The organism is uncultured Gilvimarinus sp. (assembly GCF_963975215.1).
Taxonomy (GTDB): domain Bacteria; phylum Pseudomonadota; class Gammaproteobacteria; order Pseudomonadales; family Cellvibrionaceae; genus Gilvimarinus.
Genome location: NZ_CAXBFW010000027.1, coordinates 1 through 48753, shown reverse-complemented (window position 1 = coordinate 48753; position 48753 = coordinate 1). Strand labels below are relative to the sequence as shown.

Below are 48753 nucleotides of genomic sequence, written 5' to 3'. Positions count from 1 at the left end.
CTACCCGGCGCACGGCATCGTTAACCGCGGCGGCCAATAAATCTTCCAGCATTTCTTTGTCTTCTTGCAGTAAGCTCGGATCAATACTGACGTTTTTTACGTCGTGACGACCGGTCATGGTGACCGACACCAAACCCGCGCCCGACTGACCGATAACTTCGGCGCTGGCCAGCTCTTCTTGCATTTTTTGCATGCGCTCTTGCATCTGTTGCGCCTGCTGCATGATATCTCCCATGCCTTTCATGGTATTACCTCGTAGCTTGTTAATTCTGATCGATTGGCTCGACGGTGACTTCGTCTAAGGTGGCGGCAAAATGTTCTACCAGCTGCTGCACAATGGGGTCTGACTTAACCGATTCAACCGCTTGCTCGTAGCGCTCGCTTTGCTTGCGCGTGGCGATTTGCGCGGGTGTTTCGGTTTGCACTTGCCCGGGCTGAATCACCACGCTGACCGGCTCGCCATAATATTCGTTAAGAATATCGGCCAGGCGCTGCTGATGGCTTTCATCGTACAGGCTGCTATTTTGCTCATCCAAAATAAAGTGCAGCTGATTGCCCTGGCGCCCCACCAACTCACAGTTGGCCGCCGTGTTACGCATAACACCGCCCACACTGAGCCCCAGATAAATCTCGGGCCAGCGCAGCGGCGCAGTATCGGCAAGGCTCACCATAGCGATGGGCTCGGGGGCCGATTTCAGCTCCGGTGGCGCTGGGCTGGATGCCACTTCTGGCTGTGCTGGTGACGGTGATTGTGCTGCCGGTTCACTGGGTGTGGCTGCGGGCTGACTTGGCGCAGCCGCAGGCTCATCCACCTGCCAGGGCACCTCGACCGCCGGCGCACTGGCGGGCTCTGCTGGTTGGGGCTCAGACTGGCTCGCGCTGGACTCATTGTGCGCTTGACCGGCTAACTGCTCGTACTCGGCCGCCGCTTGAGAGCCTGAGTCGTCGTAGGGTTCGTAATCCGGGGCGCTGTCTTCGTTATCGTTGCGCTGCGGGTGGGCACTGTTATCACGTCCCTCAGCACTTTGGCTTGCGGGCGTCACGGGCTCTTGCGAGGCGGCTGGGGGCTGGGGCGGACGCTCTGCTGGCGCCTCCTGAGCCTCTGGTACTGGTGCCGCAGCGGCGGTTGTCTCGGCTAATGGCGCAGCACTCTGAGCCGCTGGGGGAGCCTGATTGGTATCAGATGCAACCTGTGCCACTTGGGTCGCCGCGCCGTGTGCGGGGTTGGGCGAGCCCGATGCCAGTGCCCGGGTAGGCACGTCGGCCACGCCCTGGGGGCGAAACGCCAGCATGCGCAACAACACCATCTCGAGCCCGGCGCGCGGGTCTGGCGCCAGGGGTAAGTCGCGCCGGCCAATCAGGCCGGTTTGATAAAACAGTTGAACGTCTTCGGCGGGTAACTGCTGCGCTAACTGCAGGATTTGCTCGCGATCACCGTGGCTGTTATCCACCGCCTCGGGCAGCGCTTGGGCGATGGCCACCCGGTGTAAAATAGATAGGATGTCGGCCAGTGCGCTGGCAAAGTCCGGCGCGTGCTCAGCCATTTGCGCCACGGCATCCAGCACTTGTTTGCCGTCACCGGCGGTAAGCGCTAACACCATATCGTAAACCGCGCTGCGATCGATGGTGCCCAACATAGCGCGAACATCGGCCTCGACCACTTTACCCGAGCCAAAGGCAATGGCCTGATCGGTAAGGCTTAGGGCATCGCGCATACTGCCGTCGGCGGCGCGGCCCAGCTGCCACAGGGCGCTCTCTTCAAAGGGCACCATCTCGGTCTCGAGCACGTGCTGCAAATGACCGGTGACCAGCTCGGGTGTCATGTTTTTGAGGTTAAACTGCAGGCAGCGCGACAAAATCGTTACCGGCAGGCGCTGCGGATCGGTGGTCGCCAGCAAGAATTTAACGTGCGGTGGTGGCTCTTCCAGGGTTTTCAGCAACGCATTAAACGAATGCGTCGAGAGCATGTGCACCTCATCGATCAGGTACACCTTGTAGCGGCCGCGGGTCGGTGCGTACTGCACGTTCTCCAGCAGCTCGCGGGTATCTTCTACCTTGGTACGGCTGGCGGCATCCACCTCGATCAAATCGACAAAGCGGTTCTCGGCAATCTCGACACACGCGGCACACTGGCCACAGGGCTCAGAGCTAACGCCCGTCTCGCAGTTTAGGCACTTGGCAAGAATCCGCGCGATGGTGGTTTTACCCACACCGCGTGTACCGGTAAATAAATAGGCGTGGTGCAGCCGATCGTGGTCGAGCGCGTTAACCAGCGCTTTGAGCACATGCTCTTGCCCCACCAAATCGCGAAACGTACGGGGGCGCCACTTTCGGGCCAGGACCTGATAACTCATGCCTTCCTCGATTCCTTAGTCGTAATCTTCGGGATTATAGCTGTCCCGGATACAAATAAATACGGGGCCAGGATACCGCCAGACAGACAGCGTAAAAATTGAGCAAAGGGAGAAGCAAAAAGAAGATGGAGGCGACCCCGCCAGCCACACCCCGGCACATGGTATCACCGCTACCGTTGCTCCCTTCCGGGCCTGGCGGAGTTCACGATTGACCATTGCGAGGGGACCGACAGGGCCACCATTGCAGCGACAGAGCGAGTCTGTCGAGGCCGCGCATTATCCTGAGTTTTAACCCCGAATGCAAGGGTGCTTTTTAACGGCCAGCAGCCTTTATGCCTGAGGCCCAAGCGGCAGCCCAATAAGCAACCACAGCGCGAACATAAGTGACCACACCAGTAAAAAACTCAGCGAGTAAGGCAGCATCATCGCCGCCAAGGTGCCCATGCCACAGCCTTTGCGGTAGCGCGCGGCGAATGCCACGACCACGGCAAAATACGGCATCAGCGGGGTGATAATATTGGTGCTGCTATCGCCGATGCGGTAGGCCATTTGCGCTTGCTCGGGCGACACGCCCAGTAAATACAGCATGGGCACAAACACCGGTGCCAACAGCGCCCACTTGGCTGAGGCGCTACCGACAAACAAGTTAATCAGGGCACTGATAACAATAAAGCCGATCAGCAGTAACACACCCTGCCCTTCAAGAGCACCTAACAGCGCGGCGCCGCTGGCCGCAATCAGCGCGCCTAAGCTCGTCCAGTTAAACCACGCGACGCACTGCGCGGCAAAAAACATAATGACTAAATAACTGGCGAGCGTGGCCATAGCCTCTTCCATACCGGCCACCATATCGCCCACGGTGCTATAGCGGCCGCTAACACGGCCAAACAACAAGCCGGCCACAGCGGCATAAATCGCAATCAAAGGGACCAACATAGTCAGCTGTAACGAGCCGGATTCATCACGCAAAGGAGCGTCCACGGCCACACTCGCCCACAGCACCAGTGCCACAAACAGCAGTGACCAAACCCCCACCAGCCATAGCGCGCGGGTATCGCGCGGCCGCTCCTGCACAGGCTCGGGCGCAGGAGCATCATGCGCATCGTCACCTTCACCTAAAAACGGCGCCACCCAGCGCTCGGTTACCCAGGCGCCCACCAACGCCAACACAAGCGTTGAGGCCGCTGTAAAGTAATAGTTGGCGGCTACGCTTACACGGTAACCAGGCGCCACGCCCGCCATTGCCTCTTGGGTGATACCGGCCAAAATCACATCCGCCGGGCCCAGCAATAAATTGGCGCTGTAACCGGCCGACACACCGGCGAAGGCGGCAGCAATACCGGCGAGCGGCGGCCTTCCGGCCAACTGAAACAACACACCCGCCAGCGGAATCAAAAGCACATAACCCACGTCAAACGCCAGATTCGACAAAATACCCGTCAGCACCACCATCACACTTAACAGGCCGCCCTGGGCGCGGCGCACTAAGCGCAACAACACGCAGCGCAGTAAGCCCGAGTGCTCGGCCACACCCAGCCCCAACATCGTGACCAGCACCGCACCCACAGGTGCAAAACCAACAAAGTTGTCCACCATCGAGCCAAGTAACCAGCGTGCGCCCTCGGCGCTTATCAGGTTGCGCGCCACTACCAACTCGCCACCGGGCAGGCTTGCCTGCCAACCCGTTAAACTTGCCAGCCAAGAGGCCGCGGCAATCAGCCCCGCCAGCCAGACAAACAACAACGCAGGGCTGGGCAGACGATTGCCAATACGCTCAAGTCTGGCCAGCAGGCGGTGGGCTCGGGGGGCGTCGGTGGCTGGTGTCATATTGTCGTCAGCTATGTCGGTTTAATGGATTGGGGCGGATTAAACGCCCGCCCATTGAATTTTACAGCTTTGCCACCACAGTAACAGGAGCGACGCACAGAGCCTCTCGCCCCCTTTACCTACACGCGATTAACGCACGGAGTTTTATATGGCTACAGTTACCTTAAAAGGCAATTCTATTAACACCAACGGCGCACTGCCCGCCACTGGCAGTGCAGCACCGGATTTTACTCTGGTTAAATCAGACTTGTCTGAACTGAGCCTGGGCGATTTAAAAGGCAAAAAAGTGGTGCTGAACATTTTCCCCAGTGTCGACACCCCCACCTGTGCCCAGTCGGTGCGTACCTTTAACGAGCAGGCCAACAAGCTGGACAACACCGCCGTGGTTTGCGTGTCGCAAGATCTGCCCTTTGCCCAAGCGCGTTTTTGTGGCGCCGAAGGCTTAGATCAAGTAGAAAACGGTTCGGCCTTTCGCTCAAGCTTTGCCGAAGATTACGGCGTTAAGTTTGTCGACGGCCCGTTGGCTGGGCTCACCGCCCGTGCGGTTGTGGTAATCGATACCGATGGCAAAGTGGCTTACTCGGAGCTGGTTAGCGAAGTGGCCGACGAGCCAAACTACGACGCCGCGTTAAAAGCCCTGTAAACGGCTGACGCTATAGGCACCATGATCCCGGCGGCGAGCGTCGCCGGGATCTGCTATCATGCGGGGCATTAACGAGCCCGGACCCTTCACCTATGTTACTGTTTGTCGATAACCTCACCAATGTGGATTTTAGCTATCTCGACGCCTCTCGCGGGCTACTGGGCGAGACCTGGCTGGCCAATATTCGCCTGCACGGCGATCTGGACGATCAAAGCATGGTGTGCGACTTTGGCGTGGTTAAAAAAATCGTGCGCGACTGGCTCGATACCGAATTGGACCACCGCTTGGCAGTACCCACCCAGGCACCCAACATTGAGATAAATGCCAATGGCGATCAGCTGGACATCCGCTGGACACTCGATAACGGTGAACACATTCACACCACAAGTCCGCGTCAGGCCATCGCTTTGGTCGAGGCCGAAACCCTAACCGCCGAAACCATTGCCCGCTGGTGCGAGCAACAGCTAAAAAGCGCGTTTCGCGATGAAATTGAAAAACTCGAACTCAGCTTTAGCACCGAGCAAATAGAGGGTGCTTTTTATCATTACTCCCACGGCTTAAAAAAGCACGGCGGCAACTGCCAGCGCATTGCCCACGGGCACCGCTCGCGCATCGATATTTGGGCCGACGGCGAAAAGTCAGCCAACCTCGAAGCGCACTGGGCCGAATGCTGGCGCGATATTTATATCGGCAGTCGCGAGGACATCAGCGCCGAGCCTACCATTAACGGCGCCGATTATTTCGATTTTGCTTACACCTCGGAGCAAGGCGCCTTTACCTTACAGCTGCCTAAGCGCTGCTGTTACATCATTGATACCGACACCACCGTCGAGTGTTTAGCCGAGCACATTGCCGCCACCACCGCCGCCGACAACCCCAGCGTCGAGCTGCGCATCCGCGCGTTTGAAGGCATCAACAAAGGTGCCGAAGCTTACCGCTAACAGCGCCTGAGCAGCTACTCGTAAAAATCCGGCTCGCCGGGTGGGCGGGTTTTAAAGCGCGGCTGGGCCCAAAAGTACTGCTCGGGGCACTTGGCTATTTGCTCGGCCATAAAATCCGACACCCGCTGGGTATCGGCAATATCGTCGCCGCTGGGAAAATCTTCAAACGCCGGGTGGATGGTCAACTTATAACCCGAACCATCGTCCATGCGCACCTGGGTAAAAGGAATCACTTTTGCCCGGCCAAGCTTAACGATTTTGCTGGTGGCAGTGATGGTCGCGGCCGGCACGCCAAAAAAATCCACAAATACGCTATTTTTAGCGCCCAAATCGCGATCGGGTGCATACCATACCGCACGCCCCTGGCGCAGGCGCGCGATCATGGTGCGCACGTTATCGCGCGGAATCACCCAGCCGGCGCAGTATGACTCGCGGCCTTTGCGCTGCAGGTAGTCGTAAACTTCATTGCTGTGGGGGCGGTAAAACCCGTCGTACTCGATGTTTTGGCCCAAGAATGCACTGCCAATATCCAGCGTACTAAAGTGCGTAGTTAACAATAAAATGCCGTGCTCTTCACGCTGCGCCTGATGGATATGCTCCACGCCTTCAATGCTGTGCAGCTTGCGCAGGCGGCGGCCACTCCAAAACCAGCCCATGCCGGTTTCAAAGGCGGCGATCATCATTGACTCGGTGTTTTTCTTAAGCAACGCCTCGCGCTCGTGCTCGGATAATTGGGGAAAGCAACGCTCGAGATTAACCCGAGCAAAATTAATGCGCTTTTTATTCAGGTACAACAGCGGCGCCAAGCGCCGTGCCACCCACAACTGCCATTTGTAAGGCAGCTGGGCAAACAAAAACCAAATACCGGCCCCCAACCACGACAACCAGTAGCGCGGCTTAAGCAGGGACGGACTAAAACGGGTACGACTCATAAATGGATACTTTTCTTGTGGGGCATGACTTGCCCGGAGTGCGACAGAGACTCAAGGCGCTCGTCTTTTTCTTGCCAAATACGGTTAATCCATCCCTGAAAGTGCGCGCGAAACGCCGCATCCTCACTGTAATTGCCCAGCAGATCTTCACCCACCGCCAGCTCGCGGGCGTGCACGTTAATCAGCCCGACCTTGCCGCCAATATACTGCATAAAACTGGGTCGCCCTTCGGGGTAGTGAATAGTCACGTCCAGCAAGGTTTTAATGCGGCCGTTCATCGCGGTAAGGGTAAACGCCAAGCCACCCGCTTTGGGCAACAGCAAATGGCGATACGGCGAGCTTTGCGCGCGGTGCTTAGCCGGCGTAAAACGTGTGCCCTCGAGGTAGCTAATAATGGTGACCGGTTTGTTGCTGTAACGCTCGCACTGCTTTTGCGTGGTGGCTAAATCTTTACCGGCCAAGCTCGGGTCCCGGGCGATTTGCGCTTTGGTGTGGCGGCGCATAAACGGAAAGTCCAATGCCCAAAACGCCAGCCCCAGTACGGGTATCCAAATTAACGAGGCCTTTAAAAAAAACTTAAAGTAAGGCACCTCGCGATTAAACAACCGCAGCAATACTAAAATATCCACCCAGCTTTGATGGTTTACCACCAACATAAACCACTGCCGGCGGCTAAAGTGCTCGGGGCCCTCGTAGGCAATCCGGGTCGGCAGCAACCAGCGCTGGTGAACATTATTACCACTGATCCAGGCACTAGCGACTTTATCGGTCCAGCGTGTTAGCGCCGGCCGATAGGTACTGCGGTAAGCCACCAATTTGAGCAGCGACAAACTGATCAGCGGCACGCTGATCAGCAAAGTCACCGCAACAAATAACAGTAGCGAGAGCGCGCCCCGCACGAGCGATATTAACGAGGTCACCACGGCACTTAGAAGTTGTGCGACACCAGCGGTGAGGTTTCCGCGTCATAGTCCACGCCGTCAAAACCAAACCCAAACAACTTCAAAAAGTTTTCGTGGTAGGTTTTGTAGTCGGTCAGGCTCATCAGGTTGTCTTCGGTCACCTGGGGCCAGATGGCCTCCACCTCAGCCTGAGTAGCGGGGTCAAGCTCTTTGTTATCAACCCGAAAACGATTGCCATCGTCGATACGCGGACTGTTTGAATATAAGCACTCAGTGAACAACCGCTGTAGCTGCTCGATACAGCCCTCGTGGGTGCCCTTTTCTTTCATCACTTTAAACAAAATCGACATATACAGCGGCATCACCGGAATCGCCGAGCTTGCCTGAGTCACCAGTGCCTTGAGTACGGCCACATTGGCGCTGACATTTTTGTCGGTTAAACGCTCGGCAATGGCCGAGGCGGCACGGTCGAGATCTTCTTTGGCTTTACCGATTGTGGCGTGACCATAGATGGGCCAGGTCAGTTTATCGCCCAGGTAGGTGTAAGCGACAGTCTTAGCGCCTTCAGCCAGAACATCGGCTTCGGCCAGTGCATCCATCCACATCTCCCAGTCTTCGCCGCCCATTACTTTTACGGTGTTGGCGATTTCTTCATCGCTGGCGGGCTCGACGGTAATGTCAGAGATCTTCATGGTGTCGGTGTTTAAATTCTTGGCGGTGTAACCCTCGCCGATGGGCTTTAACACCGAGTTGTAAGTCTCGCCGGTGTTTGGGTCGGTGCGCCGGGGTGATGCCAGCGAGTAAACCACCAGATCAATTTTGCCTAAGTCTTCTTTAATGGCGGCAATTGCGTCGGCTTTGATCTCATTGCTAAAGGCATCACCGTTAATGGTGCGGGCGTACAGGCCGTCTTTTTCGGCCGCGGCATGGAAGGCCGCGGTGTTGTAGTAGCCGGCCGAGGCGGTTTTGCGCTCGGTGGGGGGCTTTTCAAAACACAAACCCAATGTTTTTGCGCCACTGCCGTAGGCGGCGGTAATGCGCGATGCCAAGCCATAGCCGGTCGAGCAGCCAATCACCAGAACGTTTTTGGGGCCACCTGCCACCTCGCCCTGGGCGCGGGTGTAATCAATTTGCTCCTGCACATGGGCGGCGCAGCCCTCGGGGTGGGCATTAATACAGATAAAACCACGAACTTTTGGCTTAATAATCATAGACTTGCATCCTGTTGTGTAAGCATTTGCGGCCGCCTGCCGCCACGCAACCTAGCGGTTGCACTAACTGAAAAGGGGGTATTATAGTGCTCTCGGCGCCGATTAACAGAGCCTGCCGGCCCTGACGGCGTTTTAGCCTAACTAGGAGGTTTTATGATTTACCCCATGGCGGCCCTGGTGCTACTAACGTTTTACGTTGCCCTGCGCATGTTTAAGGCGCGGGTTAGCGCCATCAAAGGCGGCCAAGTAGCGATGGAGCACTTCAGAACCTACGCCACCCCCAGCGATCAGCTGCCTCAGGCTATGGTGCTTAGCCAGCGCTGTTACAACAACCTGCTGGAGATGCCCATACTGTTTTACGCCGCCTGTATCACGGCTATGGTCACCCAACTAACCGGGATTTTTATGCTAACGGTTGCCTGGCTCTACGTAGCCTGCCGCATCGCTCAGGCCATGCTTCACCTGCGCGGCAAAATCCGCTGGCGTATGCGCTCGTTTATGGCAAGTAGTGTGTGTTTATTGCTTATGTGGGGCGTGTTAGTGGGAGCCTCGTTGGCGCGCTAGGCAAAGCCTGATCAAAAGTAGCCATGACCGTCAGTGGCCGTGAGCCTTATAGCCTCTAGAGCCAGATTCCGTCAGCGCCTCTGGCTCTCCCGCCCGCAACCCCGTAAAATACCCGCCTCTACACTCTTTATTGACTCCGAGCCCTATGATCCCCCGTATACGTGAAACGTCCCCTGTTCAGTCGGTTTATTTAGCTTTTATCGAGGCGCTGCAACAGGCGGGCTTCGCCGGTGATTTAAACCCGGACTACGCCAACCGCACCGTCCTCGCCACCGACAACTCGATTTATCAGGTATTGCCTCAGGGAGTGATCTACCCACGCAATACGGCTGATTTAGTGCTAATTGCCCAGCTGGCCCAGCGCGATGCGTTTACTCAGGTCGTACTCAGCCCCCGTGGTGGCGGCACCGGCACCAATGGTCAATCGCTCACTGACGGTTTGGTGGTGGATATCTCGCGCCATATGAACCAGATATTAGAGATCAACGAGACCGAGCGCTGGGTGCGGGTGCAAACCGGGGTGGTTAAAGATCAGCTAAACGCCGCGCTCAAGCCCTACGGTTTGTTTTTTGCGCCCGAGCTATCCACCAGCAACCGCGCCACCATCGGCGGCATGATCAATACCGACGCCTCGGGCCAGGGCTCGTGCCTGTACGGCAAAACCCGCGACCATGTACTGGAGCTTAAAACCGTACTGTTGGACGGCAGCGTATGCGACTCGGCGCCACTGGACGACACCGCGCTGGCGGCCCTGCGCAACCGCAGCGACCGGGTGGGCGATGTGGTGCGTATGGTGGACGATATTCAGCGCGAGCACGCCGCATTGATCGATGCCAAGTTCCCCAAGCTAAACCGCTGCCTCACCGGTTACGACTTAGCCCATATCCGCACCGACGAGGGCGAATTTAACCTCAATAGCGTGCTGTGCGGCAGCGAGGGCACTTTAGGTTTTATTACCGAGGCCAAGCTCAACGTACTGCCCATCCCCAAGTGCTCGGCACTGGTGAATGTTAACTATCGGGATTTTAACGCCGCATTGCGCGATGCGACCGAGCTGATGAAAGCCGGCCCCACCTCGATCGAGACGGTGGACTCCAAAGTCTTGAACCTGGCCATGAACGACATCGTTTGGCACAGCGTGAGCGAGTATTTTCCGCCCGTGCCCGGTGAAGAGATCAAAGGCATTAATTTAGTCGAGTACACCGCCGACAGCGACGCGGCTTTGGCCGAAGGCATTAAACGCCTGACGGATGCTCTGGATGCCATGAACGACTCGGCCCGTGAAAGCACCGGCCGCATTGGTTACTCGGTGGCCATGGGCAACGCCGCGGTGGGTAAAATTTGGGGCATGCGTAAAAAAGCCGTCGGGCTTTTGGGCAATGCCAAAGGCGAAGCGCGGCCCATACCCTTTGTGGAAGATACCGCCGTGCCACCCGAGCACCTGGCCGACTTTATTTTTGAGTTTCGCGCGCTACTCGACAGCCACAATTTAGCCTACGGCATGTTCGGCCATGTGGATGCCGGCGTACTGCATGTGCGCCCCGCCATCGACATGAAAGACCCGACGCAAGAAAAACTGGTGCGGGTGATATCCGATCAAGTGGCTGATCTGACGCAAAAATATAATGGCTTACTGTGGGGCGAACACGGCAAAGGCGTGCGCTCAGAGTACGCGCCCAAGTTTTTTGGCGAGCTGTACCCGCAACTGCAAAAGATCAAAGCCGCGTTTGACCCGCACAACCAGTTAAACCCGGGCAAAATTGCCACGCCAACGGCCGAGTTATCGCTGCTGAGCATTGATGGCGTTACCACCCGCGGCCAGCAGGATCGTAAAATCGCCGTTGAGGTATGGGATGGCTACGCCGAAGGCATGCACTGCAACGGCAACGGCGCCTGCTTTAACTGGAACCCCAACGACGCCATGTGCCCGTCTTACAAGGCCACCCGCGAGCGTATCCACTCGCCCAAAGGCCGTTCATCGCTGGTGCGCGAATGGTTAAAGCAGTTAAGCGAGCGTGACATTAATGCGGTACAAGAGGCCAAAGCCAACCGCGAGCGTCACTTTGTTTTCTCGCTGCCGGCGCGCATCAAAAACACCATCAACAAAAAACGCGGCCAGTACGACTTCTCGCACGAAGTAAACGAATCCATGCAAGGCTGCTTGGCCTGTAAATCCTGCGTTGGCCAGTGCCCTATTAAAGTAGACGTGCCCGAGTTTCGCTCAAAATTTTTAGAGTTGTACTACGGCCGTTACCTGCGCCCGCTAAAAGATTATTTTATCGGCGCGCTGGAATACATTATGCCCACCATGGTGCGGGTACCCTGGCTGTATAACGGTGTAATGAAGCCCAAAGTGAGCCAAAAAGTGCTGGCTAAAGTCGCTGGCATGGTAGACAGCCCGCTGCTAACCGGAGTGAACCTGGACCATGCACTGCGCGAGCTAAACGTGCGCTACGCCAGTGCGCAAAACATCGCCAGCTTAAACGACGAGCAAAAAGCCAAAACCGTTATTTTGGTGCAGGATGCCTTTACCAGTTACTTTGAGACCGAGCTGGTACTCGACAGCATTAAGCTGCTTAAAATACTCGGCTTTAACCCCATGCTGGCGCCCTTTAAGCCCAACGGTAAGCCACTGCACGTACACGGCTTTTTAAAGGCCTTTGCCAAGGCCGCCGACAACAACGCCACTATGCTCAACGCCTTAGCCGACACCGGCATTGCTCTGGTGGGGCTTGAGCCCTCCATGACTCTGGCCTATCGCAGCGAATACCAAAAAGTGCTGGGAGATAAAGCCCCAAAGGTAGCGCTGATTCAGGAGTGGTTAGCCGCGCAAGATTTAACCGAAGCCACCGCCCTATTTGGCAAAAGCGATTACAAACTGCTGGCCCACTGCACCGAGAAAACCAATGCCGCCGCGTCTATCAAAGACTGGCAAACCGTTTACACAGCGCTCGGGCAAGAGCTTAGCGTGCTTGAAACCGGCTGCTGCGGTATGGCCGGCACCTACGGTCACGAGGCGGCGAACGTTGCCACCTCGAAGAAAATCTTCTCGCAAAGCTGGGAGGCGGTGGTGACCGAGCCGGCCAACAGCGGCAAGCTGACCGCCACCGGTTACTCCTGTCGCAGTCAGGTAAAGCGCATTCAGGATCAGCGCCTACCCCACCCACTGCAGGTGCTGCTCAGCTCTTACCAGGGCTAACGTGACTCTGACCATTATTTTTTGCAGTTGCTGAGCCGAGCCCATCTCTACCCGAGTAACTGCATGCGCTAATAAATTTAACCAAACTATTTAAACGGAGTTACACAATGGGTTATGCATCAAAAATGGCCGAATATTTTACCTTGGCGGCACTTTTAGGGTTTGGCGCATACAGTCACGCTACTACAGTGCAGTTTCAAACTGTACTGGGGGATTTTGAAGTCGAGCTGTATGATGAAGAGACACCGATCACCACAGCAAACTTTTTAGAGTATATTGAGGCCGGTGCCTACACAGACTCTATTTTTCACCGTTTGGATAACGATTTTATCCTTCAGGGCGGCGGCTTTACCTTTGATATAGAAAACAGCCAAATCGAAAAAATTACCCAAAACGACTCCATTAAAAATGAGCCGTTTTTCTCCAACACTCGCGGCACCATCGCCATGGCCAAACTTCCCGGCCAACCGAACAGCGCTACCAGCCAGTGGTTTATTAACCTGGAAGATAGCAACGACTTCTTAGATTCTGTAGACGGTGGCTTTACGGTCTTTGGCAAGGTAACCGGCGAGGGCATGAGTATTATCGATGACATTGCGGCACTAAAAATCGGCGACTACCGATCAACCAACAGTGCCTTCAGAGAGCTGCCTCTGCGTAACGTTACCTCCAGTGACCTAAGCAATAAGACTCCTTTAACAGAGGACAACCTAATGCTGATTAAAAACATTATGGTGCTGGGCGCCACCACCACTTCTAGCGTAAGTTCTACTTCAAGCAGCTCAAGTAGCAGCAGCGACATGAACACCAGTAGTTCTGTTAACTTCAACAACTCTACAAGCTCAAGCAGCATTAGTAGCTCTGATACTTCTGTCAGTTCCAGTAGCGCTGTCGCTTCTGTTAGTTCTAATAGCGCAGTACCCGCGACTTCTAACAGTGGTGGAGGTGGAGGTAGCGCCAGCTGGCTAATGCTTCTGGCATTATTGAGCGCAGGCATCGCCCACAGAGCAGGCAGCAATAAACCGTTATAAGCGGCGCCCCCACCGCGTCTTAAAGCACCACCCGAGGGCGCGGGAACATTCACAGACGTCGGTCGCACATACTGCAGTAGCGATTAACACACACCTGTGCAAAAATCGTTCAATACTGAGAAGTCGCTCAACTCTCGGCTAGGGTGTGAATAATCACGCCCCCTAACAAGCCACTACATTTTCTAACACTTTTCCCGCCGAGGCTCTGGTAAGGTTTAGCACCTTATAAAAGCATGGTCGCTATATAGCGATTACTAATAGCATTTTTACCGTGGAGACTTCTCATGGCTTACCTACCTAGGGCCGCCGCCGGCCTCACTCTGGCCGCATTAATAGGCGCAAGCGCCGCCAGTCAAGCAACGATCGTCCAGTTTCAAACCGTGATGGGCGATTTTGAAGTCAATCTCTACGATGAGACCACCCCCGAGACAGTAGCCAACTTTTTAGAATATGTGGAAGCGGGAGCCTATAGCGACAGCTTTATGCACCGCTCTGTGCCGGGGTTTATCGTTCAGGGAGGTGGATTTCATTATGATATAGAAAACGCGAAATTTAACTCTATCGCAACTAACGAACCAGTCATAAACGAACCGCTGCTCTCGAATCAACGTGGCACCATTGCCATGGCAAAGCTACCCAACAAGCCGAATAGTGCAACTAACCAGTGGTATTTCAACCTAAAAAACAATAGCAGTAACTTAGATTTAACTAATAGTGGCTATACCGTATTCGGTGAGGTTACCGGTAACGGAATGGCAATCATCGACGCCATTGCCGCGCTAAGAGTTGAGGACTTCCGCGCGTCAGACGGCGCTTTTGCTGAACTCCCTCTTCGCAATCTTAGCGATGATGCAATAGACGACCAAATCGTCATAACCGAAGATCACTTGGTAATGGTACACAACATCGTCGTCCTCGACGCCGCCGTGGATACAGCGGCCGATTTAGACCCCATGCCCACCACCCGCGATGACAGCGAGCCGGGCAACGGTGGTGGCAATGGTGGCGACAGCGGCGGTGGCGGCGGTAGTGTCAGCTGGCTGATGCTGTTGGGCCTGCTGGGTGCGGGCCTCGCGCGCCGCGTTGGCCGCCAGCGTTAATTTTGCGAACACCCTGTGGTGCTCGGCGGGCTTAATTATATTGAGTCAGCCGAGCAATAAGGGCAGCAACGACAACATAGCGATGGCCGCAACGGCCAGCAACGCGCCTATAACCACCAGAGGCCTTTGGCGCAATTGGCTGGCAAAGGTAGGCGCTGTGCCCTCGGCCAAGCGGCGCTCAAAGTCGGCGCGAGACTCTTTGCTAAACTCGTACTGAAACTCGCCGGCCAGCTGCCGCGCTTTGGCTGCATCCTCATCGTGGGTCAACCACAAACCGTCTACCCCTAGGCGCCAGCGCCCGGCATCGGTGGTGTAGCACACGATTCCCTGCTTTTGTAACAGCTCCATAAGCCCGTCGACTTCTTCGGCGCTGGCGCCGGTGGTACGCATTAATAACTTTGGCAAAGTGCACCTTTTAGTTTGACGTTAGCGCCTAGCAAGGCAGTTGAAAAAACTATCTGCGTGGCCACTGCGGCGTTGAAATCGGGCTCAAAGTGCTCATTTATAACCCATAAACTCCGCTTTTTCGCCCAATTCCGCCTTGCATTGACTGCCTCGAAAACATTTTTCAACAGCCTACTAGCTTAACGACTCTAACGATTTAATTTCTGAGTGTAACTCGGGCGCCACGAGCGATTTTTGCTGGGAGCGTTTGTCCAGCAAGACAATGCGCCCCACGCCAGTCGCGGCTACCTCACCTAATTCCTCGCTATAAATTTCATACTCTTGCGAGAAGCCGTGTTCGTGCACCTCGGTAATGGTACAACCCACAATCAAGTGGTCCGGGTAGCGCAGCGGCCGGCGGTAGCGGCAGGCCGTCTCGGCCAGCACGGGTATAATCTGGCCGGTATCAAACACGCCTTTGTGGCTCATGCGGCGCATATAGGCGATGCGGGCCGACTCGAAATAGCGTAAATACACCGTGTTATTAACATGGCCAAAGGCGTCCATTTCGCCCCACTGCACATCGATTTCAACCGTTACCGGAAAACTGCGTAAAAAATCCTCGCGATCAATCACAAATAGCTCCTTTTTGGCTTTGCCTGGCGTGGTGCCTTTCGCCATTTTAGACGCTATCGGCTATGATGAGTAGCCAAGAGAGCCTCTATCACCGCACACTCCAAGGATGTTTTATGCACGACTCAGCCATGGCAATTGCCATTATCGGAATTGCCGCGCTCGCCTGCCAGTGGGGCGCCTGGAAAGCCCGCCTGCCCGCCATTTTGTTTTTGCTGATTGCCGGGTTAATTTTGGGGCCGGGCCTCGGCTGGATAAACCCCGACGAGATTTTTGGCGAGCTGCTGTTTCCGCTGGTATCGCTTGCGGTAGCGGTGATTCTGTTTGAGGGTAGCTTAACGCTTAACTTTCAGGAGTTAGGCAGTACCAGCAAGGTCGTTAGGCGCATGATTACGGTGGCCGCCCCGGTGACCTGGCTTATTGTGGCTATCACGGCACACTTGCTGTTTGATTTAAGCTGGCAGCTGTCGATATTATTTGGCGCCTTAATGGTTGTCACCGGCCCCACCGTTGTTACCCCCCTGCTGCGCACTGTGCGCCCCTCCGAAAAGGTGGCCAATATTCTGCGCTGGGAGGGCATTATCATCGACCCCATCGGCGCCTTGCTGGTGGTAGTGGTATACGAGTTTATTGTGACCCAAAGCGCAGGTGCCGCGTTTAGCCAGAGCCTGCTTTTGTTTTTAGAAATTATTGTGGTGGGCCTCGCCGTGGGCGCCGCCGCCGGTTTTGCGCTGGGCAAAATTTTAGTGCGCCGCCGCTTGCCGGAGTACCTACAAAACCTGGCTACACTCAGCATTCTGTTTATGGTGTTTACCTTTTGCAATCACCTGGCGCACGAGTCGGGCCTTTTAGGGGTAACCGTGATGGGGATGTGGCTGGGCAATATGCGCGGTGTGCATATTCACAACATCCTCAACTTTAAAGAAAACCTCACCATATTATTTATCTCTGGGTTGTTTATTATCCTGGCGGCGCGTTTACCCATGGCGCAGCTTATCGGGATTTTTACGCTATCGTACCTGTTGTTATTACTGGTGATTCAGTTTGTCGCCCGGCCTATTTCTGTGGCTCTGGCCACCCTCGGCTCCGAGATCAAAATCCGCGAGCGGGTACTGCTGGGCTGGATTGCCCCGCGCGGTATCGTGGCCGCGGCGGTATCGGCACTGTTTGCTCTGCGCCTGGACGAGAGCGGTGTGGCCGGTGCTGACTTGCTGGTGCCCCTCACCTTTGCGGTTATTTTGGGCACGGTAGTGTTTCAAAGCGCCACCTCGCGGCCTTTGGCCAAGCTGATGGGCATTGTCGAGCCCGACCCACGGGGGGTGCTGATTCAGGGTGCCAACCAAGTGGCGCGCCGCATTGGTGAGGCGCTGCAACAGCAGGATTTACCGGTACTGGTGTGCGACTCCAACTGGGATAATATTCGCCTGGCCCGCATGGCGGGGCTTAAAACGTTTTATGGCAATCCGGTGTCAGAGTTTGCTACTCAACGGTTAGAGTTAACCGGTATTGGCAACCTGATTGCACTATCGCCACTGCGCGAGTTGAATGTGATTGCCGGTATGCATTTTCGCAGTGAATTTGGCGATACCCACATCTTCTCTATTCGTACCAACGCCGACAGTAACAAAGCCGAAAAACACCAAGTGGCCTCTACGTTAAAAGGCGCCCCGCTGTTTAGCGAAGATCTTACCTACGCTAAGCTTGCCAGCTTAATTGGCAGTGGCGCCGAGATTCGGGCCACCCGCCTGACCGATGAATTCACGATGGAAGACTTTCGCCGTCAGGGTGGCTCGCAGCTGCTGTTTGCCATCACCGATAAAGGCAAGCTTAAACCTTTTATCGCCGGTGAAACCCTTGAGCCTGGCAAAGGCTGGGTACTGCTAAGCTTGATACGCGAACCGAAACCTAAAATTCGGGAAAACACTCAGGAGTCGCCCGATATTCCGTCATAAGAAAGTGCTATAGGCTTTTAGGGCGCGTTACATCGACTATACTGTTTGCACCATTATTAACCTGACATTACCACGAAGGGTTGCCGATGTTACCTATGCTTAAACCTATTTGACCAGGCGGGAGCCAAAGAATATATTGACGCGCTGGGCGGCAAAAATATCGTCGGGCTGGCAAGCTCGACCGGAGCATGCTTTTTTAACGCCCTGAGCGGCTTGCCCTTCGGCGCGCACTAACTCTATCACTTTCACTTCGCCATCAGTGCTTTAGGGCTTAATTTTCTGAGCAGTCCATCACTTACCCCAGTGCCGGGGTGTTAAAGATTATTTGCTTGCAGGTTTTTAATGTGCTCAATCATTTGCGTTATTTGCGTGTTGCCCGGTACTAACTCGGCAAGTTTTTCGGCGTAAAACAGTGCTTCGTCATACTGCTTAGCGCCAAGGTGCAACTGAGACATACTATAGCTAATATCCGGGTTGTTGGGTGTTAGCTCATAGGCGCGGCGAAACTGCAGCAAGGCTTGCTGATAGCGTTGCCGATCTTGCAAGAGCAGTGCATAGGTATAAATAAAATTGGCATTGCTGGCTTCATACCTGGCGGCATCGTGCAAGTAGCCTATTGCCTGATCTTTTTTGCCCTGTCGCACCAAGCTCATGGCAAAGGCATAGTGCACTGGTGATGCCTCAGCGTCTATCGCCAGTGCCTGTTTCAATATGCTCTGCACCCGCGCCTCGTCACCGCGCACGCGATAAATATCAGCCAAATTAATATAAGCGGGAATAAACACCGGCTCTATATCAATTGCCGTGCGGTAGTGGTTCTCGGCGTTTTTGATCATCCCCAGCTCTTGCGCTAAATTGCCCAAGTTGGTGTGAGAAAAGCCCCGATCCGCCTGATAGGTTTGCACCTCGCGGTATTCATCTAACACCGCTTTTAAACGTTTTTCATCCGCCTCGCTCAAGGCCGATTCGGGCGGTTGGGTAAGCATGCCGGTTAGGGTACGCGCGGCCTCTATGCGAATAGGTTGATGCGCATCATCCAGCAAACTGTTTAACATCCGCCAGCGGTTGGTGACAGGGTACGCCGCTGAGGCGGTGATGGCCGCCTGGCGTTTTATCGGGTCTTCATCGCGCACCGCGCGCACAATAGCGACCACTGCGTTTTGCCCAGGGGTTTGCGCAAGCCGCGCTATGGCAGAGGCACGCACTATATCGGGGTAGCTAACATTCTGGGCAATACGGGTTAGCTTGGCGTCGGCGTTGGGCTCTTGGGTGTCGGCGGCATAAAACGCGCGGGCAAAGTGCTCTGCCCCCAGCCGGTTGCTGTCGGGGTGCCAGGTTTTAATGTGTTGTTCGGCCCACTCGGGTGACTGATCTTGGTGGCAACCGGTGCAGGCATTAGGTGCACCGGTTTGCCGGGTTAAATCCGGCCGAGGTACGTTAAAGCTATGATCGCGCCGGGCATCCACCTGCATATACAACGTCGCGGGCATGTGACAATCCACGCAATAACTGCCAGTAGTGTCTTGCTTGTGCCCGTGATGCGCCTTGGTGTCAAACGTCTCGCTGCTGTGGCACTGAGTACAGGTTTGATTTTTAGGTAATTTTAACTCGCCCGAGTGCGGGTTGTGACAATTGCTACAGGTTACGCCGGCGGCGTGCATTTTGCTTTGTAAAAACGAGCCCCAGACGTAGTCTTCTTCGAAGATCTGGCCGTCCACATGATACAGCTCGGGCGTTAGCAGCGACGGGTTGTAGTGCTTAAAAAACTCGTGGGGAGCGCCGCGGTCGCCGGTTTGCGAGCGGCGCGAGTGACAGCTGGCACACACCTCAATTTGTTTGCTCGGTTTTATCGCGGCAATGCTTTGCATGATGCCTTTGTCGTCTTCGCGAAACAGCGGTGTTTTAGCGCCTATGTAATGGGGGTAACCTTTAGCCACGATGCCTTTATCGCCTTTTGCCCATTTTAAATGCTGCCCGGCGCTACCGTGGCAGGCCGCGCAACTGACATTAATCGCATCGTAACTCGACTGATAGGTCTTGCTCGGTAAGTCAAAGCCTTTAACAAAGTTGGTCGAGTGGCAGTCGGCACACATCTGGTTCCAGTTTTGCCCCATTTGCGACCAGTGAAACTCGTCGTGAGGTTGTTGCTCGGGGTGGAGCACAAACCAACGCTGGCCGCCCTCACTTTGCGCCCGTGCATCCCACGCAAACGGAAAAAACTGCAGCTTACCCGGCGCTATCTCAAACATGTATTGCTGTAGCGGCTCATAACCAAAAAAATACTCTACGGCGTATTGGGTAAGCTTGCCCTCAAGGTTGGGCATCTCGATGAATAGCTGGTTATTGGCACGATAAAAACGCGCCTGCTGGCCCTGATAACCGATACTTTGGCCGTCAAAGTTACCTTGCACCGTTGCCGCTGTTGCCTCGCCCATGGCGTGGTAATGGTGGGATTTTTGCCAATCTTTAACCGCTTGCTCATGGCAGTTAACACAAGAGGATTCGCCGGCTAAAGCTGGCACACACAATAGACCTAACAATAGCAATAGCAATAGCAATAGCGATCCCGTTCCGAACACGCTAAGCGGCTGCTCTTGACGTTCCAGCGTTGTTCTTATTCTGTACCACAATCCCCGGTCGTCTCCTGCCACGAACACCTCACTCCACTGTAATTATCCGCTCTACACCGGCGAATATTAATACTATTTACATCTCGGTCATGCCACTTTCAATATTTTACAGCAATCAACCAAGCTACAGGCAATCCATGTTCACAGGTGCCAAACGGTTTGGTGTTGCATGACCGTCCAATTTGGTAAAACCATTTAACCACCGTACACTGACAGAATTGGAAAATCCATTTCGCCATCCTGAAGGGCGGTATCAACACGACAATACGCGAAGCTCCAGTCGGGCCCCTGACCATCAACTTGCGTGCCTATCCGTACCCAAAAGGCGCCCCCGGGTCAGAGACGTACCTCAAATGGTATGCAAAAAGCACCATGTCGCTGTTTGTTTCTTTGTAACAAAAGGCTATGGAGGCCTTAAAAAATATTTCCGAGTACCCCCGCCCAGAAAGGCTCTAGCTTGAACATGAGCAACATCAGCTACAAAACCTTCGAGCAAAAAGAAGCGATGGACAAGCTGAATTCGTTGGATGCCCTGGTACCACGTAACTAACATCTAATGCCGTAGTACTAAAAAGGCCGCTTACACTCCGTAAGCGGCCTTTTTTATGTGCCTAAACGGCTTTTTTCATCCGCCGTGCTTTACCCCTGCGCGGCGCGCTAAAGGTGTCATTATCAGTGGTGTGGTAATCTGGCCCTTCCGGCTCTACCCCACCCGTTAAATACGCGGCAATCGCCTGCTGTAATGGCCCGGTGCCACCGGGCAAGCCCTGATTGCCAAACAAGCGGTTAAACTCCAATAAGTACGGGTGATCGCCCACCATGGCCACATCAAAACCGGCGTGATCTACCCCCAGCGTTCGCGCAACACTCAGCGCAAGCTCTACCGCCTGATAGGGTACCGGGGAGTGATCGACAATCCCGCCGCGCGCCACGTTGTTGTAAAAGCCTTGCTCGGCCTGCAAGCGCCAATAGGCGGCCACCAACTTGCCGCCCACCACAATCACGCGAATATCCCGCACGATGGGCAGGTACTCTTGCACATACAGAATATCGGTTAACCTGCGGTAGCGCTCAAAATCCGCCCGATCATTCACCAACCAGACGCCCTCGCCCATGGATGCCTTGGGCAACTTCACCACAAAGGGCAAGATCATGGTGTCCCACAGGCGCTCGGCCTCTGTGTCTGTATTGGCCGCAATCAAAGTCCAGGGCGTATGGCGCGGGGCCACAGCCTGAAACGCGCGGGTCATTTCGATTTTATCGTGGCCAATTAAATAGCTGGATAAACTGGGGAAAATGCGGCACCCCAAACCAAACACCAACGCGTTCACCTGCCAGTATTCCGGAAACAATACCCACGGCGCCTCTTGCAGGGCCTGCTGGTGCTGCAAATACGACTCTGGCTTTAACACGGTGACGCCCTCTAACCCTAGCGTCCGAAACACATTAAACGAGATCATGCTCACAAAACGACCACCTAAAAAAGGCGGATAATCCGGTGTTTTTAGGTTTCGCGCAACTAATTTCTTATACAACCTGACATTATTTGCCAGCCCTACCCGGCATTCGCTATGCTGGCTACGCTAATAGCTACCCTAATTCGGCTGGGGCCCAGCCCCATCAGCAAGAGCACCCGCAATGAGCGAAAGCGACCATAAGATTCACCCTGTACCAATCGCCAAAAAAATTGAAAATGGCCTGCGCACGCTGGATCGTTGGCTGTGGCAGGTAGAGACCGCTCACCGCTCCAAACTGCATCAAAAGTTTTGGCATTTATCACGGGTTATCGTCGCCGTCGTGCGCGATTTGGTGCGCGGCGATATTACCTTGCACGCCATGAGTCTGGTCTACACCACCTTGCTCTCGCTGGTGCCGTTTTTGGCCCTGAGCTTTTCTGTGCTCAAAGGCTTTGGGGTGCACAATCAACTGGAGCCGATTCTCGATCACATGCTGGCGGCGCCACTGGGTGACCGCGGGCCTGTAGTGGTCGAGAATATTTTAAACTTTGTGGACAACATTAAAGTCGGCGTACTGGGCTCGGTGGGGCTTGGGGTATTAATTTATACGGTTATTTCTCTGATTCAAAAGATCGAGCGCTCGTTTAACGAGATTTGGCGGGTGAGCGAGAGCCGCTCGCTGGCGCAGCGCTTTAGCAGTTATCTAAGCGTCATCATGATTGGCCCTCTGCTGCTATTTTCGGCCATGGGTGCCACAGCGGCGCTCATTAACAGCGAGGCCATGCAACACCTGATTGAGTTTGCCCCGCTAGGCTGGCTGTATGGCTTTTTATCCAGCGCCATGCCCTACTTGATTATTATCGGGCTATTCACCTTCCTGTATACCTTTATTCCCAACACCCGGGTCAAGCTGCCACACGCCTTCTTAGGGGGTGTGGTGGCCGGTGTTATCTGGCAAACCACCATTTTTGGCTTTACCCTGTTTGTCTCATCATCCAGCAACTACACCGCCATTTACTCGGGCTTTGCCGTGGGTATTTTACTGCTGATTTGGCTGTATTTAGCCTGGCTGATTTTATTGGTCGGGGCCGCGGTTGCGTTTTACTCGCAGCATGCGCAGCAAATCACCCGCTCGCGTATCAACCGGCCGTCGGCCCGTATTGATGAGCTCACCGGGCTGGCCATCATGCACAGAGTGGCCAGCAACTTTGATAGCAACGAGGGCGGCACCTCGATTGCCAAAATGGAATCAAACCTATCGGTGGGGCCGGAAGAGATTCAGCGCATGATTCACAAAATGCTCAAACACGACCTGCTGATGATCTCGGGGGCCGACGCCAACCGTTTAATGCCCGCCCGCTCGCTCGATCAAATCACCCTGCGCGAGGTGTATCAGGTGCTGCGCCGCCATGAAAGTGATATGCCCTCATCGCTACTGAGCAACGCCCCCATCAACACACTCGAAACGCGCATCGAAGCGGCGCTTTACGCCGAGCTGGGTGAGCAGACGGTGGCCGACTGGGTGCGAGCCACCGCCGAGCACCCGCTTATTTCACCGGATGCAAACGGGTAAACAGCTTTTTGGCAATGGCGGTGTTGTCTTGATACCCAGCGAACTGCTCGGCATCTACGCCGGCGGCAAGCACAGGAACATCACCGCCAGTGTGGCCACTGGTGGTCCACCCGGTGTAACTGGCCTTATCAATCACCGCCAGTAACGCCGCTCGCAGTTGGGTTTTGGCGTTGTTTTTATCCGCAGTAGTCTCGGCCCCGTGCAGGGCGTGAACCAGCGGCCCAATTGCCGTTTGTTGCTCGGGCGCAAGCTCAATGGCCGTCAATTCAAGCCACTTTGCCGGCCACGCGCTGCCAGCCTCTTGCAGCTTGCGCACCAGCTCATTTGCCGATGCTTTAACCCCGCGTACAACGGAGGCGCGCCACTCGTACACACCGTCGGCGCCCATGCTCAAACCGCCCGTACTGTGATCAGCCGTAGCCACCATCACGGTTTGCTGGTGGGCCGCAACGTAATGGGCCAGCACCTGTAGCGCCTGTTCCGCGTCGCGCATTTCGGCCATGGCACAGGCGATATCATTGGCGTGGCCGCACCAGTCAATTTCACTGGCCTCCACCAACAAGAAGAAAGGTTTGTCCTCAGGCAACAGCGCCAATGCTTTCGCCGTCATAACCGCCAGGCGGTTAGCCGGTGGCTCATCGATAGCAAACGGCAAGCCTTTGGGAGCCAATAACGCCAGTGCCGGTGCGCGCTCGATACTCTCTAACCCGGCAAATGTATCGGCGTACTGGTAACCCAGCGCGGTAAATTCCTCGACTAAGTCGCGGTTATCGCGCTTAAAATACTGTTGTCCGCCACCAATGAGAACATCGACCCAGGGCTTACCCGCAATTCGGTTATCGAGGTATTGATCGGCAATTTCATCGTACTTTTGACGGCTATCCACATGAGCGGCAAAACTGGCCGGCGTCGCATGGTTGATTTGGCTGGTAGATACCATTGCCGTGCTGTAGCCGTACTGTTTGGCGCGCTCCAGCAAGGTCTCGACGGGCTCTTTATCCGGGTCGACACCAATAGCACCATTGTAGCTTTTGACCCCCGCCGACAGCGCCGTTGCCCCTGCGGCCGAGTCGGTCACCAGCTCGTGACCGTGTGGGTGGGTAGCCGCAGATCCGATCAGATACCGATCGAATAAAGTCTCCTCGATCTGCTCAGTGTCCGGGTCATCGGCGAAGTGGCGGTACGCTGTGAGGTACTCCATCCCCATGCCATCGCCAATAAAATAGATCACAGATTGAGGCTCGGCCTGAGCCGCAGCCGCACTACCCGCCTGGGTTATTAAACACAAGGCCATCACGGCCAACGCTTGTTGCATAGGGACTCCACACTCGCTGTTGTTCACAGGTTTCAGATCGGGGTAATTGCGCCCTCTCACGATGGGACGTATAGTGCCAGATAATGATAAAAAAATAATGACAGCTGCCCATGTCTAGTATGCACGAGTTAACACCTGAATTATCAGCCAGCCCAACAGCCCGCATCGAGTGCCGTTATATAGGCGTTGAGCAGTACCCACTGCTGATTGTTGATGATTTTTTAAACAGTCCTGAATGGCTTGTCGAGCAGGCGAGTCAGGCGGACTTCGCCCCAAACCAAGGCCTGTTTCCAGGCCACCGCGCAGCCGCGCCCAGCGCTTATACCGATGCCCTGGAACGCGCCTTGCCGCCGTTATTGGCCGATGTGTTTGGCACCCGCCCGGGCGATATCAACCGCGTCGAGTCGAGCTTCTCTTTAGTTACTCAAGCCCCCGAGTCACTAAAACCCTTGCAACGTATTCCGCACTTTGACTCGCGCAACCCGCGAGAGCTGGCCAGCATTTATTTTTTGTGTAACCGCTTAGATGCACGCTACGGCGGCACCGGGTTTTACCGCCACCGCCGCACGGGGTTTGAATCTGTCACCGATGATCGTTTTAATCCCTATGTGGCGGCTCTGGAGCAAGATGCGCAACAAACGGGGTTGCCCGCCGCCGACTATATTCGCAGCGATACCGCCGCTTTTGAAAAAATCGCCGAAGTTTCGGCGCGATACAACCGGCTGGTGATATACCCCTGCACGGTATTGCACTCGGGTATTATCGATGCCAGCTTTGACTTCTCTCGCACCCCCGCCCAGGCGCGTCTGTCAATTAACAGTTTTTTAGTCAATCATTAATGGTTATGTAAGAGGTACCCGGCGACTATATCGCCCGTACAACGCATGCAATAAACACAATAACAGGAGTCTTCACATGAGTTTTTCATCCAAAGAGGCCGCCCGGGCTTATTGGCGTGCCAATATCCGCTGGCTACTGAGCTTGCTGTCCATTTGGTTTATCGTCTCGTACGGGGCGGGTATTTTATTTGTCGATCAGCTCAACAACATCCGTCTCGGTGGTTTTAAGTTGGGCTTTTGGTTTGCCCAGCAGGGGTCTATTTACACCTTTGTTATTCTGATTTTTGTCTACGTTCGCGTGATGAATCAGCTTGATAAAAAATTCGGCGTAGAGGAAGAGTAAGCCATGGATGTTCAAGTACTCACATTTATTATTGTCGGCATTACCTTCGCACTGTATATCGGTATTGCTATTTGGGCCCGCGCCGCCAGCACCCAAGAGTTTTACGTCGCGGGCGGCCATGTACCACCGTTAGCGAACGGCATGGCGACCGCCGCCGACTGGATGAGCGCCGCCTCGTTTATCTCTATGGCGGGGCTTATTTCGTTTATCGGCTACGACGGCAGTGTTTACCTTATGGGCTGGACCGGCGGCTACGTTTTACTGGCATTGTGCCTGGCGCCCTACTTGCGCAAGTTTGGTAAATTTACGGTGCCCGACTTTATTGGCGATCGCTACTACTCACAAACCGCGCGCACGGTTGCCGTCATTTGTGCCATTTTTGTCTCGTTTACCTATGTTGCCGGGCAAATGCGCGGCGTGGGCGTGGTGTTCTCACGCTTTTTAGAGGTGGATATTACCCTTGGCATTATTATCGGTATGGGTATCGTGTTTTTTTACGCCGTACTTGGCGGCATGAAGGGCATCACCTACACCCAGGTGGCGCAGTATTGCGTGCTTATTTTTGCCTTTATGGTGCCGGCGATCTTTTTAAGCTTAATGATGACCGGCTCGCCTATCCCACAAATTGGCATGGGCTCTACCATGGCCGATGACCCGTCGGTATTTTTACTCGATAAGCTCGACGGGCTTAGTGAATCGCTGGGTTTTAACGCCTACACCGAAGGTAAAAAGTCCACCATCGACATGTTTTGTATTACCGCGGCGCTGATGGTGGGCACCGCCGGTTTACCCCACGTGATTGTGCGCTTTTTTACCGTACCCAAAGTGCGTGATGCGCGCAAAAGCGCCGGCTGGGCGCTGATCTTTATCGCTATTTTGTACACCACGGCACCGGCTATTGCGGTGTTTGCCCGCGTTAATATGATCGATACCATTAACGGCCCCGAGGCTCAGGGCGTCGCCGCCGCCGAAGCACCGGGCTGGATCGACAGCTGGGAAACCACAGGCCTGGTGGCCTGGGAAGATAAAAACCAGGACGGCCGCCTGTTTTACAGTGGCGATGAGCGCAACGAGATGACCATCGACCGCGACATTATGGTGCTGGCTACCCCCGAGATCGCCCGCCTACCGGCGTGGGTAATTGCGTTAATCGCCGCCGGCGGTTTAGCGGCCGCATTGTCCACCGCTGCGGGTTTATTGCTGGTGATATCAACATCTGTCTCCCATGACTTGCTCAAACGAAACCTTATGCCCAACATCAGCGAGAAACAAGAGCTGCTATTTGCCCGAATAGCGGCAGCCGTGGCTATCTGCGTGGCGGGCTATTTGGGGGTTCATCCGCCGGGGTTTGTCGCCGAGGTAGTGGCATTTGCCTTTGGCTTAGCGGCGGCAAGTTTCTTTCCGGCCATTATTATGGGTATTTTCTTTAAATCGATGAACCGTGAAGGCGCCATTGCCGGTATGATTTGCGGCCTCTTATTTACCACGGTTTATATTCTGGTGTTTAAAGGGATTATTATGGAGCCGTTACTACCCAACACAAAAGAGTACTGGTTACTGGGTATCTCGCCCGAAGGTATCGGCACCATCGGCATGGTTATTAATGTGATTGTCGCGGTAACCGTGTGGAAATTTACACCGCCGGCGCCGGACGAGGTACAAGAGCTGGTCGAATCGATTCGCTACCCACAAAAAATTCAGGCCTAACCCAGGCCTGTGACAGTGACAAATGTCACCCGCAATGGGTGACATTGCTCAGTAGTTACTCACACCAATGAGCGGCACAATAGCTCCTGACACAAACACTCAGGAGCTTTCCCATGGCTATGGCCTTACTCGATTATTTCTCGGCCACACTTGTGTGCAGCTATGATGCGCTGTGCAATATAGCGCCGTGGCTCGGGCAATGGGCTAAAGTCACCCTGAGCGCCAATTGGCTAACGCTGGCGGTTGCCGGCTATCTGCTTAACCATTACTGAGGCCAGTTATGAACAACGTCGACTGCACGGCGGAAAACGCCGACAACAGCCCTCATTACTTTAGTAACGATCGGCTGTACTACCTCTGGTTAATTTTTAGTGCTTATTACTTTATTCCTATTTTCGCCATGCCATTAACGGGTTGGAAGTTGGTGCTGTCTCTGCTTGGCTACGGAGCTTTTGTTGCCACCTACATCAGCCTGCGTTTTACCCCACAAAAGTACTGGCCCTTTGCCATCGCGCTCATCATTGCGATCGCCACCGCCAGCTCTTTTGTAACGCCGGGCGCCTCTAACTTTTTTATGTACACCGGCTTTTTTCTCGGCGTTATGTTGCCGCTGGGCTATTTTATCGGGGCCATTGCGCTAATCGTGGCAGGCACCTACTGGCTGGGTGAAGCACTGGGTTACCCCTTTTTGTTTTTTAGTTTGTACATTTTAATTGGCGCACCCACTATCGGCATGATCGGTGTGGTGAAGCGGCTCAGAGTCCACAGCGTGCGACGGGAGCAACAGTCCCTGGAGGAGATACGCTCGCTGGCGCAGTCGCTCGAGCGCGAGCGCATCGCCCGGGACTTACACGACGTTATCGGCCATACGTTGTCCACTATCGCCCTTAAAGCCGAGCTGGCGCAAAAATTACTCGATCGAGACCAGGCCGGGCCCGCCGCGGCTGAGCTCAGCCAGTTGCAACTGATCACGCGCGATGGTTTGCGTCAGGTGCGCGAAACCATCAGCGGCGTACACCGCACCAGTCTCGCCGGGGAGCTGGAGAATTTATCCCTACTAATGAGCGAGCAGGACATTCACTTTTTGCAACAGGGCGAGCCGCCGCGACTTTCGCCAAAAGCCGACGCGACTCTGGCGCTGGTAGTCAAAGAGCTAACCACCAACTTGTTGCGCCACAGCAACGCCCGGCAGTGCACGCTGAGCTTTGCGCACGACGGCGACGGCCACCAGATCACATTAGAAGACGATGGCGAGGTAACAGAGTTTACCGAGGGCAATGGTTTACGCGGTATTCGCCAGCGCCTGAGTGAGCTGGGAGGTCAAGTGTGTATCTCGACCGGGCCCGGGTTTCGCGCTCAGATGAGCGTTCCGGGCCAACCAACCACAGCGGAGAACACGGTATGAATATACTACTGGCCGAGGATCAGACGATGCTACGCGGTGCACTGGCAACACTGTTAGAGCTAGAGCCGGGGTTTAGCGTCACGGCGGTAAGCGACGGTTTAAAAGCTCAGGCACTTTTACAGGAGCAGTCTTTTGATTTGCTACTGACTGACATAGAAATGCCAGGCTTAACCGGGCTGGAGCTCATCGCCTGGCTGCGCGAGCAAAACAACCCATTGGCCAGCATTATTATCACAACCTTTAATCGGGCAGGTTTTATTCGCCGCGCACTGGCGCTTAATGTCGGGGGCTTTCTGTTAAAAGACGCCCCGTCCGATCAGTTGGTCGATGCGATTTATCGGGTGCACCGCGGCGAGCGGGTGATCGACAATGATTTGGCCATTCAGGCACTGGGAGACCGGGACCCGCTCACAGATAAAGAGCGCCGTGCGCTGCGCCTAGCCCACGAAGGTTTAAGTACAGCGCAAATCGCCCAGCAGTTATGTTTATCAGAAGGCACGATTCGCAACTACCTATCTGAAGCCATCAGTAAACTCGGTGCCGGCAACCGGGTGGATGCCGCGCGAATTGCACGGCACAAAGGCTGGCTATAACACCCGTTAACGCACCGACACCTGAAACGAGCCCACCAACTGATGCAGGGTAACCGCTGTGTTTTGCAAGCGGTCCGAGCTACCGCGCAACACCCGGTACACCTGGTTCATGGCATCGCTGGAGTCGGCCACCTCGCGCACGCGATCACCGCTTTGACGGCTGGTTTGCTCAATGTGCTGAATCGCATCAAACATTTGCGCCACAATCTCATGCAACTCGGCATTATCGGTAGAGGACTCTTCAGCCAAACGCAGGCCGCGGTCGACCTCCTCCACGCTGGACTCCATATAAGTTGCCGCCTTTTGCGATTCCGATTGAATCGACAGGATTTTTGCACTGATATCTTCGGCCACTTGCGCGGTGCGACCGGCCAAGGAGCGCACCTCTTCGGCCACCACCGAAAAGCCCCGGCCGTGCTCGCCGGCACGAGCCGCCTCGATCGCAGCGTTAAGTGCCAACAGGTTGGTCTGCTCGGTAATTCCGCCAATCATGCTAACCATGCCGGCAATATCAGAGGTTTGGTCATTTAGCCGATGAATGGTTTCGGCCGAGCGCTCTACCACATCGCGGATCGATTGCGTGCCGGTTTGCACTTGCGACAATTGCGCGCGCGCCTGCTTAACCACCTCGTCCATGGTGGTTTTCATTTGGTTCGCCGTCATGCTGGCATTGCTGATCTCGCTAATCTGATCCTCCACCAGAGCGAGCATTTGCTCGACCGAACTGGACACCGTTTGCGAGGTGTCGCGCGCCTGCTCGTTGCGCGTCAGCATCTGATCACTGTTGCTTTTAACATCGTTGGCCGCGCCAATCACCTCACCGACAATGTTATCGAGGTTGTCGATAAAGCTGTTGGTCCAACGCCCCAAATCACCGGTCTCATCGGGCGCTAGTTTGCGGGTATCCAGGCGCTGACGCAGGTTGCCGCCGCCCTCGGCAATAGCGTGAATCATCTCTGTCATTTTGCCCACCCGGCGCGCCAAACGACGCGGCCCGCGCTGACGAAACACCAGCGCACTCACGGCCAGCAACCCGGCGGTAGCGAGATTAACGCCCCACAGCGGCAGCTCGGTAAAGCTGTGCAACAAGCCATTGCCGGCAAACGCACAGAGCACCGTCAACAGGTACTGGCGCATTAAGGTGTAAGTCACCGAGCGAAAGCGGTAGACCTCCTCCAGGTCACCTTCACACATCATGCCCCAACGATCGGGCGAGCCTTTTAACGAAAAGGTCACCCCTTTGCCAATAACCGGGATGTGCCGGTAATCGGAATAGCCGGGGTAAGTCACAAATAAATTGCTGCCATTTTTAATGGTTTCGCGCACGCCCGGGTGCAGCTGCCCGGTAGCCGGATCGGTAAAGCGAATCTCAAATTCGGTGTGCTCGCGTACTCTTACCGCCCCCCAATTGGTGTGAATGCCCGATTTTAAATTCTCACCGTGGGAGAAAGTGCTGTCCTCAAAGCGCGAGCGTGACAGAGCCGTGCCCGCCGCGATTGAGCGGTCAAATTTGGACTCGACCATAAACAGGTAGTTGTCACCCGACTCGGTAAAGATGTGGCCCGCTTCGCGCTGAATTAAATCGCTTAGTACGTCATTGGGGTAGCGGGCGCACAAACTGCCGGGGCTGCCGTCCGCCAGAACCACCGGTAGATAAAACATCAAAGTCACCGCATCGTGAAACTTTGAGCTGGAGGGGCCCACCTTCTCGGTGAGCTTATCAATGTAGGGGCCGTGCAAAAACGGCTCGGCAAGGCCTGCCGCCACGGCTTTAGCATCCAGATCCCGCAGCCCTTTGTGCGGGCTGTAAGTGGACTCAACAATCTGCCCGGTGGAGTCGATTAAAAACAGCTCCGAGCAATCTTTCATTCGCTGATGCTGGCGCGGCAGCAGCGTGTCCTGCTGCACATCATCACCACTCAAGCGTGCCGCTACGCTTTCCAGATGGCGCCACTGGGACTCTACCCACTGGTGCATTAAGCGAATTCGGGTATTGGCGATACTCTCAAAGGCCTGCTCCATCAATGCGTAACGGTTGCGGTTAACCCAACAGGACCAACGCAGAGACAACTTACCATTGGCGCCAAACCAATCTAACCAGTGCCGTTCCGATCCAGACAAATGCATTTGTTGACTTTTTAAGCTCATGGCGAACTTCCTTTTTTAAAAAGACCCTTCTGTTGAGGGCTGCTAGCAATAATTGATGGGAGGGTCTTTGTCCGACTCGTGACGGGCACCAGAGGCAGACAAAAAATCTGATCCCGGTGCGCTTGCACCGATCAGACGTTAACTCAGGGGGAATAGCAGAAATCAGGCCAAGTAAGTCGCATTATTCAACGCAGCGGTAATGCGGGCTAGCCGCGCCAGCGGCACCTCTTATTGCACCAACAAGGGGCAAGGCACCACAAAAGTGCATAGCAATTGATAGCATTAACGCGGCGCCCGACGGGCGCCGCCTAAAGGGGGGTTGGCCGCGGGGCCAATAACGTTAGCGAGAAAACACCACGGTTTTACTGCCGTTTAACAGTACCCGGTGTTCGGCGTGCCAGCGCACTGCGCGATTAAGCACCACAGCTTCAATATCGCGGCCAATTTCGGCCATGGCCTCGGGGGAGTTAACGTGAGAAACACGCTCGACGGCCTGCTCAATAATTGGGCCTTCATCTAAATCGGCGGTAACAAAGTGCGCGGTAGCGCCAATCAATTTAACCCCGCGATCGTAGGCTTGGTGGTAGGGCTTGGCGCCTTTGAAACCGGGCAAAAAGGAGTGGTGAATGTTGATGGCGCGGCCTTGCAGCTTGCGGCACAAGTCATCGGATAAGATTTGCATGTAACGCGCCAGCACTAAACAATCCGCCTGGCGATCTTGCATCAGCTGCCACAGGGCCGCCTCTTGCTGAGGTTTGGTCTCGGCGGTAATAGGCAAGTGAACAAACGGTAAGTCGTACCACTGTGTCAGTGGCCGCATAACTTCATGGTTGGAAACCACACCGACAATATCAATCGGCAATGAGCCGTTCTTCCAGCTGTTGAGTAAGCTGTTTAAACAGTGACCCCACTGCGACACCGCAATCAGCACCTTGGGTTTGCAAGCGGTATCACTGATTTGCCAATCCATTTGGTACTGCTCGGCAACCGGGGTAAAGAGCCCGTTAATATCGTCCAGACTGACCCCTTCAGGGCAATCAAACACGGTGCGCATAAAAAAGCGACGCCGGTCGGTGTCTTCAAATTGCGACGACTCGGTAATATTGTAACCGCGCTCGGCAAATAAGCTGGCCACCCGCGCCACTAACCCTCGTTGATCCTGACAACTAAAGGTCAGCACGATTTCTTTTACATCAGCCATAAGGTGCGCTCTCACTCCACTGCGGTTATCGGCTTATTGCTACAAACCGCGCAAAGACTATCCTATCGCCCTGACGGACTCAAGAGCCGCCCCGCTAATAGCCAGGCTCAGTGAGGTTTACAAGACAGAGGCTGGTAACACCCACGCCAAAATAATAGGCAAGGAGATAAAAGCCATGGCCGTTGAGGTGACAACCATAGCGGCAACCTCTTGATAATCGCGCTCGTAACGCAAGCTTAAAATATAGGTAAATACTGCCACCGGCATGGCCGACTGCAACAGCACAACCCCGCGCTCAACGCCGCTTAACCCCAGCGCTGTCACCACCGCGTAGGCAATCGCAAGCCCCCCGCCAATGCGCATTACGCTAAAAATTACGCTGTACTTTAACTTTTTAACCTTTAAACGGCCTAACGACACACCCAAGGTGATCATCATAAGTGGAATGGCAAAGCCACCTAACAAATCTAACGTGTTCGCCAGCCACAGGGGCACCGATGTGTCGCTAAACAGTAACGCCAGCGCCAATAGCATTGCCCACAAAACCGGCTGACTTATCACCGCCCGCACCATAGCCCGCGGCCCGTGGCCACCGGCCACCACGGCTAGCCCCACCGTAAAGGTGAGAAACATCATGACTAAAAAGTAACCCAGCGCCAGCGCCAAGCCCTGTTCGCCAAACGCAAACAGACACACAGGCAGCCCCATATTGCCATTGTTGGGCAGCACAATCGGCGGCAAATAAGTCGCAACATCAAAGCCTTTTACACGCAGCACGCCATAGGCCAACACCCCGGTTAAAACCAGTACCAGAGCTGCCGCCAAGGCCACACGGCTGATACTGGCCAGCTCGACATCGGTACTGGCCATGGACGAGACGATAAGGCAGGGCGTGCCCACCGTCATCACCAAGCGCCCGATAAAGTCAGACGGATACTCAGCGCCCGAGCGAGCCCAAATAAAACCCACCGCCGTCGCGATAAATACCGGGGCCAGAATTGGCAACAACGTTAATAACAATGCAGACTCCAAATTGTGACAGAATAAAAGCCATTAGCAGGAACAGGCAGTAATGCGTGATGTGATATTGTAGAGGGCGATCTGGGTTATTATAGAATAGTCTGCTGCAATAAGCTGAACGATCGACCCTTATAAGAGAACATGCCAGGAGCAATTATGGACTTCCGTATCGCGAGCCTCTCTCTACTTACCTTAAGCTTGGCGGGAACCGCTTACGCGGATACCCCAACCTGGCAGTTTAAAGTGGGTGGATTTCATCAATACACCGATATCACCATTGCCTCCGGGATTAATGACAACGGCCGCCCCGGCACCGAGCTCAGCTTAGAGGACCTGGGTCATAACGACAGTGACACCAACCCCTGGTTTAGCGCCACCTGGCAAATGAGTGAAAACTGGCAGCTGTGGGGCAACTACTCGAGCTTTTCCAGCAACGCCGACACTGCGGTGGATTTTGCCTTTGAATTCGGTGATCTGAATATTCCTCAGAACATTGATGACATCGAAGGCACCTTGATGACTCGCTCTGAGTACGATGCCGACTTGTATGTGATCAACCTCGGTTACAATCTCTACCAATCTCCCGCCACCAAAGTAGATTTAGGCCTGGGCTTACATGTGGTGGATATGGCCATGACCATTGACGCGCGGGTAGAAACCGACGGCGCCACGCGGGACATAGGTACCGGCAAAAGCAGTGTCAGCGCCCCACTGCCCAACATCGTGCTGTTTGCCAGCCACGATCTCAGTTCGCGCTGGAAAGTTTCATCAACGCTGGGCTGGCTCTCGTTAAAATACGACGAATACGATGGCGGCCTGACCGCCGCGGATGTGGAGCTTGACTATGCCATCACACCAAATATCGGCCTGGGCGCTGGTTATCGCTGGGTGGATTACAGCCTGACCCAAAACAAGCCAAGAGTAACCAATAGTTTTGAGGCCACTTTTAGCGGCCCAACGGTTTACGTTACCGGCCGTTTTTAACCAACCGTCAGGGGTTTTGTGGTAGCAAAATCTAAACGAATAAACAAAGAAAGCTTCATAAAGATTTAATCTAATCCACGCTGGCGGGCCCCTTCAAATCACAGTCCACGACTGTGTGGGGCCGCAACGTTAGTGAACACTTCGCCCACCATCTACCCACAAGTTATCCACATGTTAAGAGTGCAGTTCTGCACTTGCAATCAGCCTCAAACCGCATTATCTTGTATCCCACTTTAGTAAAACACCTATATATAGGGTTTTCAGACAAAAGCGGCAGACAAGCAAAACGGTTGTAAGTCACCCCTCTAGCGTCTCTGCCAGACACAGTGCGGCTTGCCAGCCTTAGCCCCCAAAGAGGGGCGCCATACGCGAACGCGCTGCGGCTTCTTGAGATAAATGAGTAATATCAGGGCTTATCTGGCCCTCTATTGGTATTTCGGTTTTACACATTGGCCACCCGATATCGGGCAAAACAAAACGCCTATTAATAAGCGCGATGTTTAAGCCCCCTGTGCCTGTGATTTAACCCAGCCGCCCAATAGCAAACCGGAAGCCCGGTTATAGATATCAGTAGTTAGTACACCTTTGAAGTACACATTAGTTGTATAGCTTTTAGCTCTGTAAAACAGCCGCTGTTGCACCTGAGGGTGCCACAGCGGCTGGCAACACATATTCGCCATATTATCAGCGGGAGCACCCCGCACCCCGATACCAATAGGGAATTTTCCACGGAGATCTTCATGCAGACAGACACACACTCGTCCCAAGCCTCAACCTCCAGAAGCGACGACACCAATCAAAACCTGGAGGCAACGGCGCCGGGCCAGCTGCGCGTCATTAAGCGCAACGGCACCGTGGTACCCTTTGATGCCAGTAAAATTGCTGTGGCAATGACCAAAGCATTCTTGGCTGTCGAGGGCGGCACCGCCGCGGCCTCTAGCCGCGTACACGAGACTGTGGACAACCTCACCAAGCAAATTACCGCAACCTTCAAGCGCCGCATGCCCTCGGGTGGCACCGTTCATATCGAGGACATTCAGGATCAGGCCGAGCTGGTATTAATGCGCTCGGGCGAACAAAAAGTCGCCCGCGACTATGTTCTGTACCGCGAAGAGCACGCCCGTCTGCGCGCCTCTAAGCATCCGGACGACGCTCCGGTACAACCCGATCCAGACTACCCCACTATCCAGATCACTCAGGATGATGGCACCACCGCGCCACTGGATATGATGCACATCCGCACCATCGTCTCTGAAGCGTGCGCCGGCTTAACCGACGTGGATGATAAAGCCATTCTCGATGAAGCCATGCGCAACCTGTACGACGGCGTTAGCCTCACCGACGTTAACACCTCGCTGGTGATTACCGCCCGTACCCTGGTCGAAAAAGAGCCTAACTACAGCTACGCCACCGCGCGCCTGCTGCTGGATAAACTGCGCTCTGAAGCACTGGGCTTTTTAGGCGTGGCCGAAGCCGCCACTCAGGCCGAGATGCACGACTACTACGCCCGCGCCCTGCCGGTTTACATCCGCAAAGGTGTCGAGCTCGAGCTAATCGACCCCGAGCTGTTAAACTACGACTTAGAAAAACTGGGCAAAGCCCTGCTGGCCGAGCGCGATTTGCAGTTTACCTACCTGGGCCTGCAAACCTTGTATGACCGCTACTTTATTCACAGCAACGATGTTCGCATCGAGCTGCCGCAAATTTTCTTTATGCGTGTCGCCATGGGCCTGGCCGCCGAAGAAGACAACCGCGAAGAGCGCGCCATTGAGTTTTACCGCCTGCTGAGCTCGTTCGATTACATGAGCTCTACCCCAACCCTGTTTAACGCCGGCACCCTGCGCCCGCAGCTGTCTTCTTGCTACCTGACCACGGTACCCGACAACCTGCACGGCATTTACGGCGCCATGCAAGACAACGCCATGCTGAGCAAATTTGCCGGCGGCCTGGGTAACGACTGGACCCCGGTGCGCTCACTGGGGGCCTACATCAAAGGCACCAATGGCCGCTCGCAGGGTGTTGTGCCCTTCCTTAAAGTCGCCAACGACACCGCCGTTGCCGTTAACCAAGGCGGTAAGCGTAAAGGCGCCGTGTGTGCCTACCTCGAGACCTGGCACTTAGACATCGAAGAGTTTCTGGAGCTGCGCAAAAACACCGGTGATGACCGCCGCCGCACCCACGATATGAACACCGCCAACTGGGTTCCCGACCTGTTTATGAAGCGCGTGTTTGAAGACAAAGAGTGGACCCTGTTCTCACCCAACGATGTGCCGGATTTGCACGACTTGTTTGGCAGCGCCTTTGAAGAGCGCTACACCCACTACGAGCAGCAAGCCGCCGCGGGTAAAATCAAGCCGTTCAAAACCATTCGCGCGCTCGATTTATGGCGCAAGATGCTGGGTATGCTGTTCGAAACCGGCCACCCATGGATCACTTTTAAAGACAGCTGTAACCTGCGTAGCCCGCAGCAACACGCCGGTGTCGTACACTCGTCTAACCTGTGTACCGAAATCACCCTAAACACCAAAGCCAACGAAGAAATCGCTGTGTGTAACTTGGGCTCGATTAACCTGGCGCAGCACATTGTCGACGGCAAACTGGATCAAACCAAACTGGCTCAAACGGTTAAAACTGCGATCCGTATGCTCGATAACGTCATCGACATTAACTACTACTCGGTGGACACCGCGCGCACCTCTAACCTGCGCCACCGCCCGATTGGTCTGGGCATTATGGGCTTCCAGGATGCCTTGTACGCGCAACACATTGCCTACGGCTCGCCCGAGGCCGTGGAGTTTGCCGATACTTCGATGGAAGCCATCAGCTACTACGCCATTGCCGAATCCTCTAATTTGGCAGCCGAGCGCGGCCGCTACTCAAGCTTTGAGGGCTCACTCTGGAGCCAGGGTATTTTGCCGGTCGACTCACTGGAGATTCTCGCCCGCGAGCGCGGCGCCGATTACCTGCAGGTAGATCGCACGCAACGCCTCGACTGGGACACCCTGCGCGAAACCGTTAAAACTCAAGGTATGCGTAACTCCAATGTGATGGCGATTGCACCGACGGCAACCATTGCCAACATTACCGGTGTTAGCCAATCCATCGAGCCGACTTACCAAAACCTGTACGTTAAATCGAATTTGTCCGGTGAGTTTACGGTTGTTAACCCATCATTGGTTCGCGACTTAAAAGCACTGGGGTTGTGGGACAGCGTGATGGTTAACGACCTGAAATACTACGAGGGCTCACTGCAAAAAATCGACCGCATCCCGGCCGACATTAAGCAGCTTTACGCCACCGCGTTTGAAGTCGAGCCGCGCTGGATTGTCGAAGCGGCCAGCCGCCGGCAAAAGTGGATCGATCAGGCGCAAAGCCTCAACCTGTATATCTCAGGTGCCAACGGTAAGAAGCTTGACGTAACTTATCGTATGGCGTGGTTCCAGGGCCTTAAAACCACTTACTATCTGCGCGCGCTGGCGGCGACCACCACCGAGAAGTCGACCATCAGCACCGGCTCACTCAATGCTGTGTCATCCGGCAGTGGTGCCAGCGGCCCGGCTGCGGCCAGCAGCTCGGCGGCCAGCGCCACTAGCGAAGCAAGCGCTCCACAAGCGGCGCCGGTACCACAGGCCTGCTCGCTGGACGACCCCGACTGCGAAGCTTGTCAGTAGTAGAACTCAGCTACCCCGCAACGCGGGGTAGCTTGCCACACTTTTTACCGAATACGATCAAAAGGATACCGCCACTATGTTGAGCTGGGACGATTTTAACGCTGAAGAAAACGCTCAAGCCGCGCCAAACCCGGCGGCCATGGCAAAGCCCGCCAAAGCCGAGGCCAAACCTTCCGGAGCAGCCCCCAAAACTGAGTCGGCACCAAGCACCACCGCCGAATCTACCGCCGATAACGACGCGATCCGTCAGGCCCGTGAGTCACTGGCGCAATTAGACGTTGCCCCGGGCTTAGAGGAACTGGAAATCGGCGCCCAGCGTATCGAGGTGGATGACAAGCGCATGATCAACTGCCGCGCCGACCTCAACCAACTGGTGCCCTTTAAATACGATTGGGCCTGGCAAAAGTATCTGGACGGCTGTGCCAACCACTGGATGCCGCAAGAGGTCAACATGACCGCGGACATCTCACTGTGGAAAGGCAAAGAGGGCCTGACCGAAGACGAGCGCCGCGTAGTCAAGCGCAGCCTGGGTTATTTCTCTACCGCCGACTCGTTGGTTGCCAACAACTTAGTACTGGCGCTGTACCGCCTGATTACCAACCCTGAGTGTCGCCAATACATTCTGCGCCAGGCGTTTGAAGAAGCCATTCACACCCACGCTTATCAGTACTGCATCGAGTCACTGGGCATGGACGAAGGCGAAGTGTTTAACATGTACCGCGAGCTGCCCTCGGTAGCGGCAAAAGCGGCCTGGAGCCTGAAGCACACTCAAGCACTGGGCGACCCGACCTTTACCACCGGCACCCCCGAAACAGACCAAGAGTTATTGCGCAACTTAGTGGCTTTTTATGTAGTCACTGAGGGTATCTTCTTTTACTGCGGTTTCAGCCAGATTCTGTCCATGGGCCGTCGCAACAAAATGACCGGGGTTGCCGAGCAATTTCAGTACATTTTGCGCGATGAGTCGATGCACCTTAACTTTGGCATCGACATTATCAACCAAATCAAGCTGGAAAACCCACACCTGTGGTCCGCCGAGTTCCAGCAGGAAGTCACTCAGATGATTATCGAGGGTGCCGAGCTGGAAATCGCCTATGCTCGCGACTCTATGCCACGCGGTATTTTGGGTATGAACGCGGCCATGATGGAAGAGTACCTGCACTTTATCGCCAACCGCCGTCTGGCGCAGCTGGGCCTTAAAGAGCAGTACGCCGGGGCACAAAACCCCTTCCCGTGGATGAGCGAGATCATGGATTTACGCAAAGAGAAAAACTTCTTTGAAACCCGTGTGATCGAGTATCAAACAGGCGGTGCCCTAAGCTGGGATTAACCGTTACAACCCGGGTGGCTGATCTTCACCCGGGTTTTCTTTTTTATTAAGCCGGATCCAACCATGAGTAAATCCAACCTACCCGACCCCGAAGAATTCTGTTCACCCTAAACCAGCTAGAACAAACCGCTGAAGTGATGGGACGCGTCATTAGCCGCCTAAAACGTCAAGTGACCGAGCTAACACCTGCAACGGCCCCGCCAAAGCGCCCGGATCGTGCCAAAAGCCCCGCTCCTAAGCCGCCGCGCCGCACACTGCATTAATTTAGTCTGCAACCTATAGGCACAAGGTTTTAGCAGCTGCCTCTGCCCTGCCCGGCTGTTATACTCAAACCAAAGTCTAACACTGAGCCCTAATGGTTTGAGCCTGCCCCCTAACGACATGCACGCAACACAGCGCAACCGCACTCGCCGTTGCCTGCCCGTGCAATGGCTACTCAGGTTAGCGCGGCAACTTGGCATTTTATTACTACTGCTAGCCACAACGGTCACAGCGCTACAAAACGATCAATTGCTTAAACACATGCAAAGCGAATATGGCGACGATGGCAGTGCGCTACTGCAAGCGTGGTTTCGATTACTAAGCGAGCAAACCGATCAAGCCGATCTGAATAAACTTAAGGCTGTGAACGACTTTTTTAATCGCACCATCACCTTTACCGATGATACTCTGCTGTGGCGCGAAAAAGATTATTGGGCCACCCCACTGCAAACCATGGGCGTACGTGGTGGTGACTGTGAAGACTTTAGCATTGCCAAATATATGTCACTGCTCAAGCTCGGCTTTGAGCCCGACAAACTACGCCTGATTTACGTCAAAGCAAAGCTTGGCAATCAGGCTCAGGCGCATATGGTACTCGGCTATTTTGCCAGTGCTACCGCTGAGCCTTTAATTCTGGACAACCTCAACCCCACCATATTGCCCGCACACGAGCGCCCCGATCTAACCCCGGTGTTTAGTTTTAATAGTCAGGGGCTGTGGCTCGGCGGCACCAAATCACAATCAGATCCTACCGCACGCTTATCGCGCTGGCGCGATGTGCTGCAACGCATGAGCGAAGAGGGGTTTCTCTAATGTTAATACCTATAAGCAACGGCCTTATTGGGAGTCACTATGTCGTTAATTAAGCAACTCTGGATCGGTATTATTTTAATACTGATATTGGCCATGGGGGGCAGCTTTTTTATCAGCACCTACACCGCCAAGGCGTATCTAGAGCAACAGTTACAACTCAAAAATATCGACAATGCCAATTCTCTGGCACTGTCGATAACGCAGATGCCAAAAGATCCGGTATCGCTTGAACTGCTAATTGCCGCGCAGTTCGATAGCGGACACTATCAGTATATTCGCTTTACCGACCCCGCCGGGGACGTTATCGCCGAGCGCCACTTTCAAGGCGCCATCACCGACTCGGTGCCCGAGTGGTTTAACAGCATGCTGAATATTGCACCCAAGCCCGGTCTCGCGCAGGTACAAGACGGCTGGCAGCAATATGGCACGATCGAGCTGTTAAGCCACTCTGGTTACGCCAAGCAAAAGCTGTGGCACAGCACCCAACAGCTACTGCAATGGTTATTGGTCGCAGCGCTCATTTGTGGGCTTATCGGCACCGTAATTTTACGGGTTATTACCGCCCCACTGCATCAAGCCGTCATGCAGGCCGAGGCGATCGGGCAACGCCATTTTGTGACCTCCAGCGAGCCCAAAACTCGCGAGCTACGGCGCTTGGTACGGGCGATGAACAAGTTGTCGGTTAGCGTTAAAGCCATGCTAGAAAAAGAGAGGCAAAAGTTAGAGCGCTTGCAAGCGGCATCGCAACGAGATCCGCTAACCAACCTCTCCAACCGAGAGCACTTTGTTAACTTGCTCGACAGCGCAATGCTGCGCGAAGACCACGAACAGGACATGGCGATATACTTAATACGCCTGCTGAATTTGGCAAAGTTAAACCAACAGCTAGGACGGAATAAAGTCGACCAATTGCTGACAAGCCTGGGGCACGTTCTTAATGATTGCAGCCAGAACCGAGCCGATGATTTTGCCGGTCGTCTTAATGGCACTGATTTCGCGGTGGTTTTATCGGACACACAACAGATCGAAAAAAACGCCCATCGCATCAGTGCGCACATGCTCGACAAACTGCGCGAGTTAGGTATCGATACGCAACTGGTGGGGCTGCCTCTGGCTGCAAGCTCGCTTAAAGCTGGCGAGCCCAGAGGTCAATTGCTGTCGCGCCTGGATGGTTTACTGGCACTTGCCGAGCAAAAAGGCAATCGCGGTATCGTCGTCCAAAAACCCGAGCAAGCACAGGGCTTACAGCGCAACCTGGCGGACTGGCGCTCGAGTATCGAGCAAGCTATTAATCACTCGGGTATTTTGTTGGCGGAGTTTCCGGTGCGCGATCACAACGGCGGAATCATCCACTACGAGCGTCCGGTTCGTTTAAATATCGATGGCAACTGGCAAAGCGCGGGTTATTTTGTCGGCTGGGCGCGCCGTTTAGGGTTACTCGCGCACATCGACGAACAGGTACTCAGCACAGCGCTGGCCGATATTCACGCTAAGCATTTACCCTACGCCATTAACTTTTCTGAAAGCTCGTTGTGCGACGCTCACTTCCGCTCCCGGGCCCTGGAGCTGCTAGGTCAAACTCAAGAGTTTAACCCGCACTTGTGGATTGAGTTTCCAGAGAGTTGTGCCATCCGGCAAATGCCGCAGCTAAAACAGTTTAGCCGTGCGCTGCGGGATTTGGGCTGTAAAGTCGGCCTTGAGCATGTCGGTTTAGAATTTACCCGTATTGACGAGCTGCAGGGGGTTGGGCTGGATTATCTAAAAATCGACAGCGCCATTATCCGCGATGTCGATAGCCAGAGCACCAACCATTCGTACATCCAAAGCCTGTGCCGCATCGGCCACTCATTGAGTATGACTGTGATCGCTGAAGGGGTAATCAGCGAAGCCGAGCAACACACGTTAGCCACACTCGATACAGACGGGGCGACCGGGCCAGGTATTCAATAACTCAAAGAGCGGTACGTCAAAGTGACAGGTGATCGTCATCGCTCCAGACAAAATCATCGTTTACCCGATCGCGCACCTGCCGGCGGCTGAGCAACTTTTGTTGCGCCGCCAGCGGTAGATCAGTAAAGCGAATAATCGATTTATCAATCAATAAATTAACCACGTCTTCCATAACCCGGGCCATCTGTAAGTCCGACTGCTCGAGCTTTCGCTGCGCCTCTGGTTTAGACGCATAAAGAAAGTTGGCTAGCTCGTCGGCATCATCGGCAATCGGCTCACTCACTCCGGCGATCGCCTGGTGACTAACGGCGCAAATTGCGCCGCTGTCATCGCGTTTAACAAACATAAAGGCCTCTCTGGCACCGCTATACGGTGCCGTTATCTTTGATCAATACTATTGATCGATAGACAAATGGTTATTGCTGATCAAGTACTGAATAATATCATCGCTACTGCTAAAGCCCGACAAATCAACGCCCTCGAGAGTAATGACCTGGTCAGTGGCACCCGAGTGGCTATCGTAGTCACCCTCGTACTCGCCCATCTGGCTGATATGAATCACGGTATCCGTGCCATCCGACTCGGCGTGCAGATAGTCGGTGATATGCCCCAGGCTCTCGCTTTGCAGTAAGTCGGACAAATCCAGACTATCGCCCTCAGCGGTTGAGAAGTCTACCACCACATCCACCGCTGGCGCAGTAGAGTTGTCCGAATCCCCCAGTGACCATGCAAACGTATCCGCACCGGCACCGCCCAGCAACGTATCGTTACCGGCGCCGCCGATTAGGTTATCATCGCCCGCCAAGCCGCTAAGCTGATCATTACCGGCAAGCCCGTTCAAGACATCAGCACTATCAGTACCGGTGAGTACATCGTTAGCGCTTGTTGCCGCAGCGGATTCGGCCTCGTCGCCAGATGCATCGGGCCCTACTGCCACAGCGTCTTCCGCTGCGGGCTCTTCGTCACCCGGCAGAGTTTCCTCAGCGGGCTCTTCGACTACTGTCGTGTCCGGAGTACTCACTTGCTCTGGCTCGTCGCTATTGGTTTCAACCTCTACATCCTCTGCCACAGGATCGGCCTCAGAAGCAGCCAGAGCTGAGTCATCCTCAGCGGTGTCGGCAGTACCTTGCTCGGCCAACTCAGGTTGTAAAGCGCCAGTTTCCTCCTCGTCTGCCGGCTCATCACCGGCGGCCACCGGCGGCGTATCGTCTTCAACCGCACCTTGAACTTCAGGCTCCTCTGCAATGAACGACGATGCCGCAAAAGCAGAAGAACTAAATGGTTCCGCCTCTGCAAAGTTCACAGTGGTATGGGCTACATTACTACTGCCGTTATCATCAGTCACCGCGATAGTAATATCACGCGCCGTAAAATCACTTGTCCCATTACCGTTAAAACGCACCAGCTGCAACGCCTGCTGATAATCAGCCAAGCTTGCCGGCCCCGACAATACTAATTTTCCGTCAGCGGTAAAATTGCTCGCGGTGATTCCGGCTGGCAAGGATGACGAATCAATCGATAATGTATCACCCGCCACAGCGTTTTGTAGGGTGATAATAGCACCGGAAACCCCAGCACTATTATTGCTAATGGTCACATCAGTATCGACAATCGCGACCGAACCATTACTGCTGGCCGTCGTTTGATACCCCATACCCACAGCACCGGCGCTATCGTCGGCATCGAGATCAATCGTTGGCGGCACTTCTGGCAACACTACCTCAATAGTGACGGTAGCTTGAGAGGTCGTCGTGCCATCACTAATCGTATAGGTAAATTGATCCAGCCCGGTATAGGTACCATTGGGCGTGTAAGTTACTGTGCCGTTACCGCTGATTGCCACGCTGCCATGTTGTGCGGCTCCCACATCAACCACACTCAAGCTATCGCCATCGATGTCAAAATCGTTGGCCAGTACATTCACGGTAATCGGCGTATCTTGTACCGTGGTAATACCGCCCGAGCTGTAAGCCATGTTGTTTGGCTGCCACAAATCATTACCATCTTCATCATAGAGCCCGCCCTGGAAGACATACTGCCCGCCCTGGTCCCAATAATAAACTTCAACAGTGTGGGTACCTGCGGTCAGATCAAACTCGACGGTGGTTGTGCGCGGCGAGGTAATGTAATCGGCCAAGGCGATGGCTTCACCATCAATCAGAACAATAAAGCCGTCGTCGTGACGCACAACAAACTCATACTCGCCTGACGTTTGCACATCAAACACACCACTAAAGCGCACAATAGAGTCCGTCGATGTGTCGTTGTTATAGCGCACAAAGTCATCACCCTGCGCGTCAACGCCTAACCAGCGTTCCAAATTGCCACTTCCACCAAGGTCACCCGCACCTTCGCCGTAGTGCAAGCCGGTAGAGACAAACGTCGCATCCGCCGCATGGGTGTTGGTGTAGTCAAATACCTGAGCAATAGTTTCTAAATTAGGCGTCCCATTACCTTCATGATACAACCAGAATTGCGACGCAAAACCGCCCTCTACCACCCCGGTGTCATTAACAGCCACTGGTGCGTCATTAACCCCTGCAATATCGATCTGGGCGTTAGAGGTTTCGGTTAAAGCAACACCATTTACCGAGACAGAGTATTCGATATTGATTGATGCGCTTTCACCGGCGGCCAGAAAGTCGAACGCATGCTCGCTGGTATTAATAAAACTCACAGTACCGTCAGCATTAACGGTTAACTCACCTACACGATAACCATCATTATGAGCCACTAAGAATTTCCCAGGCTCTGAGGCTGCTGTGTCTTCTAAAATACTGAACTGATCGGAGATATCCTGCTGCCCCTGCATCACCACAACGCTGTTCACATCGGTTACAACTGCATTACCGCCGGGTTCAACGTTATCGAGCAAATTAGTGCCGGTACCTGCAACCAGATCCTGATCTTCGGTAATACTCGCAACCAGCTCATCGCCATCGGAAACGTCATCATTGACGATAGTACCGGTGGCGGACTGAGCACCCACCGTAAGCTGGAATGTTTCATCCGCTTCGACTATCGAGTCCTCCGCACCCGCCACCGTTACCACAAACCCTGTCACTCCAGCAGGTACTGTAAGGGTGCCATTACCGTTATTCACGACTCCGTTGCTAAAACTTATCGAGCCATAATCATCAGTACTTGCCGAGCCGTTTTGAATGCTAAACGTGAAAGTCTGACTCGTACTTGATGCCTCCGATAAGGTAACGGAAAAACTTAAGCTTTCACCTTCTTCCGCCGCAACGTTAGCAATCGGTTGTACCGTATCATCATGAATAATTGTCAATTCAGCAGACGTTCCATCGCCATCAGCATCCGTTAGACGATACTCAAACACCTCATCAGTTGGGTCTGCAAGCTGTGTATAACTAACGCTGTAAATACTGTAGCCAGCGCTATAGTATTCTCCTGGTACAAACACCAAATACTGAAACTCGCTTGACGTGCTAATGTCAACAGTCGCCGTATTAACACCATTGCCATTAACATAGTCTGCAAAGTTTCCTGAATCGACCAGATTAAAAGACGAATCGTAGGCCTGCCACTGACCAACTATATTGTTTCCACTACCATAATCACTTAACAAAACACTGGCAGAGTTACTATTACCCTGTAAGTCAATCGCGAGCGTTTCATGCTGGCCATTATTACCCGTAGAGTTAATAACAGCACTATCCCAGCCCCAGTTTGGCCCCTGCCCACTAGCCGTATTAACGCCTATTCCTAAGGGACTGTAATCAATCGAAGCATTCGCCGCCGCTAAATTTAGCTGACCGTTAGACCTGTAGTTTTGTCCCCAGCCAAAAGCGTAAAGATTTACAGAAGTCCAATCAGCCTGATCAGTTCCGCTAACCGTTACCGCTGCACTCTGCACGTTTGATTGGTAGCTATAGTCACCATTTTGATGAATAACTAACTGGCCTTGGGCAGTATCAACCGTCCAGGTTCCTGTCGAGCTATCAAACTGGGCTGACTGATCCACCCCATTATATGTAATTGACGACAGGGTCGCGGGGGCATCACCTTGATAGTCTGCGTTGTTCCCGGGCGCGCCGCTACCAGTAATCACATTGCCCGTGACTTCACCACCAAAATTCACCGACACACTGTCGTCAACAGCGACTGGCTGTAGGTCGACAACCACTTCATTCACAACGACCGTAAAATCTTGCGCAACGGCCGCCTGATCAGCGTTAGAAGACTCCGTAGAGGTTGCAGTTACCGTCAAATCAAATTCGCCAACATAACCCGCAGGCGGCGTTACCGTGAGCGAGGTCATATCCCAACCGGTCACATCCACAGAGGTATTTGCAACCGTTGCGGTAAAGCTATTCACCCCGTCGGAGAATACCGAGCCTGCCGGAATTTGCGAAATAACCACAGCCAGTGATTCCGAGCCATCTAAATCCGTCAAAGCAGCGCTGATGTCCTGCAGCTGGATCGCCGTATCTTGCTGGCCTTCGTTTAATTGAACAGGGTAATAGCCGCCATCACCCGCGTTATTAACAAAGTCGGAGTGTTGACCGCCGGCGGCATCAATCGCGTCAATATCCGTAAACAACGTAAAGTCCGACAATGGCTGATTAGCGCCACCGTCAACAGACATCAACGCACTAATACGGCCGACGCTATCGCCGTTATAGGCGTACAGCTCAATGGAGTAATAACCACTTTCGGTTGGTGTAAAGCCCGTCGTCGTGTAGGTACCGTAATTGTTAAAACCTGATGAAAGTACTGTTGTACCGCCAATTTCGATATGCAGAGTATCGTCACGGTACCCGGTTAAGCTGTACTCATGCCCGGCCTCTAAAAACACAAAACCAGTCATACGCACCGCGCCATCGCTGGCAAGATCCACCGCCGTGGCTGAGCTGGCCCCCGAGCCAAGCTGGCTAACCGTTGCACCGCTATTGGGAGTAACAGAAGCAAGCGCCCCTTCCAGGGTATCGGCATTGGCGGCACTACTGGAATTAACATTAGGCACATTGTTAAAGCGGTCCAACGTTAAACCGTTACCCGCAGGCAAAGCGAAGTTGCTATCGGTTTCCACCGCCGTCGAGGCCAACGTTAGCGATGGGGCATCCGCATCCGCCACAACCGACACCGTCATAGTCGCAGCAGCGCTCGAGTCAACCCCGTCAGTGACGCTAAAGGTAAAGCTCGCCGCGCCTACACCATCAGCGGCACCCGCCGGCGCATTCGTTTCGGGCACGTAACGTAACCCGGCCCCATCAATAACAGCCGCATTCACCGAATCACCAGCGCTCACACCCTGCCAGCTACCGCCCGTAAACACCTGCAACTGCCCATTAGCCGGTAGCGACTCAATGACTACAGCGCTTAATGAGTCCCCGTCACCATCGGTAAACGAAAAGTCATTTGTGCTGAATACGTAAGCGGTGTCTTCAAGGGTTTGTACTGAGTTATTACCAGTAATCGGGACATCATTGCTATTATCTAAAGAGATAGTAACGCTGGCCGTATCGCCCGTCGTTACAAAATCATCATCAGAAACCACAACACTTAAAGTAAAGTCACCAAGGTCTGCGTCATCAATACTTTGGTTCAGTGTTATTTCGCCACTTTCTGCATCGATGGTAAATACACCATCGGATTGCGTACCATTGCTAAAGCGGTAGCTCAGCGTATCGCCATCTACATCTTCGGCCACAACAGTGCCCACTGATGTTCCTGCGACACTGCCCTCAGGCAAGCTGCCAAAGTCGTAACTATCAATATTCGGGGCACTGCCCGACACATCTATACCAGAAATAAACTCTGGCGCGTCTTCCGCGCCGTTGATGGTCACGGTGATGGTCTGGCTGCTGCCGTCGGTC

The 48753-nt window shown here is 54.3% G+C and carries 36 protein-coding genes and 1 other RNA gene; 19 read left to right on the top strand and 18 right to left on the bottom strand.

What is annotated here, in order from left to right:
• From AAC019_RS14795 to AAC019_RS14780, 4 genes are all read right to left on the bottom strand, one after another.
• On the bottom strand, positions 1 to 244 hold a 244-nt coding region (locus AAC019_RS14795), incomplete at its 3' end, for a YbaB/EbfC family nucleoid-associated protein (RefSeq protein ID WP_339899889.1).
• Positions 245 to 263: 19 nt separating this feature from the next.
• Positions 264 to 2354, bottom strand: a complete 2091-nt coding sequence (gene dnaX / locus AAC019_RS14790) for a DNA polymerase III subunit gamma/tau (RefSeq protein WP_339899887.1) — start codon at positions 2352 to 2354, stop codon at positions 264 to 266.
• A gap of 135 nt (positions 2355 to 2489) precedes the next feature.
• An RNA gene (ffs, locus tag AAC019_RS14785) (signal recognition particle sRNA small type) lies at positions 2490 to 2586 on the bottom strand.
• Positions 2587 to 2684: 98 nt separating this feature from the next.
• A complete protein-coding gene (locus AAC019_RS14780; RefSeq protein WP_339899886.1) occupies positions 2685 to 4181 on the bottom strand; it encodes an AbgT family transporter in 1497 nt (498 codons plus the stop codon).
• Positions 4182 to 4329: 148 nt separating this feature from the next.
• On the opposite strand from AAC019_RS14780, the gene tpx reads away from it, so the two are divergent.
• A complete protein-coding gene (gene tpx, locus AAC019_RS14775; protein ID WP_339899884.1) occupies positions 4330 to 4824 on the top strand; it encodes a thiol peroxidase in 495 nt (164 codons plus the stop codon).
• 92 nt (positions 4825 to 4916) lie between these two features.
• Positions 4917 to 5765: a 6-carboxytetrahydropterin synthase gene (locus tag AAC019_RS14770; RefSeq protein WP_339899883.1), complete on the top strand. Its 849-nt coding sequence runs from the start codon at positions 4917 to 4919 to the stop codon at positions 5763 to 5765.
• A 14-nt stretch (positions 5766 to 5779) separates the two neighbouring features.
• Here AAC019_RS14770 and lpxL read toward each other — a convergent pair whose 3' ends face one another.
• The 3 genes from lpxL to fabV are packed head-to-tail and all read right to left on the bottom strand — an operon-like array spanning position 5780 to position 8810.
• On the bottom strand, positions 5780 to 6697 hold the full coding sequence (gene lpxL, locus AAC019_RS14765) for an LpxL/LpxP family Kdo(2)-lipid IV(A) lauroyl/palmitoleoyl acyltransferase (RefSeq protein WP_339899881.1): 918 nt from the start codon (positions 6695 to 6697) through the stop codon (positions 5780 to 5782).
• Positions 6694 to 7617, bottom strand: a complete 924-nt coding sequence (locus AAC019_RS14760; RefSeq protein ID WP_339899879.1) for an acyltransferase — start codon at positions 7615 to 7617, stop codon at positions 6694 to 6696. Before AAC019_RS14760 ends, lpxL begins: the two co-directional genes overlap by 4 nt.
• A gap of 8 nt (positions 7618 to 7625) precedes the next feature.
• Complete coding sequence (gene fabV, locus AAC019_RS14755) at positions 7626 to 8810, bottom strand: enoyl-ACP reductase FabV (protein WP_339899877.1); 1185 nt, start codon at positions 8808 to 8810, stop codon at positions 7626 to 7628.
• 153 nt (positions 8811 to 8963) lie between these two features.
• Between fabV and AAC019_RS14750 the strand changes: the two genes are divergently transcribed.
• The 4 genes from AAC019_RS14750 (at position 8964) to AAC019_RS14735 (ending at position 14704) form a co-directional block, all read left to right on the top strand.
• The gene (locus AAC019_RS14750; RefSeq protein WP_339899875.1) at positions 8964 to 9374 is read left to right on the top strand and encodes an MAPEG family protein; all 411 of its coding nucleotides are present in this window, start codon (positions 8964 to 8966) and stop codon (positions 9372 to 9374) included.
• 145 nt (positions 9375 to 9519) lie between these two features.
• Entirely contained in the window at positions 9520 to 12573 is a 3054-nt protein-coding gene (locus AAC019_RS14745; protein ID WP_339899874.1) for an FAD-binding and (Fe-S)-binding domain-containing protein, read from the top strand.
• Positions 12574 to 12680: 107 nt separating this feature from the next.
• A complete protein-coding gene (locus tag AAC019_RS14740; protein ID WP_339899872.1) occupies positions 12681 to 13604 on the top strand; it encodes a peptidylprolyl isomerase in 924 nt (307 codons plus the stop codon).
• A gap of 284 nt (positions 13605 to 13888) precedes the next feature.
• Complete coding sequence (locus AAC019_RS14735) at positions 13889 to 14704, top strand: peptidylprolyl isomerase (RefSeq protein ID WP_339899870.1); 816 nt, start codon at positions 13889 to 13891, stop codon at positions 14702 to 14704.
• A 45-nt stretch (positions 14705 to 14749) separates the two neighbouring features.
• Here the strand turns inward: AAC019_RS14735 and AAC019_RS14730 are convergent, their stop codons facing one another.
• Both AAC019_RS14730 and AAC019_RS14725 read right to left on the bottom strand, forming a co-directional pair.
• Positions 14750 to 15109: a DUF6164 family protein gene (locus AAC019_RS14730; protein WP_339899868.1), complete on the bottom strand. Its 360-nt coding sequence runs from the start codon at positions 15107 to 15109 to the stop codon at positions 14750 to 14752.
• Positions 15110 to 15283: 174 nt separating this feature from the next.
• Positions 15284 to 15724, bottom strand: a complete 441-nt coding sequence (locus AAC019_RS14725) for an acyl-CoA thioesterase (protein WP_339899867.1) — start codon at positions 15722 to 15724, stop codon at positions 15284 to 15286.
• Positions 15725 to 15837: 113 nt separating this feature from the next.
• Between AAC019_RS14725 and AAC019_RS14720 the strand changes: the two genes are divergently transcribed.
• The gene (locus AAC019_RS14720; protein ID WP_339899866.1) at positions 15838 to 17673 is read left to right on the top strand and encodes a sodium:proton antiporter; all 1836 of its coding nucleotides are present in this window, start codon (positions 15838 to 15840) and stop codon (positions 17671 to 17673) included.
• A 105-nt stretch (positions 17674 to 17778) separates the two neighbouring features.
• On the opposite strand, the gene AAC019_RS14715 is transcribed toward AAC019_RS14720, so the two are convergent.
• The 3 genes from AAC019_RS14715 to AAC019_RS14705 form a co-directional block, all read right to left on the bottom strand.
• Positions 17779 to 17922, bottom strand: coding sequence for a hypothetical protein (locus AAC019_RS14715; protein ID WP_339899864.1), 144 nt, complete (start codon positions 17920 to 17922; stop codon positions 17779 to 17781).
• 65 nt (positions 17923 to 17987) lie between these two features.
• Complete coding sequence (locus tag AAC019_RS14710) at positions 17988 to 20195, bottom strand: tetratricopeptide repeat protein (RefSeq protein ID WP_339899862.1); 2208 nt, start codon at positions 20193 to 20195, stop codon at positions 17988 to 17990.
• A gap of 719 nt (positions 20196 to 20914) precedes the next feature.
• Positions 20915 to 21763: a hypothetical protein gene (locus tag AAC019_RS14705; RefSeq protein WP_339899891.1), complete on the bottom strand. Its 849-nt coding sequence runs from the start codon at positions 21761 to 21763 to the stop codon at positions 20915 to 20917.
• A gap of 178 nt (positions 21764 to 21941) precedes the next feature.
• Between AAC019_RS14705 and AAC019_RS14700 the strand changes: the two genes are divergently transcribed.
• Complete coding sequence (locus AAC019_RS14700) at positions 21942 to 23333, top strand: YhjD/YihY/BrkB family envelope integrity protein (protein WP_339899860.1); 1392 nt, start codon at positions 21942 to 21944, stop codon at positions 23331 to 23333.
• On the opposite strand, the gene AAC019_RS14695 is transcribed toward AAC019_RS14700, so the two are convergent.
• The gene (locus AAC019_RS14695; protein ID WP_339899858.1) at positions 23308 to 24648 is read right to left on the bottom strand and encodes an alkaline phosphatase; all 1341 of its coding nucleotides are present in this window, start codon (positions 24646 to 24648) and stop codon (positions 23308 to 23310) included. The genes AAC019_RS14700 and AAC019_RS14695 overlap by 26 nt on opposite strands.
• Before the next feature lie 110 nt (positions 24649 to 24758).
• Between AAC019_RS14695 and AAC019_RS14690 the strand changes: the two genes are divergently transcribed.
• The 6 genes from AAC019_RS14690 (at position 24759) to AAC019_RS14665 (ending at position 29535) form a co-directional block, all read left to right on the top strand.
• A complete protein-coding gene (locus tag AAC019_RS14690; protein WP_339899856.1) occupies positions 24759 to 25487 on the top strand; it encodes a DUF6445 family protein in 729 nt (242 codons plus the stop codon).
• A gap of 76 nt (positions 25488 to 25563) precedes the next feature.
• Positions 25564 to 25830, top strand: a complete 267-nt coding sequence (locus AAC019_RS14685) for a DUF4212 domain-containing protein (RefSeq protein ID WP_339899854.1) — start codon at positions 25564 to 25566, stop codon at positions 25828 to 25830.
• 3 nt (positions 25831 to 25833) lie between these two features.
• Complete coding sequence (locus tag AAC019_RS14680) at positions 25834 to 27537, top strand: sodium:solute symporter family protein (protein WP_339899852.1); 1704 nt, start codon at positions 25834 to 25836, stop codon at positions 27535 to 27537.
• A 113-nt stretch (positions 27538 to 27650) separates the two neighbouring features.
• Positions 27651 to 27809, top strand: coding sequence for a hypothetical protein (locus tag AAC019_RS14675; RefSeq protein WP_339899851.1), 159 nt, complete (start codon positions 27651 to 27653; stop codon positions 27807 to 27809).
• 8 nt (positions 27810 to 27817) lie between these two features.
• Complete coding sequence (locus AAC019_RS14670; RefSeq protein ID WP_339899850.1) at positions 27818 to 28942, top strand: sensor histidine kinase; 1125 nt, start codon at positions 27818 to 27820, stop codon at positions 28940 to 28942.
• Positions 28939 to 29535 carry a response regulator transcription factor gene (locus AAC019_RS14665; RefSeq protein WP_339899849.1) on the top strand — a complete coding sequence of 199 codons (597 nt, stop codon included), beginning with the start codon at positions 28939 to 28941 and terminating at the stop codon, positions 29533 to 29535. The genes AAC019_RS14670 and AAC019_RS14665 overlap by 4 nt, the downstream gene beginning before the upstream one ends.
• Before the next feature lie 6 nt (positions 29536 to 29541).
• On the opposite strand, the gene AAC019_RS14660 is transcribed toward AAC019_RS14665, so the two are convergent.
• The 3 genes from AAC019_RS14660 to AAC019_RS14650 form a co-directional block, all read right to left on the bottom strand.
• Entirely contained in the window at positions 29542 to 31683 is a 2142-nt protein-coding gene (locus AAC019_RS14660) for a methyl-accepting chemotaxis protein (protein ID WP_339899847.1), read from the bottom strand.
• A 340-nt stretch (positions 31684 to 32023) separates the two neighbouring features.
• Positions 32024 to 32884, bottom strand: coding sequence for a formyltetrahydrofolate deformylase (gene purU / locus AAC019_RS14655; RefSeq protein WP_339899846.1), 861 nt, complete (start codon positions 32882 to 32884; stop codon positions 32024 to 32026).
• A 117-nt stretch (positions 32885 to 33001) separates the two neighbouring features.
• The gene (locus tag AAC019_RS14650; protein WP_339899845.1) at positions 33002 to 33904 is read right to left on the bottom strand and encodes an AEC family transporter; all 903 of its coding nucleotides are present in this window, start codon (positions 33902 to 33904) and stop codon (positions 33002 to 33004) included.
• 156 nt (positions 33905 to 34060) lie between these two features.
• On the opposite strand from AAC019_RS14650, the gene AAC019_RS14645 reads away from it, so the two are divergent.
• From AAC019_RS14645 to AAC019_RS14625, 5 genes are all read left to right on the top strand, one after another.
• A complete protein-coding gene (locus tag AAC019_RS14645; RefSeq protein WP_339899844.1) occupies positions 34061 to 34888 on the top strand; it encodes a hypothetical protein in 828 nt (275 codons plus the stop codon).
• Between the two features lie 740 nt (positions 34889 to 35628).
• The gene (locus AAC019_RS14640; RefSeq protein ID WP_339899842.1) at positions 35629 to 38559 is read left to right on the top strand and encodes a ribonucleoside-diphosphate reductase subunit alpha; all 2931 of its coding nucleotides are present in this window, start codon (positions 35629 to 35631) and stop codon (positions 38557 to 38559) included.
• Positions 38560 to 38635: 76 nt separating this feature from the next.
• Complete coding sequence (locus AAC019_RS14635; RefSeq protein WP_339899840.1) at positions 38636 to 39889, top strand: ribonucleotide-diphosphate reductase subunit beta; 1254 nt, start codon at positions 38636 to 38638, stop codon at positions 39887 to 39889.
• A 522-nt stretch (positions 39890 to 40411) separates the two neighbouring features.
• Positions 40412 to 40963 carry a transglutaminase-like cysteine peptidase gene (locus tag AAC019_RS14630; RefSeq protein WP_339899838.1) on the top strand — a complete coding sequence of 184 codons (552 nt, stop codon included), beginning with the start codon at positions 40412 to 40414 and terminating at the stop codon, positions 40961 to 40963.
• Positions 40964 to 41002: 39 nt separating this feature from the next.
• On the top strand, positions 41003 to 42913 hold the full coding sequence (locus AAC019_RS14625) for a LapD/MoxY N-terminal periplasmic domain-containing protein (RefSeq protein ID WP_339899837.1): 1911 nt from the start codon (positions 41003 to 41005) through the stop codon (positions 42911 to 42913).
• A gap of 16 nt (positions 42914 to 42929) precedes the next feature.
• Here the strand turns inward: AAC019_RS14625 and AAC019_RS14620 are convergent, their stop codons facing one another.
• On the bottom strand, positions 42930 to 43259 hold the full coding sequence (locus AAC019_RS14620; RefSeq protein WP_339899836.1) for a hypothetical protein: 330 nt from the start codon (positions 43257 to 43259) through the stop codon (positions 42930 to 42932).
• 48 nt (positions 43260 to 43307) lie between these two features.
• A partial coding sequence (locus AAC019_RS14615) for an Ig-like domain-containing protein (RefSeq protein WP_339899834.1) occupies positions 43308 to 48753 on the bottom strand: 5446 nt, incomplete at its 5' end.

Bases quoted from the DNA above. Each gene is read 5' to 3' on its own strand.
- dnaX (WP_339899887.1), bottom strand. From the start codon at position 2,354: ATGAGTTATCAGGTCCTGGCCCGAAAGTGGCGCCCCCGTACGTTTCGC.
- AAC019_RS14780 (WP_339899886.1), bottom strand. From the start codon at position 4,181: ATGACACCAGCCACCGACGCCCCCCGAGCCCACCGCCTGCTGGCCAGA.
- tpx (WP_339899884.1), top strand. From the start codon at position 4,330: ATGGCTACAGTTACCTTAAAAGGCAATTCTATTAACACCAACGGCGCA.
- AAC019_RS14770 (WP_339899883.1), top strand. From the start codon at position 4,917: ATGTTACTGTTTGTCGATAACCTCACCAATGTGGATTTTAGCTATCTC.
- lpxL (WP_339899881.1), bottom strand. From the start codon at position 6,697: ATGAGTCGTACCCGTTTTAGTCCGTCCCTGCTTAAGCCGCGCTACTGG.
- fabV (WP_339899877.1), bottom strand. From the start codon at position 8,810: ATGATTATTAAGCCAAAAGTTCGTGGTTTTATCTGTATTAATGCCCAC.
- AAC019_RS14750 (WP_339899875.1), top strand. From the start codon at position 8,964: ATGATTTACCCCATGGCGGCCCTGGTGCTACTAACGTTTTACGTTGCC.
- AAC019_RS14745 (WP_339899874.1), top strand. From the start codon at position 9,520: ATGATCCCCCGTATACGTGAAACGTCCCCTGTTCAGTCGGTTTATTTA.
- AAC019_RS14740 (WP_339899872.1), top strand. From the start codon at position 12,681: ATGGGTTATGCATCAAAAATGGCCGAATATTTTACCTTGGCGGCACTT.
- AAC019_RS14735 (WP_339899870.1), top strand. From the start codon at position 13,889: ATGGCTTACCTACCTAGGGCCGCCGCCGGCCTCACTCTGGCCGCATTA.
- AAC019_RS14720 (WP_339899866.1), top strand. From the start codon at position 15,838: ATGCACGACTCAGCCATGGCAATTGCCATTATCGGAATTGCCGCGCTC.
- AAC019_RS14705 (WP_339899891.1), bottom strand. From the start codon at position 21,763: ATGATCTCGTTTAATGTGTTTCGGACGCTAGGGTTAGAGGGCGTCACC.
- AAC019_RS14700 (WP_339899860.1), top strand. From the start codon at position 21,942: ATGAGCGAAAGCGACCATAAGATTCACCCTGTACCAATCGCCAAAAAA.
- AAC019_RS14695 (WP_339899858.1), bottom strand. From the start codon at position 24,648: ATGCAACAAGCGTTGGCCGTGATGGCCTTGTGTTTAATAACCCAGGCG.
- AAC019_RS14690 (WP_339899856.1), top strand. From the start codon at position 24,759: ATGTCTAGTATGCACGAGTTAACACCTGAATTATCAGCCAGCCCAACA.
- AAC019_RS14685 (WP_339899854.1), top strand. From the start codon at position 25,564: ATGAGTTTTTCATCCAAAGAGGCCGCCCGGGCTTATTGGCGTGCCAAT.
- AAC019_RS14680 (WP_339899852.1), top strand. From the start codon at position 25,834: ATGGATGTTCAAGTACTCACATTTATTATTGTCGGCATTACCTTCGCA.
- AAC019_RS14675 (WP_339899851.1), top strand. From the start codon at position 27,651: ATGGCTATGGCCTTACTCGATTATTTCTCGGCCACACTTGTGTGCAGC.
- AAC019_RS14670 (WP_339899850.1), top strand. From the start codon at position 27,818: ATGAACAACGTCGACTGCACGGCGGAAAACGCCGACAACAGCCCTCAT.
- AAC019_RS14665 (WP_339899849.1), top strand. From the start codon at position 28,939: ATGAATATACTACTGGCCGAGGATCAGACGATGCTACGCGGTGCACTG.
- AAC019_RS14660 (WP_339899847.1), bottom strand. From the start codon at position 31,683: ATGAGCTTAAAAAGTCAACAAATGCATTTGTCTGGATCGGAACGGCAC.
- purU (WP_339899846.1), bottom strand. From the start codon at position 32,884: ATGGCTGATGTAAAAGAAATCGTGCTGACCTTTAGTTGTCAGGATCAA.
- AAC019_RS14645 (WP_339899844.1), top strand. From the start codon at position 34,061: ATGGACTTCCGTATCGCGAGCCTCTCTCTACTTACCTTAAGCTTGGCG.
- AAC019_RS14640 (WP_339899842.1), top strand. From the start codon at position 35,629: ATGCAGACAGACACACACTCGTCCCAAGCCTCAACCTCCAGAAGCGAC.
- AAC019_RS14635 (WP_339899840.1), top strand. From the start codon at position 38,636: ATGTTGAGCTGGGACGATTTTAACGCTGAAGAAAACGCTCAAGCCGCG.
- AAC019_RS14630 (WP_339899838.1), top strand. From the start codon at position 40,412: ATGCAAAGCGAATATGGCGACGATGGCAGTGCGCTACTGCAAGCGTGG.
- AAC019_RS14625 (WP_339899837.1), top strand. From the start codon at position 41,003: ATGTCGTTAATTAAGCAACTCTGGATCGGTATTATTTTAATACTGATA.
- AAC019_RS14620 (WP_339899836.1), bottom strand. From the start codon at position 43,259: ATGTTTGTTAAACGCGATGACAGCGGCGCAATTTGCGCCGTTAGTCAC.